Annotated in this window: 47 protein-coding genes (2 of these 47 only partly in view); 29 read left to right on the top strand and 18 right to left on the bottom strand. The window is 72.4% G+C overall.

What is annotated here, in order from left to right:
- A protein-coding gene (gene fbaA, locus HHX35_RS06645) for a class II fructose-bisphosphate aldolase (RefSeq protein ID WP_182898000.1) crosses the window boundary here: on the bottom strand, window positions 1-117 show its start. 906 nt of this gene lie to the left of the window's left edge; 117 of the gene's 1,023 nt are visible here — the first part of the coding sequence; its start codon is at window positions 115-117; its stop codon lies off the left edge, out of view.
- Between the two features lie 176 nt (window positions 118-293).
- Between fbaA and HHX35_RS06650 the strand changes: the two genes are divergently transcribed.
- Window positions 294-974 carry a DedA family protein gene (locus HHX35_RS06650; protein WP_310738920.1) on the top strand — a complete coding sequence of 227 codons (681 nt, stop codon included), beginning with the start codon at window positions 294-296 and terminating at the stop codon, window positions 972-974.
- Between the two features lie 134 nt (window positions 975-1,108).
- Entirely contained in the window at window positions 1,109-1,594 is a 486-nt protein-coding gene (locus HHX35_RS06655; RefSeq protein ID WP_182898001.1) for a hypothetical protein, read from the top strand.
- On the opposite strand, the gene pyrE is transcribed toward HHX35_RS06655, so the two are convergent.
- On the bottom strand, window positions 1,564-2,100 hold the full coding sequence (pyrE, locus tag HHX35_RS06660) for an orotate phosphoribosyltransferase (protein WP_182898002.1): 537 nt from the start codon (window positions 2,098-2,100) through the stop codon (window positions 1,564-1,566). The genes HHX35_RS06655 and pyrE overlap by 31 nt on opposite strands.
- Before the next feature lie 188 nt (window positions 2,101-2,288).
- On the opposite strand from pyrE, the gene HHX35_RS06665 reads away from it, so the two are divergent.
- Both HHX35_RS06665 and HHX35_RS06670 read left to right on the top strand, forming a co-directional pair.
- Window positions 2,289-5,984 (top strand): sigma factor, encoded by a 3,696-nt coding sequence (locus HHX35_RS06665; protein ID WP_182898003.1) that lies wholly within the window; start codon window positions 2,289-2,291, stop codon window positions 5,982-5,984.
- 271 nt (window positions 5,985-6,255) lie between these two features.
- On the top strand, window positions 6,256-7,848 hold the full coding sequence (locus tag HHX35_RS06670) for an NYN domain-containing protein (RefSeq protein WP_182898004.1): 1,593 nt from the start codon (window positions 6,256-6,258) through the stop codon (window positions 7,846-7,848).
- 170 nt (window positions 7,849-8,018) lie between these two features.
- On the opposite strand, the gene HHX35_RS06675 is transcribed toward HHX35_RS06670, so the two are convergent.
- The 3 genes from HHX35_RS06675 to HHX35_RS06685 all read right to left on the bottom strand — a co-directional run bounded on the left by HHX35_RS06675 (window position 8,019) and on the right by HHX35_RS06685 (window position 10,495).
- Window positions 8,019-9,329 (bottom strand): FAD-binding oxidoreductase, encoded by a 1,311-nt coding sequence (locus HHX35_RS06675; protein ID WP_182898005.1) that lies wholly within the window; start codon window positions 9,327-9,329, stop codon window positions 8,019-8,021.
- Between the two features lie 63 nt (window positions 9,330-9,392).
- On the bottom strand, window positions 9,393-9,821 hold the full coding sequence (locus tag HHX35_RS06680; protein ID WP_182898006.1) for a DUF4267 domain-containing protein: 429 nt from the start codon (window positions 9,819-9,821) through the stop codon (window positions 9,393-9,395).
- Between the two features lie 35 nt (window positions 9,822-9,856).
- Complete coding sequence (locus HHX35_RS06685; protein WP_182898007.1) at window positions 9,857-10,495, bottom strand: hemerythrin domain-containing protein; 639 nt, start codon at window positions 10,493-10,495, stop codon at window positions 9,857-9,859.
- Between the two features lie 101 nt (window positions 10,496-10,596).
- Here HHX35_RS06685 and HHX35_RS06690 point away from each other — a divergent pair, with 101 nt between their 5' ends.
- On the top strand, window positions 10,597-13,821 hold the full coding sequence (locus HHX35_RS06690; RefSeq protein WP_182898008.1) for a BTAD domain-containing putative transcriptional regulator: 3,225 nt from the start codon (window positions 10,597-10,599) through the stop codon (window positions 13,819-13,821).
- Window positions 13,822-13,857: 36 nt separating this feature from the next.
- Here HHX35_RS06690 and HHX35_RS06695 read toward each other — a convergent pair whose 3' ends face one another.
- Entirely contained in the window at window positions 13,858-14,484 is a 627-nt protein-coding gene (locus tag HHX35_RS06695; RefSeq protein ID WP_139573846.1) for a two-component system response regulator, read from the bottom strand.
- 3 nt (window positions 14,485-14,487) lie between these two features.
- Window positions 14,488-18,699 (bottom strand): HAMP domain-containing protein, encoded by a 4,212-nt coding sequence (locus HHX35_RS06700; protein WP_182898009.1) that lies wholly within the window; start codon window positions 18,697-18,699, stop codon window positions 14,488-14,490.
- Between the two features lie 153 nt (window positions 18,700-18,852).
- On the opposite strand from HHX35_RS06700, the gene HHX35_RS06705 reads away from it, so the two are divergent.
- Window positions 18,853-20,391, top strand: coding sequence for a PP2C family protein-serine/threonine phosphatase (locus tag HHX35_RS06705; RefSeq protein ID WP_182898010.1), 1,539 nt, complete (start codon window positions 18,853-18,855; stop codon window positions 20,389-20,391).
- 50 nt (window positions 20,392-20,441) lie between these two features.
- On the opposite strand, the gene HHX35_RS06710 is transcribed toward HHX35_RS06705, so the two are convergent.
- Window positions 20,442-21,869, bottom strand: coding sequence for an FAD-binding protein (locus tag HHX35_RS06710; RefSeq protein ID WP_182898011.1), 1,428 nt, complete (start codon window positions 21,867-21,869; stop codon window positions 20,442-20,444).
- A gap of 108 nt (window positions 21,870-21,977) precedes the next feature.
- On the opposite strand from HHX35_RS06710, the gene HHX35_RS06715 reads away from it, so the two are divergent.
- A complete protein-coding gene (locus HHX35_RS06715; protein ID WP_182898012.1) occupies window positions 21,978-22,436 on the top strand; it encodes a MarR family winged helix-turn-helix transcriptional regulator in 459 nt (152 codons plus the stop codon).
- A gap of 61 nt (window positions 22,437-22,497) precedes the next feature.
- Here the strand turns inward: HHX35_RS06715 and HHX35_RS06720 are convergent, their stop codons facing one another.
- On the bottom strand, window positions 22,498-24,291 hold the full coding sequence (locus HHX35_RS06720; protein WP_182898013.1) for a prolyl oligopeptidase family serine peptidase: 1,794 nt from the start codon (window positions 24,289-24,291) through the stop codon (window positions 22,498-22,500).
- Between the two features lie 109 nt (window positions 24,292-24,400).
- Window positions 24,401-27,145 (bottom strand): LuxR C-terminal-related transcriptional regulator, encoded by a 2,745-nt coding sequence (locus HHX35_RS06725; RefSeq protein ID WP_182898014.1) that lies wholly within the window; start codon window positions 27,143-27,145, stop codon window positions 24,401-24,403.
- A 61-nt stretch (window positions 27,146-27,206) separates the two neighbouring features.
- Here HHX35_RS06725 and HHX35_RS06730 point away from each other — a divergent pair, with 61 nt between their 5' ends.
- Both HHX35_RS06730 and HHX35_RS06735 read left to right on the top strand, forming a co-directional pair.
- Window positions 27,207-27,935, top strand: coding sequence for an ABC transporter ATP-binding protein (locus HHX35_RS06730; RefSeq protein WP_182898015.1), 729 nt, complete (start codon window positions 27,207-27,209; stop codon window positions 27,933-27,935).
- Entirely contained in the window at window positions 27,929-30,391 is a 2,463-nt protein-coding gene (locus tag HHX35_RS06735) for an FtsX-like permease family protein (RefSeq protein ID WP_182898016.1), read from the top strand. The genes HHX35_RS06730 and HHX35_RS06735 overlap by 7 nt, the downstream gene beginning before the upstream one ends.
- A 43-nt stretch (window positions 30,392-30,434) precedes the next feature.
- On the opposite strand, the gene HHX35_RS06740 is transcribed toward HHX35_RS06735, so the two are convergent.
- The gene (locus tag HHX35_RS06740) at window positions 30,435-31,250 is read right to left on the bottom strand and encodes a zinc finger domain-containing protein (protein WP_182898017.1); all 816 of its coding nucleotides are present in this window, start codon (window positions 31,248-31,250) and stop codon (window positions 30,435-30,437) included.
- A gap of 117 nt (window positions 31,251-31,367) precedes the next feature.
- On the opposite strand from HHX35_RS06740, the gene HHX35_RS06745 reads away from it, so the two are divergent.
- From HHX35_RS06745 to HHX35_RS06760, 4 genes are all read left to right on the top strand, one after another.
- Window positions 31,368-31,514: a hypothetical protein gene (locus tag HHX35_RS06745; protein WP_182898018.1), complete on the top strand. Its 147-nt coding sequence runs from the start codon at window positions 31,368-31,370 to the stop codon at window positions 31,512-31,514.
- Between the two features lie 109 nt (window positions 31,515-31,623).
- Window positions 31,624-32,292 carry an MBL fold metallo-hydrolase gene (locus HHX35_RS06750; RefSeq protein ID WP_259404826.1) on the top strand — a complete coding sequence of 223 codons (669 nt, stop codon included), beginning with the start codon at window positions 31,624-31,626 and terminating at the stop codon, window positions 32,290-32,292.
- 74 nt (window positions 32,293-32,366) lie between these two features.
- Entirely contained in the window at window positions 32,367-32,612 is a 246-nt protein-coding gene (locus HHX35_RS06755) for an AbrB/MazE/SpoVT family DNA-binding domain-containing protein (RefSeq protein ID WP_182898020.1), read from the top strand.
- Window positions 32,613-32,638: 26 nt separating this feature from the next.
- Window positions 32,639-33,028 (top strand): PIN domain-containing protein, encoded by a 390-nt coding sequence (locus HHX35_RS06760; protein WP_182898021.1) that lies wholly within the window; start codon window positions 32,639-32,641, stop codon window positions 33,026-33,028.
- Window positions 33,029-33,043: 15 nt separating this feature from the next.
- On the opposite strand, the gene HHX35_RS06765 is transcribed toward HHX35_RS06760, so the two are convergent.
- Window positions 33,044-34,279: an MFS transporter gene (locus HHX35_RS06765; protein WP_310738923.1), complete on the bottom strand. Its 1,236-nt coding sequence runs from the start codon at window positions 34,277-34,279 to the stop codon at window positions 33,044-33,046.
- 165 nt (window positions 34,280-34,444) lie between these two features.
- Here HHX35_RS06765 and HHX35_RS06770 point away from each other — a divergent pair, with 165 nt between their 5' ends.
- From HHX35_RS06770 to HHX35_RS06780, 3 genes are all read left to right on the top strand, one after another.
- The gene (locus HHX35_RS06770) at window positions 34,445-34,876 is read left to right on the top strand and encodes an ester cyclase (RefSeq protein ID WP_182898022.1); all 432 of its coding nucleotides are present in this window, start codon (window positions 34,445-34,447) and stop codon (window positions 34,874-34,876) included.
- A 207-nt stretch (window positions 34,877-35,083) separates the two neighbouring features.
- Complete coding sequence (locus HHX35_RS06775; RefSeq protein ID WP_182898023.1) at window positions 35,084-36,319, top strand: YbfB/YjiJ family MFS transporter; 1,236 nt, start codon at window positions 35,084-35,086, stop codon at window positions 36,317-36,319.
- A 176-nt stretch (window positions 36,320-36,495) separates the two neighbouring features.
- Entirely contained in the window at window positions 36,496-37,476 is a 981-nt protein-coding gene (locus tag HHX35_RS06780; RefSeq protein ID WP_182898024.1) for a GlxA family transcriptional regulator, read from the top strand.
- A 95-nt stretch (window positions 37,477-37,571) separates the two neighbouring features.
- Here the strand turns inward: HHX35_RS06780 and HHX35_RS06785 are convergent, their stop codons facing one another.
- Entirely contained in the window at window positions 37,572-39,815 is a 2,244-nt protein-coding gene (locus HHX35_RS06785) for an MMPL family transporter (protein ID WP_182898025.1), read from the bottom strand.
- A 266-nt stretch (window positions 39,816-40,081) separates the two neighbouring features.
- Between HHX35_RS06785 and HHX35_RS06790 the strand changes: the two genes are divergently transcribed.
- From HHX35_RS06790 to HHX35_RS06800, 3 genes are all read left to right on the top strand, one after another.
- Window positions 40,082-40,564, top strand: coding sequence for an NUDIX hydrolase (locus tag HHX35_RS06790; RefSeq protein WP_182898026.1), 483 nt, complete (start codon window positions 40,082-40,084; stop codon window positions 40,562-40,564).
- Between the two features lie 73 nt (window positions 40,565-40,637).
- Window positions 40,638-40,862: a DUF342 domain-containing protein gene (locus HHX35_RS06795; protein WP_139573863.1), complete on the top strand. Its 225-nt coding sequence runs from the start codon at window positions 40,638-40,640 to the stop codon at window positions 40,860-40,862.
- A 140-nt stretch (window positions 40,863-41,002) separates the two neighbouring features.
- Window positions 41,003-43,408: a LuxR C-terminal-related transcriptional regulator gene (locus tag HHX35_RS06800; protein WP_182898027.1), complete on the top strand. Its 2,406-nt coding sequence runs from the start codon at window positions 41,003-41,005 to the stop codon at window positions 43,406-43,408.
- On the opposite strand, the gene HHX35_RS06805 is transcribed toward HHX35_RS06800, so the two are convergent.
- The 3 genes from HHX35_RS06805 to HHX35_RS06810 all read right to left on the bottom strand — a co-directional run bounded on the left by HHX35_RS06805 (window position 43,371) and on the right by HHX35_RS06810 (window position 45,376).
- On the bottom strand, window positions 43,371-43,919 hold the full coding sequence (locus HHX35_RS06805) for an ATP-binding protein (protein WP_182898028.1): 549 nt from the start codon (window positions 43,917-43,919) through the stop codon (window positions 43,371-43,373). The genes HHX35_RS06800 and HHX35_RS06805 overlap by 38 nt on opposite strands.
- Window positions 43,916-44,107 carry a DUF5999 family protein gene (locus HHX35_RS42520; protein ID WP_139573866.1) on the bottom strand — a complete coding sequence of 64 codons (192 nt, stop codon included), beginning with the start codon at window positions 44,105-44,107 and terminating at the stop codon, window positions 43,916-43,918. Before HHX35_RS42520 ends, HHX35_RS06805 begins: the two co-directional genes overlap by 4 nt.
- 165 nt (window positions 44,108-44,272) lie before the next feature.
- Entirely contained in the window at window positions 44,273-45,376 is a 1,104-nt protein-coding gene (locus HHX35_RS06810; protein WP_182898029.1) for an FAD-dependent monooxygenase, read from the bottom strand.
- Between the two features lie 134 nt (window positions 45,377-45,510).
- Here HHX35_RS06810 and HHX35_RS44525 point away from each other — a divergent pair, with 134 nt between their 5' ends.
- Together HHX35_RS44525 and HHX35_RS06820 are read left to right on the top strand one after the other, a co-directional pair.
- Complete coding sequence (locus HHX35_RS44525) at window positions 45,511-46,527, top strand: GntR family transcriptional regulator (protein ID WP_310738924.1); 1,017 nt, start codon at window positions 45,511-45,513, stop codon at window positions 46,525-46,527.
- 113 nt (window positions 46,528-46,640) lie between these two features.
- Window positions 46,641-47,102 carry a PPOX class F420-dependent oxidoreductase gene (locus HHX35_RS06820; RefSeq protein WP_182898030.1) on the top strand — a complete coding sequence of 154 codons (462 nt, stop codon included), beginning with the start codon at window positions 46,641-46,643 and terminating at the stop codon, window positions 47,100-47,102.
- Window positions 47,103-47,123: 21 nt separating this feature from the next.
- Here the strand turns inward: HHX35_RS06820 and HHX35_RS06825 are convergent, their stop codons facing one another.
- Window positions 47,124-47,951: an AraC family transcriptional regulator gene (locus HHX35_RS06825; RefSeq protein WP_310738925.1), complete on the bottom strand. Its 828-nt coding sequence runs from the start codon at window positions 47,949-47,951 to the stop codon at window positions 47,124-47,126.
- Window positions 47,952-48,025: 74 nt separating this feature from the next.
- Between HHX35_RS06825 and HHX35_RS06830 the strand changes: the two genes are divergently transcribed.
- Entirely contained in the window at window positions 48,026-48,436 is a 411-nt protein-coding gene (locus HHX35_RS06830; RefSeq protein WP_182898031.1) for a DUF2000 domain-containing protein, read from the top strand.
- Here the strand turns inward: HHX35_RS06830 and HHX35_RS06835 are convergent.
- Window positions 48,411-49,073, bottom strand: coding sequence for a GNAT family N-acetyltransferase (locus HHX35_RS06835; RefSeq protein ID WP_182898032.1), 663 nt, complete (start codon window positions 49,071-49,073; stop codon window positions 48,411-48,413). The genes HHX35_RS06830 and HHX35_RS06835 overlap by 26 nt on opposite strands.
- Before the next feature lie 143 nt (window positions 49,074-49,216).
- Between HHX35_RS06835 and HHX35_RS06840 the strand changes: the two genes are divergently transcribed.
- From HHX35_RS06840 to HHX35_RS06870, 7 genes are all read left to right on the top strand, one after another.
- Entirely contained in the window at window positions 49,217-50,077 is an 861-nt protein-coding gene (locus HHX35_RS06840; protein ID WP_182898033.1) for a GNAT family N-acetyltransferase, read from the top strand.
- Between the two features lie 159 nt (window positions 50,078-50,236).
- Complete coding sequence (locus HHX35_RS06845; protein ID WP_182898034.1) at window positions 50,237-51,883, top strand: class I adenylate-forming enzyme family protein; 1,647 nt, start codon at window positions 50,237-50,239, stop codon at window positions 51,881-51,883.
- A 65-nt stretch (window positions 51,884-51,948) separates the two neighbouring features.
- Window positions 51,949-53,517: an NAD(P)-binding domain-containing protein gene (locus HHX35_RS06850; protein WP_310738926.1), complete on the top strand. Its 1,569-nt coding sequence runs from the start codon at window positions 51,949-51,951 to the stop codon at window positions 53,515-53,517.
- A 5-nt stretch (window positions 53,518-53,522) separates the two neighbouring features.
- Complete coding sequence (locus tag HHX35_RS06855) at window positions 53,523-54,566, top strand: alpha-hydroxy acid oxidase (protein ID WP_220505096.1); 1,044 nt, start codon at window positions 53,523-53,525, stop codon at window positions 54,564-54,566.
- Window positions 54,560-55,903 carry a cytochrome P450 gene (locus HHX35_RS06860; protein ID WP_182898035.1) on the top strand — a complete coding sequence of 448 codons (1,344 nt, stop codon included), beginning with the start codon at window positions 54,560-54,562 and terminating at the stop codon, window positions 55,901-55,903. Before HHX35_RS06855 ends, HHX35_RS06860 begins: the two co-directional genes overlap by 7 nt.
- Window positions 55,904-55,949: 46 nt before the next feature.
- Entirely contained in the window at window positions 55,950-57,308 is a 1,359-nt protein-coding gene (locus HHX35_RS06865; protein ID WP_182898036.1) for a cation:proton antiporter, read from the top strand.
- Window positions 57,309-57,410: 102 nt separating this feature from the next.
- Window positions 57,411-57,671: the 5' end (the start) of a response regulator transcription factor gene (locus HHX35_RS06870; RefSeq protein WP_205825642.1), read on the top strand. The gene runs 429 nt beyond the window's last position; only the first 261 of its 690 coding nucleotides appear in the window; the start codon lies at window positions 57,411-57,413; its stop codon lies off the right edge, out of view.

Raw genomic sequence — 57,671 nt, forward strand, 5'->3', positions numbered from 1 at the left:
GCGCAGCGCGGCGTGCAGGGTCTGCGACGAGGTCACGTTGATCGCCGGGTACGCGAAGCCGCCCGCTTTGGCGCGGTCGAGCATCTCGGCGTAGACCTCTGGAGTCGCGATAGGCATGCGAAGTCATCTCCTTCTGACGGTATGCGGCGTGGCAAGTATCCCGAAGGCCGGGCCGATCGGGAAAGCCGGGTATGTGGGGCGCCGGGAAACCCACGGTCATTCCGGGATTCACGGTTTTCCACAGCCCTGCCGCTTCTCAGTCTCATCTCATCCGGGACGGGTAGGCTCGCCCCGTGGACGTGCTCTTGGACCTTCTTGACCCGAAGTGGTGGCTGAGCATGCTCGGCGCCTTCGCGACGATCGGCGTCATCGCCATCGTATTCGCCGAGACGGGGCTGCTCGTCGGGTTCTTCCTGCCCGGTGACTCGCTGCTGGTGACCGCTGGAATTTTCAGCACCGCCGCCGCCGCGCAGGGATTCGGGATCGCGCCTCTGTCCCTGCCCACTCTGCTGATCGGCGCACCGCTGGCGGCGATCGCGGGAGCGCAGTTGGGCCACTTCCTGGGGGCTAAGGTCGGCAGGAAGATGTTCGACAAGCCGGACTCGCGGTTGTTCAAGAGGGAGCACGTCGAGAAGGCGGAGTTCTACTTCGAGAAGTTCGGTCCCGCGAAGGCCGTGGTCGCCGCGCGGTTCATGCCGATCGTCCGCACCTTCATGAACCCGGTGGCCGGCGTGCTGGAGATGGACGCGCGCCGCTTCTTCGTCTGGAACGCCCTCGGCGGTGTCGTCTGGGTCGAGGCCCTGCTGCTGCTCGGCTATTTCCTCGGCAGCAAGGTCGAGGGCATCGACAGGTACATCCTTCCCGGGGTCTTCGTCGTCGTCCTTCTCTCGGTGATCCCCATTGTGCGCGAGGTCATGAAGAACCGCCGGGCCGCCACCGCCGCCCCCAAGGGCCGCCACCACGCCCCCCGGTGAAGCCGCCGGTGGGACGCGCCGGCCGTGGGCCGGCGCCCATGCGGAGTCGGCGGATGACCTGCGGGAAAGTGCTGCCGCACAAGAAGTGACCGGTCAGTACTGAGATATGCCTCACACCCGCTACTCTCCCGATTGTGGGACGCCACAGGTCTGATCCCCTCGGCATCGCCAGGCTGGCGCTGGTCGGTCTGGCGGCCGTGCTGCTGCTCGCCGTCATCGTGGTCGGCGCGAGAGCGCTGCTGTCCACGTTCGGCTCGGAGGAGCCCGCCTCCGGCGCGGCCTCCACCCCGTCGGCGCGGCCCTCCGCCGAGCCCTCCGCCGGGCCTTCCGCTGAGCCCTCCACGCCCCGCGTGCCCACCGTCCGCGTGGTCTGCCGGGCCGACCGGTGTCCCGTGTTCGTCCGGGTGCCCGGCGGTGACGTGCTCATCGACCGGGACCTGGCCCGGGGCGAGCAGGCGTCTTATTTCCAGCCCGAACTCGACGTCGTCCTCGACGACGCGAGCACGGTCCAGGTCTTCGAGAACGGAACCGCCAGGTCCCCCGGGCCGGCCGGCGAGCGGCAGGCGTTCAGTGTGAAGCGATCCGCGGATCAGGTGAGCGACAGATCGGTGAGCGAGTAGGCGGAGCGGTACGGCACGCCGGTCGCGGCCAGCGCCTCGTCGCCGCCCCGGTGCACGATCGTCGCGATGCCCACGACCTGCGCACCGGCCTCGCGCAACGCCTCCACGGCGGTGAGCACGGACCCGCCCGTCGTGGTGGTGTCCTCCACCGCGAGCACCCGGCGTCCGGCGACGTCCGGGCCCTCGATCCTGCGCTGCAGGCCGTGGGCCTTGCCCGCCTTGCGCACGACGAACGCGTCGAGCGTGCGGCCGCGGGCCGCCGCGGCGTGCAGCATCGACGTCGCCACCGGGTCGGCGCCCAGCGTGAGACCGCCGACCGCCTCGTAGTCCAGGTCCTCGGTGAGGTCCAGCATCACGCGGCCCACCAGCGGCGCCGCCACGCCGTCCAGGGTGATGCGGCGCAGATCGACGTACCAGTCGGCCTCCTTGCCGGAGGACAGCACGACCCGGCCGTGCACGATGCCCTTGTTCTTGATCTCGTCCAGCAGTCTCTCGCGGTCACTCATGAGGCTCAGCGTACGGCCGGTCCCGCGGTGCGGGCCCTACGGGCCGGGTGGCCGGGTGTGGCGTGCGAAGACTACTGAGAGTAAAGAGGCCTCAGCGGTTTAGCCAGGACATGGACTGCGGAATGTATCGCCGTGCAACTCATCGTAATCGCGAGGTCGCAATGCGTAGAGAAGTCCGGCATACCGACATGGAACTGCTTGAGGCCGTGCGGGGAGGCGACACCGCGGCCTTCGGGACGCTCTACCGGCGGCACTCGGCCGCCGCGCGGTCCCTGGCCCGGCAGGTCGTGCGGAGCGAGGGCGTGGTCGAGGACCTCCTCGTCGAGACCTTCGCGAGGGTGCTCGAGGTGGTGCGGCGGGGCGGGGGGCCCGCCTGCGCGTTCCGGCCCTACCTCCTCGCGTCGGTGCGCCGCTACGCCGCCGCCGGAGTGGTCGACCTGGCCGACGGCGACTCCCTCTACGTGGATCCCGAACTCACGGGGCTGGAGCGCTCGCCGCTCGCCCGGGCCTACCGCTCGCTGCCGGAACGCTGGCGCACGGTGCTGTGGCACATGGAGATCGAGGGCGGCAGGCCCGCCGACACGGGCCCGCTGCTCGGCCTGTCGGGCAGGGCCGCGGCCCTTCTCACCCGGAGGGCCCGTCAGGGCCTGCGGGAGGCATACCTGCGGCTGCACCTGGAGAACGGCCCACGTGCCGAGTGCCGGCCGATCCTGTCCATGATCCTTCGCTATGTCGAGAACGGCCTGCCCAAGCAGGAGGCCGGCGCGGTCGACGCTCACGTGGCCGAGTGCATCGACTGCCGGTCGGTCTTCCTCCAACTGGTCGATCTCACGCAGGAACTGCGGGCCGTCGTCGGCCAGCTCGTCGCCGGGCCGGCCGTGGACGACTACCTCGCCGACCTCGCCACCGCGGCCGCCACGGGCTCACGGCCGTACGGCGGCGGCATGACGAGCGGCACGAGCGGGCGCGGGCCGAACGGCCGGGTGGGTGGCCGGGTGGGTGGCAGGGTGGGCGCCCGGGCACGGGCGCGGCTGGAAGCCGTGCGCCATCACATGGGGGCGTGGACGAGCCGCCCGGACCGCCGCGTGAGGGGGGCCGTCCGGACCGCCCAGGGCGGGACCGGTCCGGCAAAGCGTGCGCGCGGACGGGCGGACGCGCTGCTGCGCGGGACGTACGGCCGGGCCCGCACGACGACGCGGCGCGCGTGCGCGAAGGTGGGTGCGGTGCCGGGGGCGATGTACGGCCGTGCGCGAGCGATGACCAGGCGTGTGTTGGCGAAGGTGGGCCCGAAGGTGGGTGCGGTGCCGCGGGTGGCGTTCGCCCGTGCGCGGGCGGCGCTGGCGCGGCTGTCCGCACTGGTGCGGAGCGTGCCGACGCCGCATCGCGCGGTGCTGGGAGGCATCGCCGTGGCCGCCCTCGCGACGGCCGCCTTCCTGCTCGTCGCCCAGCCGGCGGGCATGCTCTTCACCGGCAGCTCGGGAGGACAGGACGGGACGCGGGCTCTCGACCGCCCGCAGCCCGCCGACAGCGCCGCCTCGCGTTCGCGGGCCGCCACCGGCCACGCCGGGTCGGCGGGCGCCGCGTCCCCGTACGACCCGCAGAGGCCGAGCGCCCAGGAGTCCCGGACGGCCGTGAGCGCCCCGGCGGCGCCGGAGACCGCGGACGATCCGGCGGCCGTAAGCGGTACCGACGGGCCGAGCGCGGGCATCGCGCGCGGCATGCCCGAGATCACCGGAAAGGTCACGCCCGGTGCCGACCGGCAGCCTCCGCGGGAGGAGCCCACGGCAGGGGAAGCTACGGCGCGGGAAGCCACGGGCCAGGAGGCCACGGGATCTCTGCCCGGCCGTGGCAGGGCGGGCGAGGATCGCCCGGCCCCACGCCGAGACGACGGACGACCGGCGGCCTCCGGCGTCCAGGGCCCCACAGGCGGACAGCACGCGGGTGCCGGCCGCGAGACCGGGCGTCTCACGGGTCGCGGGCAGGACGGCGGGGGACAGGCGGGCAGGCGTGCGGTGAGCGAACCGGATACGACTACCGTCCTCGCCGGTCGGGACCAGGACTCTCGCGACGCGGACGCCTCACGCGCCTCGGCCCCGCAGCGGGAGCAAGTGCGAGGTCAGCTCTCCCGGCGCCCCTACCAGGACCATCGCGCCCAGACGCGCGTGCAGGGCAGCGCCCAGGGCAGCGCCCAGGCCCGCGCGCAGGGCAGTGCCCGAAGCAGTGCCCAGACGCGTGTGCAGGGCACTACCCAGGCCCGCGCCCAGGCCCGCGCGCAGGCCGGGGCGCGGCAGGCGCCGGAGCGGGCTCGTGAGCGGCGCGAGTCGCGGGCAGGCCGTCCGGCCACCCATCGCTCCCCACTCGTGCGGCCAGGAACCGCACATGGCCGCCCGCAGGCGGAGGAGCGCGGCCGTGAGGTCCGTGAGCATGCCCGATCGGACCGGAGCGACACCGGTGGAGCCCAGAAGGCCGCAGGCGGCGGGAGAAAGGCGAAAGAGGCGCTCGTCGCCGCCGTCGATCCGCTCGGCGCCCTGCTGCGCGGCCAGTCCGGACTCGTCGCCGTACGGCTGCGCAACGCGGGCGACGCGGCCACCGGCGAGGTCACCGCGACGGTGACCCTCCCGCCCGGCGTCCGCTACCTGGGTCAGGACGGGCGCGGCGGCCGGAGCCGCGCGGCGGGCGGCGGTACGCGACAGGGCCACGAGCCGAAGCCGGGCGGCGTGGGGCAGAACGGTGCCGTGCGGGACGACCGCGAGTCGGGCGACGGCGCCGGTCAGGGGCGTGCGGCGGGCGGGCGCGCGGAGCGCGCGCGTTCGGGAAGCGGCGCGGGCGACGGCTGGTCGTGTGAGGCGTCGGGCCACCTGGCGTCGGGCCAAGTGGTGCGGTGCGCCCGGGGACCGCTCGCGGCCGGTGAGGTGACGGCGATCTTCCTGAAGGTGGCCGTGGCGGCGGACGCGCCCACGGGCCGGGCCTTCACGGTACGGGTGCGGTCGGGGCGTCTGGAGACCACCGCGGAATCGACCGTGGGGGTCCGCGCATCGGGCGCGGCGGCGCGCTTCGCCGCGGACGGCCGCCTCCTCGCCCGGGTCGTCGGCAACGCGCTCGTGAGCTCCGCCGCGCCGGCCGCTCCCTGCGGAGCCGCCGTGGTCGGCCGGGATTCGGGCGTGAGCGTGCCGGTCGACCTCGACAGGGACCCCTCGACGCGTACGTCCAGCTGCGCCGATCTCGACCTGCCCGCCGGCAGCCAGGTGTTGTGGGCGGGCCTCTACTGGTCGGGCGGCGGCCGGGGAGCGGTTCCCGCGGAGGACATCCGGGTGCGCGCTCCGGGGATGCCGGGATACGCGCCCCTGCACGCCGCCGAGGTCGCCCGGCGGAATCTGCCCACCGGGTCCGGTTATCAGGCGTTCGCCGACGTGACCTCTCTCGTCCGCACGGCGGGTGGAGGCCGCTGGTGGGTCGCGGGCGCCCCGGCGCGTACGGGGACGGTCCGGCACGCGGCCTGGGGCCTGGTGGTGATGGCCGGGGACGCGCGGCAGCCGTACACGCGGGCCGTGGTCCTGGACGCCGCGGCGGTCATCGGGAGCGAGGAGAAGGCCCTGCGGCTCCCCCTCGACGGCCTCGCCCCGGGCGGCGCGCCCGCGCGGATCGACCTGATGGTGTGGAACGGCGAGGGGGTCAGGGCGGGGGTCGTCACCATGAATGATCGCGCTCGCGGGGACCGGGAGGACCGGAGCCGGGAGGGTGTCCTGGGCCAAGGAGACGACGGAGGCGTCGCGGTCGACACGCTCCACGCCCTCCTGGGACCTCATCCCGCACTCCAGCTCGCCACCCGGCGCGACCCCGTCTTCTTCGGCGTCGCGGTCGTGAGCGCGAGAACGTGGTCTTGACAGTTCCCCTCACTGCGGGGAGGGGAACCGACCGTCGCCGGCTCGGCTTCCCGCTTCATCGCCGGTTGCCCCTCGCCCGTTATCCATAACAAATTGGTGGGAGGCGATACCTGGACAAACTGGTACGGTCGGCGTGAACGCTTCCGATCCCAGGGTCGTGGGCGTCCCGATCCCCCCACCAGGCGGGCGAGGGCTGAATCGCCGGGAATCACCCTCGCGGGAAGACACGCTTGTCTACCCTGAGAGAGCCACGTAGGAAGGGCGGTGTCGCGTGGATCGCTGCGCGCTGTTCGTTGACGCCGGCTACTTGCTGGCAGACGGCGCGATGGCCGTCCATGGGACCCGCCATCGCGAGGCCGTCTCCTGGGACTATCCGGGCCTGCTGCAGCTCCTGACCAACCTGTCAAGAGAGCGCACGGGCCTGCCGCTCCTGCGCTGCTACTGGTACGAGGCGACCGTCGAGGGCCGCCGTACGCCGGAGCACGACGTGCTGGCGGACATCCCCGGGCTCAAGCTCCGCCTCGGCCGGATCAGGCCGGGCCGGCGGGAGGGCGTGGACGCCCAGGTCCACCGCGACCTCATGACCCTGGCGCGCAACAACGCGGTCTGCGACGCGGTCGTGGTCAGCGGCGACGAGGACCTCACTCAGGTGGTGAGCGACGCGCAGGACCTCGGCATCCGTGTGACCGTCATGCAGATCGCCGCCGACGGCGCCTGGTCGGCGGCGCGCACCCTGCGGCAGGAGTGCGACGACCTCGTCGAGATCGCGAGCGGCCATCTCCGGCCGTACGTCACGATGCTCACCGGGGTGGACCCTGGTCCCGGCCTCGGCAACGGCCAGTCCCACGGCAACGGCCTCGTCCCCCATGGGAACGGTTCGCTGTCGAACGGAACCCACCTCACCGGCTCCCATCAGAACGGGTCGCAGCCGAACGGGTCGCAGCAGAACAGCGGCCAGTCGCAGGGAAGCCACGCCGCCGGCCTTCACGGCGGGGCGACCCCGCTGACGGGATCGCACGGCACCCCCACGCAGAGCGCGTCGCACGACCCGGGTGCTTCCGGCGCGGCGTCGAACGTCACCCAACCGCACGCCACGGGAACGCCCGGCACGGGCACCCACAGCGGCGGATCACACGGCACGGGCATCCAGGGAATCGGCACCCAGGGAACCGGCACCCACGTGAACGGCACCCACGTGAACGGCACCCAGGGAAGCGGTGCACAGGGAAGCGGTGCCCAGGAAAGCGGCGCCCACGGCACTGGCGCGCACGGCACGGGGGCGCACAGCGGCGGGCGGTCCTCCGCCGCCCACGCGCGTCCGGCCCTTCCGGCGCAGCCGTCCCCGCCGGTCTACAACGGCTACTCGCCGGAGTCCCCGCAGCCGCCCGTACAGCCGTCTCAGCAGCAGCGCCAGGCTCAGCCGCCCGGGAGTGGGAGCACCCCGCTGCCGGCTCCGCCGGCGTCCACCCCGCCCCCGCCGCCCTCGGGAGTCCAGACGCCGCCGAGCAGCCCGGTGCAGAGCCAGTACGGCTCCGGCGCCGCCGGTTACTCGCCCTCCCAGTTGGGGCCGTACACGGGTCCGCAGCCCGCTCCGGTGCCGGTCCACACGGGAGGCACCACGACGCTCGCCGAGGCGGTGAAGGCGGCGCACAAGGAGGGCCACGACTTCGGCGAGTCGGTCGCCAGGGACGCCCCCGCGCTGTGGCTGGAGGCCGTGCTCGCCCGCAAGCCCCGGATGCCGTCCGATCTCGAGGCCCGCCTGCTGCAGGGGTCCTCGCTGCCGATCGACTTCCTGCTGCACGACGAGGTCCGGCACGCCCTGCGCCGCGGCTTCTGGGACGCCCTGGAGCGCGCCCGCCGCTGACCCGGCCGTCCTTCCGTGGTCCCACCCGGGTGAGCCGGGCCCTCACCCCTACGCGCCCAGCCGCGTCGCCGCCATCGCCGGACGCATCACCCGGAAGATTCTGGCCACGCGAGTGTGGTGCGGCCCCGCCGCCCCGGTGGGCGGAGGGGCCGTGACCTGCTGGGGCCGATCTATCCGAGCACGGGGTAGTTCGCGCGGAACACGTTGTGCGGGTCACGGGCCCGCTTGATCTCCCGCAGCCGAGCGAGCGTGTCGCCGGAAAAGGAGTTCGCCGCCGTGTCACCGGGGGACAGCAGGGTGTACGGCTTGCGGCCGCTGATGTGTGCCTTCAGGTCGGCCACGACCTCGGCCTGCTTGGCGCGCGTCGCATCGGCCGTGTGCGGCAGGCCGAGACCCAGCAGGCCGAGCAGGTACGGCTCAGCCACCGCGCCGCTCGCACCGGCGTCGCCGCCCGGCTCGGCGAGCGCCCCGCCCAAGTGCCTGATCTGCACGTTGATGAGTGGTTCGACCGGCTTGGCGAGCAGGAGCTCCACCGCGTCCGCGTCCAGGCCGGTGAGCAGCTCCCCACGAGCGATGGACGGGGCCGGATCGGTGGGCTCGGCGGTGATGTCACCCAGATCGGCAACCGGGACGACGCCGCGGCTGTCGGAGATCGCGCCCTCGATCTTGTCGATGCGCGCCAGCAGGTCCTCCCCCTGAGCCGCCTCACCCAGGTAGGCCAGATCCAGCGTCACCATCGGCGACGCGCCGGGGGGCTGGAGCCGGTTGATCCAGACACTGAGTTCACGCGGCGCCTCGGCGGTGATCTCCAGGAACGCGTCGTACACCTCCCTGGTCCGGTGCTTCGGCCAGATCACGCGCCCGCCGTACAGGACTGGCACGGGATACAGCTCGAGTTCGAGGGCGGTCACCACCGCGAAGTCCCCGCCACCGCCGCGCAGCGCCCAGAACAGCTCGGGATCGGACTCGGCGGTCACCCGGCCCGGCTCGCCATCGGCATCCACGATGTCGATGGCCCGCACGCTGTCGGAGGCGAAGCCGTACTTGCGGCTGAACCAACCGACCCCACCGCCCAGGGTGTAGCCGGTCACGCTCACCCCCGGCGCGCTGCCGGACAGGCCGGTCAGACCCAGCGGACCAGCCGCCGCCAGCACCTGCCCCCACTTCACGCCCGCGCCCACCCGGACCACGCGCTCCTGCGCGCGTACCTCCACCTCGTTCAGCAGGCCGGTACGCAGCAGGATCAAACCGTCCACATCACCCGAGGCGCCATGCCCGCTCGGCTGCGCGGTCAGCGTCATACCCGCCCGCCGCGCGTATCGCACGAGCGCCGCCACGTCGTCGGCATCCGCGGCCTCCGCCACGGCCGCCACCGGCTGCCTGACGGTCAGATTCCACGCAGTGGCCGCCTGTTCGAAGCCGTCGTCACCGGCCAGGAGCACGCGCCCCTTGAGGACACCGCGCAGATCGTTGATCTTCATTGTCATCTCCCTTTTCGAGTTCTCAGAAAAAAGCGAGGAACACCGTGCCGCGCTACGGGGACGTCAGGCGGGCTGCGCGGCGGGCGCTGGGGCGGCGGCCTCCTGGGTCTTGCGCGCATTGCCGGTCTCGCGGAGGATCAGCAGGCCGGTGACCGCGATCAGCGCCGAGGTCAGGCCGTGGATGCCGAACGCGGCGACCGTGGAGCCGTGGTGGGCCAGGACGTTGACCATGTCGCCGAACGGGGCGACGGCCACCATCAGCAGAACCCAGCCCAGGGCGCGGCGGTGGCCCGTCACCAGCAGGATGCCCATGGCCAGGCCCATCGCGATTTCGCGGCTGCCCTTCACGATGGGGAAGCCGCTGTCGCCGGAGGGCCAGTTCGGCAGGCCCGGGAAGGACGTCCCGAGGGGCAGGACGAAGGACAACCCGAGGTAGAGGGTGAACAGGACGACGGCGGCGGCCAGGACGGTGTTGAGCTTCTTCAGCGACATGGTTGTTCTCCTTCGACGTTCGGACCGGGCAGGGTTCAGCCGCGTACACGGCGGATGTGGCGGGCGTAGCGGGGGCGGCCGATGACGTGCCAGATGACGCGGACCGGGGTGGCGAGGCCGCTGAGGACGATGGCGCGCTCGGCCGGGTTCGCCTCTTCCAGGACGGCGCCGAAGAGCGTGAGCAGGGTGAGCTTGGGAGTGTTGTTCACCAGGTGGTCGCCCAGGGAGGCCCACTCCTGTTCGGTGATGTGCTTGGCCGCGAGCGGGAGGAGGGTGGCCTCCTCGTCGTCGAGGTGCTCCAGCAAGACCGCGCGGTGCTCGGAAAGGGCGGCCACGAGAGTGTCGCGTTCGTCGGCGCCCGCGGCGGCCTCCCAGGCGGGGACCGCGGCGTCCAGCCTGGTCAGGGTGGCCGCGATGCGGTCGTGCTGGACCTGCATGCGCAAGACGATGTCGGCCTCCAGATCCACCCGGGAAAGCAGCGGCGGCCACAGCAGCTCGTCCTCGCCCTCGTGATGGTTGTGCAGGCCCAGCCGATAGACGCGGAAGTGGTCGGCGATCACCTTGGCGCGAGCGGTGTCACCCGGGGTGACGGCCGCGACGAGCTCCATCAGCAGCCGTGACTCACGGCGGAGCACGCGGTGGACGATCTCCATGTCCCGGGTGTTGACGCTCATCTGTTCCTGCCCTCGGTCGGTTGCGATGTGTTCAGGCTGCTCACGGGTATTTGGAGGGGGCTTGGAGCCGATTTGGAACGTCCACATACGATGTGCAGATCATGGTCTTCATCCGGGTGCTTGGCGCGTTCGCGGCCGAGGTGAACGGTGAGGCCGTCCACCTCGGCGGGCCGCGGCAGCGGGGTGTGCTGGCGTTGCTGGTGGCGGCGCGTGGGCAGGTCGTGCCGGTCGATCGGATGATCGAGGATCTGTGGCGCGGGGAGCCGCCCGCGCGGGCGCTGATGTCCTTGCAGGCGTATGTGTCCAACCTGCGCCGGCTGCTGGAGCCCGGGCGCCCGCCGCGCACGCAGGCCCGGCTGCTGGTGAGCGCGGCGCCCGGCTACGCGCTGCGGCTGCCGCCGGAGTCGGTGGACGCGTGGCGGTTCGAGGACCTGCTCGACCAGGCCCGGGCGGTCACCGATCCGCGTGCCGTCCGGTCTCGGCTCGCCGAGGCGTTGGGGCTGTGGCAGGGACCGGCGTTCGCCGAGGTCGCCGACGAGCCGTGGGCCGCCGCCGATACGGCCCGGCTGAACGAGCTGCGCCTGGTCGCCACCGAGCTGCACGTCGCGGCGGGTCTGCGAATCGGCGACGCCGCCGCGGTGGTTCCCGAGGCCGAGCGGCTCACCCGCGATGAGCCGCTGCGCGAGGAGGGCTGGCGGCTGCACGCCCTGGCACTGTGGAGCAGTGGCCGCCAAGCCGACGCGCTGGCGACGCTCCGCCGCGCCCGCGGCATCTTCGCCGAGGAGCTCGGGCTCGACCCCGGCCCGGACCTGACGGCGTTGGAGGAGGCGATCCTCACCCAGCGCACGGACGTCCTGCGCGAGACCGTGCCCCCGCCCCCGCCCCCGCCACCGCCGGCCGCACCGCTGCCGCGGCCGGCTCCGATCACCGAGGCGCCGTTCGTCGGGCGCGAGGCGGAACTGTCGGCACTGGTCACGGCCGCCACCGAGGCCGCCACCGACGGCGCCCGCATCGCCCTTGTCACCGGCGAGGCCGGGCTCGGCAAGTCGACGCTGCTGGAAAACCTGGGCAGGCGGCTTGAACGTGACGGATGGCTGGTCGCCGTCGGCCACTGCCCCGAGGTCGACAGCGCGCCGCCCGCGTGGGCCTGGACCGAGGCGCTGAGAGCCGTCGCCGCGGCCACGTCCCCGGGCGAGTTCGCCGACGACCTCGCGCCGCTGCTCACCGACACCGAGCCGATGAACGCCGACGCCACCGCGGGACGGTTCCGCCTGCGCCAGGCCGTGTGGAAATGGCTCGCGGCGGTCGCCGCGGAGCGCCCGGTCGCCGTCGTGCTGGACGACCTGCACTGGGCGGACGCCGCCACGCTGGAGCTGCTCGGCGGCGGCCTCGGCATACGGGGCCCGATTCTGGTCGTCGCCGCGTACCGCGCGGACGAGAGCGGGCACCTCACCGAGACGCTGGCCTCCCTCGCGCGCGCCACGCCCCTCCGCCTGGCGCTGCCGGGGCTGGACGACGAGGCAGTCGCGGAGCTCGTGCGGACCGAATGCGAGGCCGACGAGGAGACCATCGCAGGGATCGCCGAGCGCACCGGCGGCAATCCGTTCTATGTGCGCGAAAGCGCCCGGCTGCTGAATGGCGAAGGCGCGCTGGTCGCCCTCTCCGAGGTCCCCGAAGGCGTACGGGACGTCCTTCGCCGCCGGCTCGCGCGCCTGCCCGAGGGAGGCGTGTCCATCCTCCGGCTGGCCGCGGTCGCAGGCCGGGAAAGCTCGGTGGACGTCCTCGTGAAAGCCGCCGACACCGATGAGGACGGCGTGCTGGACGCGCTGGACGCGGGCGTCATCGCCGGGCTGCTGAACGAGCCCGCCCCCGGACGCGTCGGCTTCGTCCACGCCCTCGTCAGGGACACGCTCATCGCCGACCTCAGCCGCCTCCGCGCAGCCCGCATGCACGCCCGGATCGCCGATGCCCTGGAAGGCACCGGCGACATCACGGCGCTGGCCCACCACTACGCACGCGCCGGCTCACCTAAGGCCGTCGGCTACTGCGTCCAGGCCGCCGAGCTCGCCGAGGCCCGCTACGCCCACGACGTGGCGGCCTGCCTCCTCACCGACGCCGTCACCAACTCGACCGGACCGGACGAACGCGTCGAATTGCTCGGCAGGCTGCTGCGCGCGCAGATCCGGGCGGGAGCCGTCGCGGCCGCCCGCGAGACACGCCGTGAAGCCGTGGAGTACGCGGAGTCCCTGGGCCGTGACGACCTGATGATCGCCGCATTCACCGCGTGGACCGAGCCGACCCCCTGGCAGGCCCGTACGTACGGCACAGTGGACCGGCCCATCGTCGAGCGCCTGAGCCGCCTGCTGAAGCGCGAACTGACCCCTTCGGTACGGTCCCGGCTCCTGACGGCGTACGCGAACGAACTGGTCGGCGAGGACGACCCGACCGTTCTGGAGGCAGCGCAGGAGGCACTCGACCTCGCCACCGAACCCCGGCTGCGGGCCGCCGCGCTGGGGATCCTGGCCGAAGTCCACGGCGACGCCGAGCTCTGCCGGGAGCTCGTGGAGATCGGCACCGAGCACGACCTGCCGGTCTACCGCGTCACCGGGCTGCTCAACCATGCCGCCGTGGCCGCCGCCGCCAACGACCCGGTGACCATGCACCAGATGATCATCGAGGCCCTGGAACTCGCCCGCACCTACCGAATGCCCGAGGCGATCGCCGTCGCCGAGATCACGCTGGCGACCCTGGCGCTCGTCGAAGGCCGATTCGCCGACGCCGAACTCCTCTACGCCAAGGCCGACGAGGGCATGCGGCGCGCCGGATCGGTGCACGCCACGGGCTTTCTCCAACTCGCCCTGGCCACGATCTGGCTGAACGACGGCACGCTCGGTGCGCACCTGGACGACGTTCGCGCCCTCCACGCCACGCTCGGCCCCATGACCTCCGACCTGCTCGCGCTCGCCCTCCACGCCAACGGCCTGGACGCCGAAGCCCGCGAGGTCCGCGCGTCACCCAGCCCGATCCGCTCCGACTTCTTCTTCACCTTCCTCGCGACGTTGCGCGCGATGGCCATCGTCGCCTTGAACGACCGCGACGCCGCCGAGGAGATCTACGCGGCACTGCTTCCGCACCGCGACGGCCCCCCGGCGGGCGCCGCGAGCCTGGCGGTGGCGCTGCGCCCGGTCGCCCACACCCTCGGCGAGCTGGCCCTCCTCCTGGGCCGCACCGAGGCCGCCGCTCACTTCACCCAGGCCGCCGTCATCGCCGACCAGTGGAACGCACCCCACTGGGCCGCCGAGGCCCGGTTGCGAACGACCACCTAGGTGGCGGCGGGCCGCCGTTCATCTACATCGTCACTGTCAGCCGAGAGCGTCGAAGCCGGCCCGGAGGTGGGCGACCCGCTCGCTCAGCTCGGCGACGGCGCCGTTCAGGGGCGCGTCACCGGACTTGTCCGCCAGCTCCCGCACCCGCCGTAGCTCGTCCTCGACGGCGGTGACGCGGCCGGACAGTTCGGCCAGTACGGAGGTGTGGTCGCCGCCGCCCGGCAGCTCGTTCGACAGGCGTTCGCGCAGCAGCGCCGCCTGCTCGGTGAGCCGCCGGTTCATCGTGTAGAGCTCCACGAACACGGCGACCTTGGCGCGCAGCACCCAGGGGTCGAACGGTTTGGTGAGGTAGTCCACGGCCCCGGCGGCGTAGCCGCGGAAGGCGTAGTCGGGGGCGCTGTCGACCACGGTCAGGAAGATGATCGGGATGTTTCTGGTGCGCTCTCTCCGTTTGATGTGCGCGGCGGTCTCGAAGCCGTCCATGCCCGGCATGCGCACGTCGAGCAGGATCAGAGCGAAGTCGGTCGACAGGAGGGCCTTCAGCGCCTCCTCTCCGGACCGGGCCCGTATGGGCACGACGTCCAGCGAGCTGAGGATCGCCTCCAGGGCGATCAGGTTCTCCTCGCGGTCGTCGACCAGCAGGACCCTGGCGCGGTCAGGCATCGATCATGCCTCCTGGGAGTCTCGGGACTCTGGGGACGGCACGCCCCTCGTTCGTTCTGTGCCCCCGCTGCGGCCGCGCATGAGCCATCCGCGCAGCCGTTCGAGCAGCCGGTCGACGTCGACGGGCTTGGGCACGTAATCGGAGGCGCCCGACGCGATGCTCTTCTCGCGGTCTCCCCGCATGACCTTCGCCGTCAGCGCGATGATCGGCAGGTCGGCGAACTGCGGCATCGTGCGGATCGCCGAGGTCGTGGCCCAGCCGTCCATCTCGGGCATCATGATGTCCATCAGCACGAGCGCGACGTCCTCGTTGCGTTCGAGCTGCTCGATGCCCTCGCGGCCGTTCTCGGCGTACACGACGGTCGAGCCGTGCCGCTCCAGCACGCTGGTCAGCGCGAAGACGTTGCGGATGTCGTCGTCCACGATGAGGATCTTGGCCCCCGACAGCGGGTCGTCCCCCTGCCAGTCGTGGCCGTCCACCAGCGGCGCGTACTGGGGGACCGGCAGGTCGGTCGGGAGGGGGATCTCCGGGAGGATGTCCCTGATGTGCAGATCGGGCACCTCGTCGGCGCGGCCCTCCGGCTCCACGGGCGTGGCGATCGCGCCGCCGTCGGGTGCGGCGAGCGGCCCCGAGTAGTTCGGGGGCAGGTACAGCGTGAAGGTGCTGCCCTCTCCGGGGGCGCTCTGGACGTGGATCTCGCCGCCGAGGAGGCGGGCGATCTCCCGGCAGATCGACAGGCCGAGGCCGGTGCCGCCGTACTTGCGGCTGGTCGTGCCGTCGGCCTGGCGGAACTGCTCGAAGATCACCTCGAGCTTGTCCGGCGCGATGCCGATGCCGGTGTCCACGACCCTGAAGGCCAGCATGTCCTCCTGCGAGCCCTGCAGCTTCTCGTCCACGTACGGCACGTCGGCGGGCGCGTGGGTGACTTCCAGCCTGACCTCGCCCTCGTGGGTGAACTTCACCGCGTTCGACAGCAGGTTGCGCAGCACCTGCTGCAGCCGCTGCTCGTCGCTGCGCAGGTCGTTCGGCACGGAGGGATCGACCTGGACGACGAACGACAGGCCCTTGTCCTGCGCGAGCGGCGCGAAGGTGGCCTCCATGTAGTCGACCAGCGCGGACAGCGACATCGCCTGAGGATGGATGTCCATGCGGCCCGCCTCGACCTTGGACAGGTCGAGGATGTCGTTGATCAGCTGCAGCAGCGCGGAGCCGGCGTCGTGGATCGTCCGGGCGAACTCGACCTGCTGCGGGGTCAGGTTGCCCTCGTTGTTCTCCGTCAGCAGCTTGGCGAGCACGAGCAGGCTGTTCAGCGGGGTGCGCAGCTCGTGGGACATGTTCGCCAGGAACTCGGACTTGTAGCGCGAGGACACCGCGAGCTGCTCGGCCCGCTCCTCCAGCGTCCGCCGGGCCTGCTCGATCTGGAAGTTCTGGATCTCGATGGCGCGGTTCTGCTTGGCCAGCAGCGCCGCCTTGTCCTCCAGCTCGGCGTTGGACCGCCGCAGTTCCTCCTGCTGGCGCTGGAGCTCGTCGGAGCGCTCCTGCAGCTCGATCGCGAGCCGCTGCGACTCGGTGAGCAGGTCCTCGGTCCGGGAGTTGGCCATGATCGTGTTGATCGTGACACCGATGGTCTCGACGAGCTGGGTGAGGAACGCCAGGTGCACCTCGCTGAACTGCCTGAACGAGGCCATCTCCAGGACCCCGAGCACCTTGTTCTCGAAGAGGATCGGCAGTACGACGATCTGCGCGGGGTTCGACCGGCTGAGCCCGGTCTCGACCGTGATCGAGTCGACCGGCACGCCCTCCAGGATGACCTGCTTGGCCTCCAGGGCGGACTGGCCGATGATCCCCTCGCCCAGCTCGAAGCTCGGCTTGGGGGTCGAGCCCGGCTGGATGCCGTAGCCGGCGATGAGGTTGAGCCGGCCGTCGTCGTACAGGTAGCAGGCGCCGTGGCTGGCCGAGACGAGCGGGGTGAGCTCGCTCATGATCAGCCGGGCGACCTCCATCAGGTCGCGGTGGCCCTGCATCAGGCGCGAGATCCGGGCCAGGTTGGACTTCAGCCAGTCCTGCTCCTGGTTGGTCTTGGTCGTCTCGCGCAGGGTGGCGACCATCGTGTTGATGTTGTCCTTGAGCTGGGCCAGCTCGCCCGGCGCCTCCACGGTGATCGACCGGGTGAGGTCGCCCCTGGCGACGGCGCTGGTCACCTCGGCGATCGCGCGCACCTGGGTGGTCAGGTTGCCGGCCAGTTCGTTCACGCTCTCGGTGAGCCGCTTCCAGGTGCCCTCGACGCCCTCGACGCGGGCCTGGCCGCCGAGCTGGCCCTCCGAACCGACCTCGCGGGCGACGCGGGTGACTTCGGAGGCGAAGGACGACAGCTGGTCGACCATGGTGTTCATGGTGCTCTTGAGTTCGAGGATCTCGCCCTGGGCGTCGACGTCGATCTTGCGGGTCAGGTCGCCGTTGGCGACGGCGGTGGTGACCTGGGCGATGTTGCGCACCTGATAGGTGAAGTTGTTGGCCATCGAGTTGACGTTGTCGGTGAGGTCCTTCCAGACGCCCGACACGCCGGGGACGCGCGCCTGGCCGCCCAGTCGTCCCTCGGTGCCGACCTCGCGGGCGACGCGGGTCACCTCGTCGGCGAAGGCGGACAGCTGGTCCACCATCGTGTTCATCGTGTCCTTGAGCTCCAGGATCTCGCCCTGGGCGTCCACGGTGATCTTCTTGGACAGGTTGCCCTGCGCCACGGCGGTGGAGACGACGGCGATCTGACGGATCTGCGACGTCAGGTTGTTGGCCATGAAGTTGACGTTGTCGGTGAGGTCCTTCCAGATGCCCGACACGCCGCGCACCTGCGCCTGGCCGCCCAGCCGTCCCTCGGTGCCGACCTCGCGGGCGACGCGGGTGACTTCCGAGGCGAAGGACGACAGCTGGTCGACCATGGTGTTCATGGTGCTCTTGAGCTCGAGCATCTCGCCCTGGGCGTCGACGTCGATCTTGCGGGTGAAGTCGCCGTTGGCGACGGCGGTGGTGACCTGGGCGATGTTGCGCACCTGGTAGGTCAGGTTGTTGGCCATCGAGTTGACGTTGTCGGTGAGGTCCTTCCAGACGCCCGACACGCCCTTCACCTCGGCGCGGCCGCCCAGCTTGCCCTCGGTGCCCACTTCGCGGGCCACCCGGGTCACCTCGTCGGCGAACGCCGAGAGCTGGTCGACCATCGTGTTGAGGGTCTCCTTGAGCTCCAGGATCTCGCCCTGGGCGTCCACCGTGATCTTCCTGGACAGGTCGCCCTTGGCGACGGCGGTGGAGACGACGGCGATCTGCCGCACCTGAGAGGTCAGGTTGTTGGCCATGAAGTTGACGTTGTCGGTGAGGTCCTTCCAGACGCCCGACACGCCGCGCACCTGCGCCTGCCCGCCCAGCTTGCCCTCGGTGCCGACCTCGCGGGCCACCCGGGTGACCTCCTCGGCGAACGCCGAGAGCTGGTCGACCATCGTGTTGACGGTGTGCTTGAGCTCCAGCATCTCGCCGACGGCGTCGACGGTGACCTTGCGGCTCAGGTCGCCGCGGGCGACCCCGGTCGTCACCTCGGCGATGTCGCGGACCTGCGCGGAGACGCGGTCGGACATCGTGTTGACGGCCTCGGTGAGGTCGCGCCAGCTTCCCGACATGCCGCGCAGGTTGGCCCGGCCGCCCAGCTTGCCCTCGGTGCCGAGGTCGCGGGTGACCCGCGTCACCTCGGAGGTGAACAACGAGAGCTGGTCGACCATGCCGTTGATGGCCTTGCCAAGGCGGCGTACCTCGCCCCGGGCCGCGCGGTCCACGTCGATCCTGCGGGACAGGTCGCCCTTGGCCACCGCGTCGATGACGTCGGCGGCGCCGCTGACCGGCGTCACGATGGCGTCGATGAGGTCGTTGACCGAGCCCACGCTCTCCGCCCACGCGCCGACGCCCGGCCCGGGGCTCAGCCGTTCGGTGAAACGGCCCTCCTTGACGATCTCGCGGCGCACCCGGGCCAGCTCGTTGGCCAGGTGTTCGCGCCGGTCCGCGACCTCGTTGAGCAGCAGCCGGATCTCGCTGAGGACTCCCGGCGGGGCGTGGGAGACGCGGCGGCGGAAGTCGCCGTCACGCCATGTTATGAGCGTCTCCAGGAAAGGAACGAGATCGGATTCGCGGTAGACCCGTTCGGTCCCGGCCAGCTCGGCGTTGGCGGGCGACATTTAGCCTCCTTTACCCCGACGGGGCTGACGCGACCAAGGCGTAGGGCCTCGTACGGCCTGTCCAGCCGCGGACTCCATGCCAGTCTGTCACGTTCCGTGGGGTGCGGGGCCCCCTTGCTTGACCCGAGGTCAGGCGGAAGTGTGGTAAGCACAATGGTGGTGACAACTACCCCTCGAGCCGTCCTGGCGGCGTCCTTCACGCCGGGTGAGACGGCCGTACCCGAAGTGAAGCGGTTCACGCGCGAGGTGATGACGGCGTGGGCCGCCATGTCCGTGTACCCCGAGGCCGAGCGCCTGGTGGGCGAACTGGTCGCGGAGGCGGCCGGCGCGCCCTTCGAGGTCGTGTGGCTCCACCACGGCGAGTCCATCCAGGTGGAGGTGCGGGAGAAGACGGACGGCCAGGACTTCGGGCCGCCGGCCGACGCCGTCACATGGGGCGTCACGTTCACCTCGGCGCTGCGCACCCGCTGGGCCCGCCTGGAACTTCCGGGCGGGGAGCCGGTGCAGAGCGACGAGTGGCTGCTGGAGGCCGCGCACGGCCCGGGCTGGCTGGGCTTCCTCGCGGACGCGAGCGACCTGCTCGCGGGCACGCTCAACCCGGACATGGTCCCGGCGATCATCGCGCAGATCGTGGTGCCGCGCCTGGCGAGCTGGTGTGCCGTCTACACCGACCAGGACGGGCTGGGGGAGCTGCGGCCCGCCTACCTCTGGCACGCGGACGAGACACAGATCGACACCATGCGCGACGAGCTGGAGGAGATCGCGCTGCCGGCGGACGACGCCCCCGCCGTGCTGCCGATGAGCGAGTGGCAGGCGCTGGCCTACCCGCTGACCGCCCGCGGGCGGCGGCTCGGCGTGATGTGCCTGGGCCGGCGCGACCGCTTCCCCGACGAGGCGATGCAGATCGCCGAGGACCTCAGCCGGCGCGCGGCGCTCGCGCTCGACAACGCCCGCCTGTACGCGCAGCAGGCGGCGGCCAACAGGGCGCTGCAGCGCAGCCTCCTGCCGCCGGACGAGCCCACGACCCCCGGGCTCGACTTCCATGTCATCTACGAGCCGGCCGGGGAGAACAACGAGGTCGGCGGCGACTTCTACGACCTGTTCCCGATCGCGGACGGGGTCTGGCGCTTCGCGATCGGCGACGTCTGCGGCACCGGGCCCGAGGCCGCGGCGGTCACCGGGCTGGCCCGTCACACGCTCCGCCTGCTCGCCCGCGAGGGGTACGGCGTGGCCGCCGTCGTGGGCCGGCTCAACCAGGCCATCCTGGAGGAGGGGGAGCGCGCCCGCTTCCTGACGCTGCTGCACGGTCAGATCACGGTCGTGCCGGAGGGGCTCGACATCCGCCTCGTCTCGGCCGGGCATCCGGAGGCCCTGCGCCTGCGGCCGAACGGCGTCGTCGAGGTCGTCGCCTCGCCGCAGTCGCTGCTCGGGGTGTTCCCCGAGGCGAAGTTCCAGGAGGACAACCTGCGGCTCACCCCCGGTGACGTGCTGCTGGGCGTGACCGACGGGGTGACCGAGCGGCGGTCGGGCGGCCGGCTGCTCGACGACGACGGCGGCCTGGCCAAGCTGCTGGCGGAGTGCATCGACCTGTCCGCCCGCGCGGTGGCCGAGCGCATCCGCCGCGCCGTGCAGGACTTCGCGCCCGAGCCGAGCGCCGACGACCTGGCCATCCTCGTCCTGCGCGCACCCTAGACACGGGCTGAGCCCGGGGCGGTCGATCCTGTTCGCATGTCCTGCGCCGTTCAGGATCGGGTGCGCTCACGGTCAGCGAGCGGCGGGATGTTGTGGTTGATACGGAAGAGCTGGGTCGGGTCGTATGTCGCCTTCAGCGCGGCCAGCCGCTGGTAGTTCGCCTCGGTGTAGGCCCGCATGACCCGCTCGGGAGCCGAGTCGTGATCGAACAGGAACCCCGGAAGCATGGCGCCGGTGTCCCACCGCCGGAGCCGCTCCAGCACCTGATCGGCGGCCGTGCGCGCCGCGCCGGCCTGCTCGGCCGGAGCCGGCAACCGCAACCACAGGTGGAAGGCGGCGCCCTGGGTGTCGACCGCGTGCGGGCGGCCGGGCGCCCGGTTCAGCGCTCCGCCCAGGTGACGCAGCTCGATGCCGGGGAACGGCCCTCCCGGCCTCGACGGGTCGATCAACGAGACCAGCTCCTCCACGGCCTCGTCGTCCAGTTCGCGCAACAACGCGCTGCGCAGGTGCACCATGACCGGGTTCTTGGGGTCCTGGTAGATCTCGGTGATCTGCGTGTACGGCATGGCGCCGCAGGTGTCCTTCTCCGGGCCGAGCGCACGCAACGGCTCCACCAGCCGCGCGCCCTGCTCCTCGTCCCCCGTGTAGACCACCCGGACCTGCACGAACGAGCGGCCACGGAACTCCTCGGGCAGCTGCGGCGCATCAGGCAGGCGCATCAGCGTCACCGAGGACGACATCTCCTCCGGCTGCTCCTTGGCCCAGGCCAGGTAGGAGCCGAGCACGTGGGCGGCGTGCCCGGGGTCCTCGACCGGGTAGGAAAGCTGACCACCGTAGACGGTGCGCAGCGGCAGCAGCTCGATCTCGGCCGCGACCACGACACCGAAGTTGCTCTTGCCACCCCGCGCCGCCCAGAACAGGTCGGGCTCCTGCGTGGGCGAGACGGTGCGGAGCAGGCCGTCGGCGGTGACGATGTCGAGCGAGCGGACATAGTCGGCGGCGAAGCCGTACGTGCGGCCGGTCAGCGGAAGCCCTCCGCCGGTCAGGTAGCCCATCACCCCGACCTGTCCGGAGGAGCCGCACAGCGGCGCGAGGCCGTGCTCGGCCGCCGCGCTGAGCACCTCACCCCACCGCAGCCCGGCTCCGAGGCGTGCGGTGCCGGCGCGCGGGTCCACCGACAGCTCGCGCAGTTCACCGGTGGCGATGAACACGGCTCCATCCGCGGGCACCGACGGGCCGTGCCCGGTCGACTGCACCGCAACCGGGAGTCCTGCCTCCGCCGCGAACCGGACGGCGGCGGCCACGTCGCCGACGTCGGCGGCGACCACGACCGCCGCGGGCCGGTGCGCGACCGTCAGCAACCAGCCGGAGCAGGACTCCTCGAAGCCCTCGTCACCGGGGTAGAGCGTGCGCCCCCGGATCAGCTCACGCAGGTTCACCAGGTCGCGCCGGTCGGCCGTTGAGTCCGTGTGCAGCATGTCGATCATCCGCCTTTCGGCATAAGTAAATGTTGGCAGGGCCAACGTTGGCTTGACCAACGGTACACCTGATCGTGGGCGGTGCCAACAACTTGTTAGATTGCCCCTGTGGACTCCCCAGAGGGACCGCCGCCGGAGCGGCTGCGCACGCTGCCGAGCAGGTTGACCAACCAGGCGGCGCAGACTGCCAACCGGATCGTCGACCAAGCGCTCGCTCGAGCCGGCGTCCGGCGCTACCATTACGCCCTGCTCGCCGCGTTGGAGGAGTACGGGCCGGCCAGTCAGGCCGCCCTCGGCCGCCGCACCGGCATCGACCGCAGCGACATGGTGGCGACCGTCAACGACCTCGCCGAACGGCGACTTCTCGAGCGCGCGCCCGACCCGGAAGACCGCCGGCGCAATATCGTCACCATCACCGCGGCAGGACGAAGGCAGCTCGCCGACCTCGACCGGCTGATCGCCGCCGCCCAAGACGAGTTCCTCGCCCCGTTGCCCGCCGCCGACCGGCAGAACCTGATCGACCTGCTCACCCGCCTCGTCGGTCATCACGGCGACAAGCGCAACTGATGGCGCACAGATCCGGGGCGTTCTCAGGTAACGGGCGTGGTCGGCGAAGCCGACTCACGCGCTACCGGCGGGCGGCCAGAGCGCGGACGGCGAAGTCGATGGACGCGGCCATCTGGTGCACCCGCTCCTCCACCCTCGGCGTGCCCGGTCCGGTGTCATACCGGTAGACGGACGCCTCCCTGCCGTGGTCCGCCAGGGCCCGCACGTAGTGCTCCACCTGCCGTGCCGGGCAGCGCGGGTCGTTCGCCCCCGTGAGGATCAGCAGCGGGGCCTCCACCATGTCGGCGTAGGTGATCGGGGAGGACGCGGCGTACCGCTCGGGCACCTCGGCCGGGGAGCCGCCCAGCAGCGCCCGGTGCGCCGCGCGCAGGCATTCGGCCTCGTCCTCGTACGCCGCCGCGTGGTCGGCGATGGGCACGGCGGCGATCCCCGCCGCCCACGACTTCGGCTGGGTGCCGAGCGCCAGCAGGGTCAGGTAACCGCCCCACGCCGTGCCGGCGAGCACGAGGCGGTCGGGGTCGGCGATGCCGCGCTCCACCGCCCACTCGCGCACCGCCGTCACGTCGGCCAGCTCGATGTGGCCGACCTCGCCGCGCAGGGCGTCGCGCCAGGCCGAGCCGTAGCCGGCCGAGCCGCGGTGGTTCACCCTGATCACCGCGAAACCGCTGTCGACCCACGCGGCGACCTGCGGCCGGAACGAGTCGTCGTCCTGGCCGCCCGGGCCGCCGCCGAACCCCGGCAGCACGCTGCGCAGGAGGAACACGGTCGGGTACGGCGCGGCCACCCGCTCCGGCCGGGAGACGAGGGCGTGGATGCGCCCGCCGGGGCCCTCCACGTCGATGTCCTCGAGCGGCACGGACGGCGGCGGCGTGCGCCCGGGGCTGAAGACCACATGGCCGTTGCTCGACTTGACGACCGGCGGGTGGGCGGCGCTCGACCAGGCGTACTCGACGGTGCCGTCGGGGCGTGGCGCGGCCGCCTCGATCACCCCGTGCGGGCTCTCGATCGGGGTGAGGCCGCCTCCGGCGAGGTCGTAGCGCAGCAGTTCCGTGCGTCCCCGCTGGTTGTGGATGATGAGCAACGCGCGGCCGTCGTCGTACCAGTCCGCGGAGATCTCGCCGCGCACCCGCAGCCAGATCTCCCGCTGCTCACCGGTCACCGGGTCCCACACGAGCGGTTCGCGGCGGCCCCTGCGCTCGTGCAGGACGAGCAGGCGCCGGTCGCCGGGGACGGGGGCGAACCTGCCGCCGGTCACGCCCCTGCCCGGTCCGTCGTTCAGCTCGGCGACCGTCGAGCCGTTCGCCCTGACGACCCGTACGGCCGGGTGCAGGACGTCGCCGTGCTCGCTGTGGTTGACGGCGATGAGCGAGCCGTCGAGCGACATGTCCGCGACCGCGGCGTACTCGTGGTGGCGATACAGCGTGACCGGCTCGTTCCCGGGCCTGGCCAGCAGGATCTCGAAGCCGTCCCGGGAGGAGCGGCCCACGGCCGCGGCGCCGTCCGAGGAGAGCGCGAGCCCGCAGGGGTGGCCGGGCGGCATGGCCAGGGGCACGTCCGGGCCGCCGTGGAACGGCTGTCGCGACCACACGCCGTGCCCGTCGCCGTCCGTGTCGTCGTATGTGTCGCCGAACCACCAGATCCACTGGCCGGTGGGGTCGATCGCGCCATACCGGGTGCCGCGGGGGCGGTCGGTGACCTGACGGGTCTGGCCGCTCGACCGGTCCCAGGCGTAGATCTCCCAGGAGCCGGAGGCGTTGCCGCGGTAGACGGCACGCTGCGGCGCCTGGCGCGCCCATGTGGGCAGGGTCACCCGCGGTGCCCGGAACCTGGCCTGCCAGCGTTCCTCGGCCTTCATGCCGGCCCTCCCCAGTGCTCCTACGGGGTCGGGTTCAGTATGTCCCGCCAGACGCGACAATGCCTGACAAACAGGCGATGTCGGGCCACGAGTTCGGGCGGCGTACCGGTCAGGACAGGTCCAGGCCGGCGAGCTGGGCGCGGCTGGCCACGTTGAGCTTCGGAAACGCCCGATAGAGGTGATAGCTGACGGTCTTCGGGCTCAGGAACAACTGCGCGCCGATCTCCCGGTTGGTCAGGCCCTTGGCGGCCAGCCGCACGATCTGCAGTTCCTGCGGGGACAGCGCCGACAGCGCTTCCGTACGCGCGGCCGGGGAACTGGTGTCTCCGGTGGCACGCAGCTCGGTGCGGGCGCGCTCGGCCCACGGGCGGGCGCCCAGCCGTTCGAAGGTCTCCCACGCGGCCCGCAGGTGCGGCCGGGCACTGCCCTTGTCGCGCTCCCTGCGCAGGCGCTCCCCGAAGGCGAGCCTGGTGCGGGCCGCCTCCCAGGGACGCCCGCTGCCGGCGTGGAGCCGTACGGCGGCGCCGAATTCCTCGTGCGCCCGCTCCCAGTCGGTTTCGAGCAGGGCGCGGCAGCGGTGCAGGACGGCCAGCGCCCAGTCCTGCCCCGAGGCCGCCGCCCACTCCTCGAACCGGCGCAGCGGCTCGCGTGCGGGCAGCCCGAGCCGTACGGCCGCCTCGATCTGGTCGGGGGCGAAGTAGACGGCCTGGATCTGGTGGCGCACCGGGCCGGTCATGGCGGTGTCGAGCCGGTCGAGGGCCTCGGCGAACCGGCCCTGGCCGAGGTCGAGCAGGGCCAGCGCCCACTCGGCCCACGCCAGGCCGTTGACGATGTGGTTGGCGTCGAAGCGGTCGCGCGAGCGGGCGGCCAGCTCGGCGCATCGGTCCGCCTCCCCCCGTACGGCCGCCAGCCACGCCAGCGTGCCCTCCAGGTAGCCCGCCCGGTTGCGCTGCCCCGTGCCGGAGGTGAGCCGCAGGCCCTCGCCCGCGGTGGCCTCGGCGTCCCTGAACCTGCCCAGATACAGCTCGGCGGCGGCGAGCGTGACGTGGACCAGGGGGAGTTTGCCGATGTCGCCGGTGGCCCGGCACTCCGCGGCCATGGCGGCCGAGATGTCGTGCCCGGTCCTGAAGTCGCCGACGAGCGGGGCGACGAAGGCCGCGTTGATCCGGAACGTGTGCGCGCCGGAGGCGATCCGGCCGCCCCTGGCGACCATGTCGCGCATGATGGGGAGGCCCTGCGCCGGGCCCTGCCGCAGCAGCACGGCCGCGCCGGTCACCGCCTGGACGGCGGGGTCGAGGCCGTCCTCCGGACGCAGGCCGAGCGTGTGCAGGCGTTCGGCCGCCTCGGCGACCCTGGCCGGGTCGCTGAGCTGCCAGGCGTTGCGTGCGGCGTCGGTCAGCATGAGCCCGGCCGCGATCCGGTCCTGCCGCGCCTGCTCGTCGGAGTCCGGCCCGCCGGGGCCCTCCGCGTCCGCCTTCGCGAGCGCCGTCAGCTCTTCCGCGCCCGTCATGAGCAGGTCGTGGGCCAGGTGAGGGGCGCCCTCGTCGAACGCGATCCTGGCGCGCAGGTCGCACAGCCGCGCGCGGGAACGGGGGTCGGTGACCAGCGCCGCGGCACGCTCGACCAGCTCCTTGGCCCGGCCGGCCTGGCCCGCGTCGGCGGCGGCGACGGCGGCCTCGGTCAGCCGCCCCGCCTTGAGCGCGTGGTCCTCGGTGAGCTCGGCGGCCCGTTCGAGCGCGGCGCAGGCCCCGGCGTTGCCGTCGCGCTCCCGGGCGCGCCGTGCGGCCTGCTCCAGCGCCCGCGCCGCCGTCTCGTCGGGGCCGGTGGCGGCGGCGGCCAGGTGCCAGGCCCGCCGGTCCGGCTGATGCTCGAGCAGCCGCGCCAGGATCGCGTGGATCTCCAGCCGCAGATCGTAGGTGCCGTGCCGGAAGGCCGCCGCGCGCATGAGGGGGTGGGTGAAGGCCACCCGGCCGCCGTCGATCCTGACCAGGCCGGACTTCTCGGCCACTCCCAGCGCCGCGGGCGAGATCCCCAGCTCCCGGCCCGCCCGTACGATCACGTCCGGGTCGCCGCCGTCGGTCAGCGCGGTGACCAGCAGCGCCTTCTGGGCGTCCGGGGGAAGTTCGGCGATGCGGGCCTCGTACGCCCGCTGGATGCGGGCGGGCAGTGGCAGCGGGCTCCGGTCGTAGGCGGGCAGGTCCGTACGCGGGAGTTCGAGCAGGGCGAGCGGGTTTCCGCAGCTCTCCTCGATGACCCGGTCGCGCGTGCCGGGGGCGAGCCCGGGGGCCGCGTGGGCGAGCAGCGTGGCGGCGCTGCCCTCGTCGATGCCCGGCAGCCGGTGCTCGGGCAGGCCCGAGGGATCGAAGCCGTCGCGCGCGGCGAAGATCATGACGATGCCCTCGGCGTGCAGCCGGTGGGCCGCGAACCGCAGCGCCCGCGCCGACTCCTGGTCGAGCCACTGCGCGTCGTCGATCAGGCACAGCAGCGGCCCGCCCTCGGCCAGCTCGGCCAGCAGCGACAGCACGGCCAGGCCCACCAGGAGCCGGTTGGTCACCGGGCCCAGGCCGAAGGCGCCGCGCAGGGCGGCCGCCTGCGGCTCGGGCAGCGTGTCCAGCCGGTCGAGCCCGTGCCCGAGCAGCAGGTGGAGCGAGGCGAACGGGATCTCCGCCTCGGTCTCGACGCCGACGCCGCGCAGCACGCCCATGTCCTGGGCGCGCTCCCCGGCGTAGGCCAGCAGTGACGTCTTGCCGATGCCCGGATCGCCCCCGACCACGAGCACGCCGGAACGTCCGGCACGCGCCCGGTCGAGCAAGCCGTCGATCACCGCTTGATCGGTCGCACGCCCCCACAGCACCCCGGCATCCTAGTCATGTGTCCGATACCCCCCGGACGTCGGCGTTCCTAGCGTTCTCAGGGTGAACAACACGCAAGCGGTCGATCTCCTCGGGGTCACCAAACACTACGCACACGGCGTCACGGCGCTGGACGACGTCACGATCGGCTTCGGCGCCGGCACGTTCACGGCCGTGATGGGACCCTCGGGGTCGGGCAAGTCGACGCTGCTGCAGTGCGCGGCCGGGCTGGACCGGCCCAGCGCGGGCCGGGTGGTCGTGGACGGCCGTGACCTGGCCGCACTCGGCGACCGGAAGCTGACGCTGCTGCGCAGGGACCGGATCGGCTTCGTGTTCCAGTCGTTCAACCTGCTGCCCTCGCTCACCGCGGAGCAGAACGTGGGCCTGCCGCTGCGGCTCGCCGGGCGGCGCCCCGACCGGGAGCTGGTGCGGCAGAGCCTGGGTGCCGTGGGCCTGGCCGAGCGCGCCGGGCACCGGCCCGCCGAGATGTCGGGCGGGCAGCAGCAGCGGGTGGCCATCGCGCGGGCGCTGGTCACCCGACCCGCCGTGCTCTTCGCCGACGAGCCGACCGGCGCGCTCGACGCCAACACCAGCCGCGACGTGCTGCGCCTGCTGCGCACGCTGGTGGACCGGCAGGCCCAGACCATCGTCATGGTCACCCACGACCCCGTGGCGGCCTCGTACGCCGACCGGGTCGTGTTCCTGGCCGACGGCCGCGTGTTCGGCGAGCTGTACGAGCCCACCGCCGAACTGGTCGCCACCCGGATGCTGCAGCTGGAGGCGTCGTGCTGAGGATCGCCTGGTCCACGCTGCGTACGCGCTGGGTCTCTTTCACGGGCACCTTCGCCGCGCTGGCGCTGGGCGCCGCGTTGATCGCCGCGCTCGGCCAGGTGCTGGCCTCCAGCGTCACGTCGCCGCCGCGGGGGCCGCAGCGGTACGCCGCCGCGCCCGTCGTGGTCGTGCCCGACGAGAGGCTCACCGTGGACACCTGGCAGGGCGGCAGCAGTGCGCCCCTGGCCGAGCCGCGCGGTCTCGGGGACGACCTGGTCGCCCGCTTCCCCGGCGCGGTGGTGGACCGGGTCTTCCCCGCGCGGCTCTCGGACGGGCCGGCGGCGGTGGGCAGGCCCTGGTCGGCCGCCCGTACGGCCCCGCAGACGCTCGTCGCGGGCCGCGCGCCCTCGGGGGACGGCGAGATCGCGATCAGTGCCGGGACCCAGCCCGAGCGGCGGCGGGCGTCCGCCGGGGCGCGAGCACTGGTGGGGACGCGGGTGCCGGTGGTCACCGCGACCGGGATCGAGACGTATCGGGTGGTGGGCGTCACGACGGCGGGGCCGCAGCCCACGGTGTTCTTCGCCGACACGCGTGCCGCCCGGCTGTCGTCGCGCGTGGACGCGCTCGCGCTGTGGCGGCCCGCCGCCGAGGTGACGAAGGCGGTGTCGGGGGCGGCGCGGGTGCTGATCGGGCAGGACCGGGCGCTGGCCGATCCGTCCCGCGAGGCCGACGAGCGGGCGCGCAACAACGCCGACACGATCGCCGGCATCGCCGCCGGGTTCGCGGCCTTCATTGCGATCTTCGTGGTCTCGTCCACGTTCGCGTTCGCGGTGGGGCAGCGGCGGCGCGAGTTCGCCCTGCTGCGGACCATCGGTGCGACCGCGGGCCAGGTCAGGCGGATGATGTACGGCGAGGCCGCCCTTGTCGCGGTGGCCGCCTCCGCGGTCGGCGCGTTCCTCGGCCCGCTGGCCACCCGGCCGATCCTCGACCGGCTGGCCGCGCTCGGGATGGCGCCGGAGTGGCTGACGCCGTCGCGGTCGTCCGTGCCCGCCTGGGTGGCCTTCGGCACCGGAGTGCTGGTCGCCGTGACCGGCGTGGCCGTGGCCGCGCGGCGGGCCGGGCGGGTGCGGCCCGCCGAGGCGCTGCGCGAGGCGGCGGTGGAACCCCGTGCGATGACCTGGGGCCGGTGGATCGCCGGGCTGGGCCTGCTGGGCACGGCGGTGGTCAGCATGGCGGTCAACGCCGTCGGCGATCCGGGGTCGGCCACGAACAACAAGACCTTCATGCCGATCGTCATGCTGCTCATCGCCGCGCTGGGCCTGCTCGCGCCGGTCTTCGTGCGGCCCGTCACCCGCCTGCTCGTCGCGCCTCTTGAACGGCTGCGCGGCGCCGGCGGCGTCGTGGTCGCGGGCGGGACGGCGGCCTCGGCCAGGCGGACCGCCGCCACGGCGGCGCCCGTCCTGGTCACCGTGGCGCTGGCGGCCTCGCTGCTGGGCGGGGCCGCGATGACCGACGCCGCCAAATCGGCGCTGCAGACCCGGCCGGTGCGCGCCGACTACCTGGTGCTCCCCGACGGGGACGCCGGACTGGACCGGCAGCTCGTCCAGCGGCTGCGGGCGATCACCGGCGCGGACGTCGCCACCGAGGCCGAGACCAGTGTGTACACGCTCGAAGGCGATACCCAGCTCATCCGGAGGCCCGCCCAGGCCGTCGAGCCGGGCACGCTGTCCACGGCGCTGTCGGTCCCGCTGGTCGCCGGATCGACGGCCGGGCTGCGCGACGACACGATCGTCGTCTCCCGAACCTGGGAGCTGAGCCTGGGGCAGCGGGTGCGCATGTGGCGCGCCGACGGCAGCCCGGTCACGCTGACGGTGACCGGCGTGCTCGGGGACGATTCGCCCGCCGACGCCTACGTCACGCCCGCCCACGCCTTCTCCGCGCTGCCCTCCGTGGCGTACGTGACGCCGCGCCCGGGGGTGGCGGCCCCGGTCGTACGGGCCGCGCTCGAACAGGCCGTACGCGGCCACAACGCCCGCGCGGTGAGCAGGGCCGAGTGGGTGCGGGAGTCCGGCGACCGGCAGGCCTCGGCCAGCCGGCTCGGGTTGCTGGCCGTGCTGGGGATCATGCTCTGCTACACCGTGATCGCGCTGGTCAACACGCTGCTGATGGCGGCCTCCGACCGGGCGGCGGAGCGGGGCGGCCTGCGGCTGCTGGGAGCGACGCGGGCGCAGGTGCTGCGATACGTCGCGGCGGAGGCGCTGGCGGTGGTGGCGGTCGGAGCGGTGCTGGGATTCGCGGCCACGGCGCTCGGCCTGCTGGGGCTGGAGGCGGCCCTGCTGCGCCTGGCCGGGCCGTTCGCCTTCGACGTGCCGTGGCTGCCGGTCGTCTCGGTGATCGCGATCTGCTTCCTGCTGGGGGTGGCCGCGGCGGTCGCCCCGGCGCTCCGCACCAGGGGCGTGGCGATCCCGCGCTCGTGATCCGCGCCGCGCGGTCAGGTCGTCACCGGCCAGGCCCGCCTGGTCAGGACGACACCGTCCAGCGGGTGATGTGGAAGGACGCGGTCACCGGCATGGAGCCGGGCAGCGCGGCGGTCTTCGCGGCCAGTTCCTCAGGCCGCGTGTGCCAGGCGCTCGGGCCCATGCCGACCACCGCCTCGACCTCGTCGTGGCCGAGGGAGAGGGCGATCTCCTCGGTCTCCTCACCGATGCGGGCGAACCGGCCGCCCAGGGTGTCCTCCAGGCGGCGGTCCTTGTCCTCGTCCACGCTCAGCAGGCCGAGACGCTCGACGAGCGGACTCAGGTGGCCGGGGCCGGGTGTGACGACGACCAGGGAGCCGCCGGGCCGCAGCACCCGGGCGAACTCCTCCGCGTTGCGCGGCGCGAAGACGTTGAGCAGCACGTCCACGCGGGCGTCGCCGACGGGGATCGGCCGCCACACGTCCGCCACAACGGCGCCGATGCGGGGGTGCGCGCGGGCGGCCCGTTTCAGCGCGTGCTTGGACACGTCGATCGCGATGCCCACCGCGTCCTGGTCCAGTGCCGCGGCCAGGTAGTAGCCGGTGCCCGCGCCCGCGTCGGCGACCACCGCGGCGCCCTCGCACATCCGCGCGAGGCGGCGGGCCAGCGGGGCGTAGTGGCCCGCCTCCAGGAAGCGTGCCCGCGCGGCCACCATGGCGGGCGTGTCGGCCGTCCCGGCCGGGCGGGTGAGCATGTTCACGTACCCCTGCCGCGCCACGTCGAAGGAGTGGCCGCGCGCACACCTGACCGACCCCTCGGCCAGGTGGATCGCCGTACGGCAGGCCGGGCAGACGAGGTGGTCGATGACGTCGGCGAGCACCCGTCCATCATCCACCCCGCGCGGGACTGCGACCCGGCGACAAGTCGGCTGCAGGAGTACGGCAAGCCGCCGGAGGTTGCATGGAGGCGCAAGGAACTTTCGAAGGGGGAGACCACGATGACCCACACCCGCCGCCGCTGCCCGCGCTGCCGAACCGAACTCGACGAGGGTCCGATCCTCTACCGCTGCGCCCACTGCGAGCGCGCCGTCTACGCGGCCGACCTCGACGTCGACTACACGCCCGTCCCTGCCGCCGCCCGCTGACCCGCGCTTCTTCAATGGTGGGCGCTTCTTCTATCGTGGTGCGATGCCGCAAGAGCCCAGAATCGTGGCCGGTGTCGAGATCGTCCCACTTTGCGATGCCGTGGGTCCCATGAAGGAACCGGTGCGCAAGCCGCTGCCCGAGATGTTCGCCGGTGCGGCGTTCGAGCCCGGCGAGGAGTGGGTGCTGCACTTCCACTGCTTCCTGGTGCGGGCGGCGGGCCGTACGGTCCTGGTGGACGCCGGGATCGGCGGCGCCGACTCGCCCGCGACCTGGGCGCCCCTGCCCGGCCGCCTCGTCGCGGAACTGGCCGCCGCCGGGGCCGCTCCGGCCGACGTGGACGTCGTGGTGCTGACCCACCTGCACAGCGACCACATGGGCGGCGCGGTCGTGGACGGCGCTCCCGCCTTCCCGAACGCCCGCCATCTCGTGCAGCGCGCGGAGGTCGAGTGGGCCGCCGACCCGGTGCGCGAACTGATCCTCGACCCCCTGCGGGACCTGCTCGACGTCATCGACGGGGACGTGGAAGCCGTGCCCGGCGTCCGGGTGGTGCACGCGCCCGGCCACACGCCCGGCCACCAGATCGTCGAGGCGGGGGACGTCATCATGAGCGGCGACGCCCTGCACCACCCCGTCCAGCTGGCCGATCCGACGATCCGCTACGTGTACGACGAGGACCCCGGCCTCGCCGTACGGACGCGCAAGGACATCCTCGCCCGGGCCGCCGTCCTCGCCCCCGCCCACTTCCCCGACCCCTTCGTGGAACTTCTGCGTATTTGATGTCTCCTCGAATCCGCTTGTGCACAGAGAGTGATGGTGTTTAGCCTTTACTCATGGTGGCAACGGTAAAGCTCATGGAGGACGCGAACCCGTCGGCCCGGAGGGGGCCTGCGCGCATCTCTCGTAAGAACCAGATCACCCTTCCGGTCTCCCTCCTGCGCAAGCTGGGTCTCGGGCCAGGGGACGCGGTCGACATCGCGGACGAGGACGACCACATCGTGATTCGCCGTCATCGCAGTCGTTTCAAGGGTGTGATAGGAACCATCCCGGGCTTCACGGATGCGGTGGACGTGGAGAACAGCAGGGACAGCTGGCAATGACCGGCCGACCCTTGGTGTTGCTGGACATGAACATCGTGAGCGGGTTACTGGATCCTGGAGACGCCTTGCACACGGACGCGGGCGAGGCCGCTGAAGCGTGGGAGGCCCGGGGAGCCTTGTTCGCCATCTCCCTGATCACCTGGAGCGAATGCCGGGTAGGTGCGATCCGGAGGGGCCCCGCAGCGGAGATGGCGCTGCACAGGTTCCGGGAAGCGGGTCTTGACGATGTTCTGTTGCCCTCTGAGGCCACCGCCGAGGCTGCCGCTCAGATCCGGGCAGGAGACCTCTCGGTACGCGTTCCCGATGCTCTGATCCTCGCCACAGCTCACGAGAGCGGAGCCACGGCGCTTCTCACCGCCGACAGGAAGCTCGCCAAGATTTCGCCGGGTCTGGTCGAACTCATACGGCCTTCGTAGCCTCGGCAGCTTCCGTCAGGCGGGGGCCGGAGCGGGGGCGGGGGCGGACTGAAGGGTGGCGCGGCGGCGGGCGCGGGCACGGTAGCGGATCACCTGTACGGCCCCGAGCAGCCAGATCGGATACTGCACGGCGAACGCCCAGCGGAAGTCGTCCTGCAGGTCCATGACGACCCCGACGAGTGCGATCAGGGACATCGAGGCGGCGAAGCCGCCGCCGTTGACGATGCCGGTGGCCACGCCGATGCGCTCGGCCGGGTTGAACGTGCGGGCGTAGTCGAAGCCGACCATCGAGCCGGGGCCGTTCGTGGCGAGGGCCAGCATGAGCAGCCCGAGCGTCCACAGCGGGGCGGGGCCGGGCCACAGGAGGACGAGCGTCCAGGTGCCGGCCGTGGCGCCGATGACCGTGAGCACCATCCACGAACGGCGCAGCGGGAAGCGCCCGGCGAGGTGGCCGAGCAGCGGCCCGCAGCCCATCGCGAGCAGCGTCAGCGCGGTCAGCAGCACGCCGGCCGTACGCGGGGACAGGCCCTGGCCCTGCACCAGGAAGGGATAGCCCCACAGGATCGTGAAGGCCGCCGACGAGCACTGGGTGGCGGCGTGGGTCCACATCCCGAGGCGGGTGCCCGGCTCCGCCCAGGCCGCCCGCACGCCGAGCGCCGTGAGCGGGCGTTCCGGCCGCCGGTCGCGCAGGAAGAGGCCGACGGCGGCCAGGGCCACCACCCCCAGGCCCCCCGCCCACACAAAGGTCGGCGTCCAGCCGTACGCGTGCAGCGAGGTGATCAGCGGCACGGCCGACACGACCGCGCCGAACTGGCCGAGGATGCCGGTGAGCTGGACGATCAGCGGGTTGCGGCGGGGTGGGAACCAGACGTTGACCACCCGGATCACGCTGATGAACGTCATCGCGTCGCCGCAGCCGACCAGCACCCTCCCGGCGACGGCCGCCCCCAGGCCGGTGGCGACGGCGAACAGAAGCTGGCCGAGGGCCATGACCGCCGCGCCGATGAGCAGCATGCGCTTCGAACCGAGGCGGTCGACCAGGACGCCGACGGGGATCTGCAGGGCCGCGTAGACGAGCAACTGCAGCATCGCGAGGGTGGACAGCGCCGCCGACCCGACCCCGAACCTCGCCGCCGCGTCGATCCCTGTCACGCCGAGCGACTGGCGGTGGAAGACCGCGACCATGTACGCGAGCACACCGGCGGTCCAGTAGATCAGGGGTTTGCGACTGTTCTCACCCGTATGCCCCACGTAGATGCATTTTACCGTTATGTGCTTCTTGCCCCTTGCGTGACCTCCACCACACGTGTGCGAACGGCCGCCCCGTCATCGGCGACGTCGGCCACCCCTCGGTGATTGCCTTTCGTCCTGTTTAACCGGTGTTTCGATACGCTTGTCCGGAGAGGGGGTTCTGCGATGTCCGACGTCGTGGACCGCATGCTCGCCGCGATGAACACCCATGACCTTGACGCTGTATTGCGGTGCTTCGCGCCGGGCGCGGTGGTGGTCGGGCCGGAGATGGAGGCGGGGAACCCGGAGGAGATCGGTTCCTACATTCTGCAAATGTGGGAGGGCTTTCCCGACCTGCGGTTCACGCTCTGGGGGAAGATCAGCTTCGGTGACGCGCTGGCGACCGAGCTGCAGGCCACGGGGACCCATGTGGGGCCGTACCTGGTCGCCGACGGCCAGGTCCTGCCGCCGACGGGACGTTTCACCACTGTGCGCTGCTCCTGGTTCTGGCACCTGGCGGACGACCTTGTCGTCAGCCAGCGCTACTACTACGACCAGTTGGAGCTGTACACGCAGCTCGGTCTGCGCACGCCGCTGAGCTTCGGCACGACCGGCTAGCGGGTTTCCTCCCACGCGTTACGACCGACTCCCCCTGGAGTCCGGCGAGCGGGAGTGGATCCATCGGCCAGGTCGCGCCGCCCCGGCACATGCGTCGACACGTGGCCGGATTCGAGGGATCCGTGTCCCATACGACGGCGATGGATCGCCCGGCCCAGCGCATTGATGCCAGGTGATTCCTGCACCCGTCCATCAGGAGGACATCGCATGCGTCCTGTCGATCACCCTGGCGCCGTCGCCCAATCCCCGTCCCCCGTCGGCGCGTCACCCGCCCGGCCGGCCCTCACCGCGCTCGGCCTGGCCGCGGGGCCGGTCGTCGCGCTCGGCTTCACCCGCTTCGCCTACGCTTTGCTGCTCCCTGCCATGCACGAGCGGCTGCACTGGTCGTACGCGCAGGCGGGCGGCATGAACACGGCCAACGCGCTGGGTTACATCATCGGCGCGGCCACGGCCGCCTTCTGGGCGCGGCGGCTCGGCAACCGCGCCGCGTTCCTGTGGGGTCTCCTGGTGAGCGCGCTGTCCCTGTGTGCGACGGCCGCCACAGCGGACTTCCCCGCGCTGCTCGTCCTGCGCTTCGTGGGGGGACTCACCACGGCGGTCGCGTTCGTGGTCGGTTCCGCTCTCGCCTCGCGTGTCGCGACCGGCGCCGGCCGCGGCCGCGCGGCGCTGCCGGTCGCGATCTACATGGCGGGCGTCGGCGCGGGCGTGGTGATCTCCGGGTTCGTCGTGCCGGCCGCGCTGTCGGCCGGGCAGGACGCGGGCTGGCGGCTCGGCTGGCTGCTGATGGGCCTCGCCTCGGTCGTCGCCCTGCTGCCCGCCTGGCTCGGCGCCCGTGCGGTCGGCGAGCCCACCGGCCCGCACGCGACCCTGCTCACCGCCGGCCAGGTGCGCCGCCTCGCCCCCACATTGGTCTGGTATGCGCTCTTCGGAGCCGGATACGTCAGTTACATGACGTTCGCGGTCGCACTGCTGCGCACCCAGGGGCTGGGCTCCTCGATCGTCGCCGTGTTCTTCGTCGTGCTCGGTGCGGCATCGGCGGTCGCCACGCTGGCGGTTTGGGGCCACCTCACGGGGCGGCTCCGCGGCGGGCACGCCCCCGCCCTCGTCGCCGCGCTGGTCTTCCTCGGCGTGCTGCCCGTGCTGCTCATGACCCCCGGATCGGCCGCCGCGCTGCTGTCGGCCGTCGTCTTCGGTGCGGGCTTCATGGCCGGCCCGACGGCCGCCACCGTGATCGCCCGGCGGATGCTCCCCGCGCACGGCTGGACGGCGGGCATCGCCCTGCTGACCGTGGCCTTCTCGCTCGGCCAGGCCGTCGGACCCCTCGTCTCGGGGTTGCTGTCCGACAGCCAGGGCGGCATCGCCCGGGGCCTGTGGCTGTCGGCCGTGCTGCTCGTCCTCTCCGCCGTCGCCGCCCTGTTCCAGCGCGAGCACACCCCGTCCTGACCACGTCCCACACCTCGGAGAAACCCCATGTGCACCCGAGTTCTCGCCGCGGTCGACGGCTCCGCCCGGGCCGGCCGCGTCGGCCACGAGGTCGAGCTGCACACGCCGACCTCGCTCCTCCTGGTGGTGTGAGATCTTCGACGGAGGTGAGGAGCGGGGTGGCGCAGACTGGACGCATGGGCGTCCGGACGGGGGTGGGCCACTGCGTGGTCGTCGTCGTGTACGACGGCGTCCGGCTGCTGGACGTGACCGGCCCGCTCGAGGTGTTCACCGTCGCCAACGAGCACGGAGCGACGTACCGGCTGCGGACCGCCTCTCCTGGTGGGCGGGACATCAGGACCAGCGGCGGCGTCCGGCTCGGTGCCGACCTGGCGCTGGAGGACCTGACCGGGGAGGCGCCCGACGTGCTGCTCGTGCCGGGCAGCCCGGACGTCGCGGCCACCGAATGCGACCGGGCCCTGCTCGAACAGGTCCGCCGGCTGTCGGAGCGGGCCGGGCGCACGGCATCGGTGTGCGCCGGGGCCTTCGTCCTCGCGGCGGCCGGGATCCTCGACGGCCGCCGGGCGGCCACCCACTGGGACCTGGCCGACCGGCTGGCGCTCACCTACCCCCGCGTGACGGTCGACCCGGACGCCATCTTCGTCCGGGACGGCCGCGTCATCACCTCGGCCGGGGTGACGTCCGGGATCGACCTGGCGCTGGGCCTGGTAGAGGAGGACCACGGCGCCGACCTGGCCCGTACGGTGGCCAAACACCTGGTGGTGTTCATGCAGCGGCCGGGCGGCCAGTCGCAGTTCAGCGTGCGGCTGCGTTCCGGGGGCAGGCGCGACGAGGCCCTGCGGCCGGTACTGGACGCGGTGACCGTCGACCCTGCCGCGGACCACGGGCTGACCGCGATGGCCGCCCGGGCGGGGCTGAGCGTCCGCCAGCTCAGCCGCCTGTTCAAGGGGGAGACGGGCATGACCCCCGCCCGGTACGTCGAGCTCGTCCGGGTCGAGACGGCGCGGGGCCTGCTGGAGGCCGGGAACGATCCGCTCGACGTGGTCGCGCGCCGCGCCGGGTTCGGCTCGCCCGAGACCATGCGGCGGGCGTTCGTCCGCGAGATCGGCGTGCCGCCCGCCGCGTACCGGTCGCGCTTCCGCACCACCGGCGCCTAGCGCCGCGTTGGCGGCCGGGAAGCGGCCGGGAACACGGTGCCGGAACGGTGCCGGTGTCATGGACACGGCACCGTTCCGGCGCACGGGCCGGAGTGTCAGACGAGGGCGGGGACCCGCTCTTCCGGGGCCTCCTCGGCCACGTCGTCGCCGTGCGACAACCGCGGCAGCCAGTCGAGCCAGCGCGGCAGGTACCAGTTCCAGTCGCCGAGCAGCTTCATCGTCGCGGGCAGCAGCACCGCGCGGACGACGGTGGCGTCGATCAGCACGGCCGCCGCCAGGCCGATGCCCAGTTGCATGAACGTCAGCAGCGACAGCGTGGCGAACGTCGCGAACACCGCCACCATGATGAGCGCGGCGCTGGTCACCACGGCCGCCGTGCTCCTGATCCCGAACGACACGGCGTCCTCGGTGCTCATGCCCCTGTCGTACGCCTCCCTGATCCGGCTGAGGATGAAGACGTGGTAGTCCATCGACAGCCCGAAGAGGATCACGAACAGGAACAGCGGCAGCCAGTTGGTGATCGTCCCCGTCGAGTGGAAGCCCAGGAGGCTCTCGCCGTACCCCTTCTGGAAGACCAGCACGAGCACGCCGTACGCGGCGGCGACGGACAGCAGGTTGAGCGCGATGGCCTTGACCGCCACGACGAGTGAGCGGAACGAGACCAGCAGCAGCACGAACGCCAGCAGCAGCACGAACCCGAACACGAGCGGGATGCGGCGCATGAGCTGCTCGTTGAAGTCCATCGAGCCGGCCGTGTTGCCGGTGACGTGGGCGCCGGGCAGCGTGGCCGGGACGACCTCGTCCCGCAGGGTGCGGATCGCGTGCTCGGAGACCTCGTCCGCGCCGGTGCCCTTGATGCCGACGCTGATCTTGGCCACCGTCCTGTCCGGGTTGACGGCGACGGCGAAGGGCTCGTTGGCCTCGCCCGTGGCCAGCGCCCGCCGCCTGAAGTCCTCGATCTTCGCGGTGAACGCCGGCGTCGTCACGTCGGCCGCCTTCACCACGATCACCGCCGGCTCGTTCCCGCCGGGGAACGCCTTGTCGATCCGCTTGAACGTCTCGGCGATCTGGTAGTCGCCCTGGAGGTCGTCGATGGTCTGGGCGCCGGTCTTCAGGCCGAAGGCCGGGACGGCCAGGGCGGCGAGCAGACCGCCGGCGAGGACGACCGAGATCAGCGGGTGCCGCAGCACCGGCTCCATGATCGCGCCCCACATCCGGCTCTGGCCGCCGCGCACACCGAGGACGCGCCGCCATGTGACCCGGCCGCCGGTGAGCACGCGCGCCGTGCCGTGGATCAGGCGGGCGTCGATCTTGTCGCCGATCAGCGAGAGCAGCGCGGGCAGCACGGTCAGCGAGCCGGCGACGGCAGTGAGCACCACGAGGATCGTGCCCTCGGCGAAGCCCATGAAGATCCCGTTGCCGGTGAGGAACATGCCCGCCATGGCCACGATGACGGTGATGCCGGAGATGAGCACGGCGCGTCCCGACGTGGCGGCCGCGATCTCGATGGACCGCTTCTTGTCGCGGCCCTTCGCCCGTTCCTCCCTCGCTCTCATGATGAAGAAGAGGCTGTAGTCCACCCCGACGGCGAGGCCGATCAGCAGCATGACGTTGCTCGTCGCCGAGTCGACGTGCAGGAGATGGCTGGTGAGGGCCAGCAGGCCGGTGGCCGCGAAGATCGCGGTCATCGCCAGCGCGACCGGGACGACCGCCGCCAGCAGCGCGCCGAACGCGGCGAGCAGGATCCCGAGCGTGATGGGCAGCGACAGCTGCTCGGCGCGGACGAAGTCCTCGTCGATCGCCTCGCCGATCAGCTTCGCCGAGCTGGCCGCGCCCGCCTCCTCCACGCGAAGGCCGGGGTGCGCCCCCTGCACCCTGGCCACCGCGTCGAGGACCGGCTGGATCCGTTCCTCCGCCGTGCCGCCGTCGCCCTTCATGTCGAACTGGACCAGCGTCGTGCGCCGGTCCTGCGTCACCGGCGAGGGCTCCTTGTCGTACGGCGTGCGCACGTGCTCGACCTGGCCGGTGGCCTCGACGGCCCTCTTGACGTCCTCGACCGCCAGGCGGAAGGCCGGGTCCGTCACCGTGAGCGTCCCCGTGCGGGACTGGACCAGCACGACCTCGCCGGCGACGTTCGCGAAGCGCGCGCCGTCGAGGATCTGCTCGGCCTGGCGCGAGTCGCCGTTCGCGGACTCGTAGCCGCGCATCTCCGCCGTGCCCACGGCGTTGCCCGCGATCGTCGCGACGGCGACGAAGCCGACCCAGACGAGCAGCGCCCACCACCGATGGCGTGCGCTCCAGCCGCCGATGGTGGCGGCGATGTTCCTGCGGCGTCCCATGACCTCCCCTTTTACGTCTGCTTCGACGGTAGGGAGCGATCACGGGCGGGACATCGGGCGAGCAGACCAGATTGGGCGTACTGCCCGGGGCGTACGCCCTCCTCCGCGCGATCTAGGGGACATCCCCTACTGGGGGTTCGAACTCATGGAGGCAGGGCCGGGAGTCCGGCGGGTCGGCGAGCGCGTGCACGCCTGCGCGAATACGTTCGGTGTCCATGTGCCGATCCGGATAGGTCCTAGGCTCAGGGCATGCGATCGGAGCTGCGATGATCCCGGCGGACACCTTCTACGCGGGGCTGTTCAAGGTGGCCGCCGCGGCGGCCGGTTTCCTCACCGACTCCTCCGGGCGGGTCCTGCTCGTCAAGCCGGGCTACCGTGACCACTGGGGCTGGCCGGGCGGCCACATCGACGAGGGCGAGTCGCCAGAGGCCGCCTGCGGCCGGGAGCTGGCCGAGGAACTGGGCCTCACCCGGCCGGTGGGCCGCCTCCTCGTGGTCCAGTGGGTGCCGCCGCTGGACGACCGGCCGATCCCGCTGGTCCACTTCCTGTTCGACTGCGGCATGTTCGAGGAGGGGACGGGCGAGACGGGCGTGGTCCTGCAGGAGGAGGAGCTGGACGACTACGGGTTCTTCACGGCGGAGCAGGCCGCCTCTGTCATGCCGGCCTACCTGGTGGCGCGCCTTACGGCCGCACAGCGGGCCCGCGCGACCGGCGAAACCGTCTATCTCCCTGCCGCCGTCGCCGAATAGTTTCCCGTCCCCGTGGAATGGGGTGGACGAACGCGCCATGGCGAACGTGAGTGACGCAACGGGACGGTGAGGCATGGACGATCCGGAGCTCAAGAAGGAGCTCGACGAGGTGGACGCCCAGATCGAGCGCCTGCGCGAGGAGACCAAGCAGATACGCGAGGAGATCGGGCAGAGCTGGGACGCGCCCACGGACATGGCGGAGAAGGCCACCCTGCTGACCAACGTCGAGCAGCAGGAGGCGCTCATCGACGACCTGCAGCTCAGGCGCGAGCAGATCCTGCGGCGGATGAAGGGCTGAGCCCGCCCCGGGGTGCCCGGTCGGGCGGGACGCCTCGACGAGTGGGACAGGGCGCGGCCGGAACCGCGTTTGTACGCTGGTATGTGCCACGACGTAATGGCGTACCGGACGACGGGGGCGGCGTGGACGTCATGACCGCTATGCGAACGAGAGTTGTCAGGGGGGAACCGGCCGGGCTGCCCGCGGAGGTGACCAGCTTCGTGGGGCGCCGGCACGAGCTGGCCGAACTGAAGCGCCTGCTGGGGACCTCGCACGTGGTCACGGTCATCGGCGTGGGCGGGGTGGGGAAGACCCGCCTCGCGCTGCGGGCGGCCGAGGAGGTCCGCAGGAGCTTCCCCGGCGGCGTACGGCTGGTCGAGCTGGCCGCGCTCGAAGATCCCGACTTGCTGGCGCAGGCCGTGGCCGAGGCGCTGTCGGTCAACGAGCATTCGATCCGGTCGCCGCTCGACGCGCTGGTCGAACGCCTGCATGGCAGGCAGACCCTGATCGTGCTCGACAACTGCGAGCACGTTCTCGCCGAGTGCGCGATGCTCGTGGACACGCTGGTCCGCGCGCTTCCCGAGCTTCGGGTTCTCGCCACCAGCAGGCAGGCGCTCGGCATCGACGGCGAGCGGATCGTCGAGCTCGCGCCCCTGTCGATGCCCACCCCGGGCGGCGATTCGGCGGTGCCGCTCGCCGAGTCGGACGCGGTCCGGCTGTTCGCCGAGCGGGCCGCGTCGGTCGTCCCCGGGTTCGAGGTGACGGAGGAGAACGAGGAGGCGGTGGCCGAGATCTGCCGCCGGCTCGACGGCCTGCCCCTGGCGATCGAGATGGCCGCGGTACGGCTGCGCGCCCTGTCGGTGCGGCAGGTGCTGGAGCGGCTGGACGACCGGTTCCGGCTGCTCACCGGTGGGTCGCGGGCCGCGCTGCCCCGGCAGCGTACGCTGCGCGCGCTGTTCGAGTGGAGCTACGAGCTGTGCACCGAGCAGGAGCGGCTGCTGTGGCAGCGGGTCTCGGTCTTCACCGGGGGCCTGGACCTGGAGGCGGCCGAGCAGGTGTGCGCGGGCGACGGCATCGCCCGCGAGGACGTGCTCGAACTCGTCGCGGGGCTGGTCGACAAGTCGGTCCTGCTCCGCCGGGAGTCCGAGGGGGTGGTCCGCTACTGCCTGCTGGACACGGTGCGGCAGTTCGGCCGTGAGCTGCTGGCCGCCTCCGGGGACGAGGCGACGCTGCATCGGCGGCACCGCGACTACTACCGGAAGATCACCTCACGGGCCTGGGCGGAGCTGTTCAGCGCCGCCCAGCAGTCGTGGGTGGAACGCCTGCAGCGCGACCACGCCAACCTCCGCAAGGCCCTGGACTGGTCGCTGCGCGAGCCGGGAGAGGCCGAGACGGGCCTGGCGATGACCGCCGAACTGCTCTACCACTGGAGCGGCTATCACCTGTCGGAGGGGGCCGGCTGGTTCGACCGGAGCCTGGCCGCCGCGACGGAACCCGGCGAGGTGCGCGCCCACGCGCTGTGGGCGGGCGCCTGGATCGCCCTGCTCAGGGACGACTGCGCCACCACGCTGGCCCGGCTGGAGGAGGCCACGGCGATCGCCGAGCGGCTCGGGCTACGGGTGACGCTCGGCTACATCGCGTTCCTGTCCGGCATGGCGGCCGTGGCCGGGGGCGATCTGGAGGGCGGCATGCGGCGGTACGAGGAGGCGGCGGCCGCCCACCGGGCCGTCGGCAACCCCATCGGTCTCGCGCTGGCCCTCAACCGGCTCGCCCTGGCCAACGCGTTCCTCGGCCGTCCGGTCGCCCGCGATCTCGCCGAGGAGTGCGTGGCCCTGTGCGATCTGTACGGCGAGGGCTGGCACCGGGCGTACGCGCTGCTGGCGCTGGCGATCGACGCCTGGCACCGGGACGACATGCGCGCGGCCTGCGAGATCGACAACGAGAGCCTGCGCTACAACGCGGCGGTGGGCGACCAGCTCGGCATGGGCATGAACCTGGAGGCCCATGCCTGGTTCGCGGCCGGGGAGCAGAAGTACGAGCGGGCCGCCCGGCTGCTCGGCATCGTACGGACCTTCTGGCCGGCCGTCGGCGCGCGGCTGGCGGAGTTCCGCTACATGAGCCGCTGTCACGACGAGTGCGAGGCGGCCACCCGAGAGGCGCTGGGTGAGCGCGCCTTCCAGGCCGAGGTGTCCCGGGGCGCGGCCCTGACGCGGGAAGAGGCGCTGGGGTTCGCCCTGCTCGAACGGGCGCCCGCCGCCCGCGGGCCCGCGCCGTTCGAGGGCCGGATCGCACCGCTGACGCGCAGGGAGACCGAGATAGCGCACCTTGTCGCCGAGGGACTGAGCAACAAGGACATCGCCGGCAGACTGGTCATCTCCCAGCGCACCGCGGAGGGCCACATCGAGCACATCCTCGACAAGCTCGGGTTCAAGTCGCGCGCCCAGGTCGCCGCCTGGGTGAAGGAACGGCTGAGCGAGCGCGGGGACGGCCTCGCCGCGGACGGCGCGGACGGCCCGGCGAGCGGGCCGGTCAGCGAAAGGCGTAGGCCGGCAGCTCGAACCACATGATCTTGCCCTGGCGGGTGCGCTCCGCGCCCCAGCAACAGGCCAGCGAGTCCAGCAGCCGCAGTCCGCGCCCGTGCTCGTCGGCGGCGGACGGCCGAGCCATCTCGGGCATCCCGCCGTCGCAGTCCTCCACCTCGCAGCGCAGCAGCCCCTCGACGGCCGACAGCCGTACGACGAGGTCGCCGCAGCAGGTGTGGCACAGCACGTTCGTGACCAGCTCGCTCACGAGCAACTGCGTCACGTCGGACAGGTTCTCCATGCCCCAGGCGCTCAGGCGCTCGCCGACCAGCCGCCGGGCCCGCCCGACGGAGGTGGCGTCGGAGGGCAGTCGCCAGGACGCCGCCTCGACGTCGGGGTCGTCCACGATCTGGATCGCGAGGTCGCCGACCCGCTGCCGCAGCGTCTCCCAGCGGTGCCGGACCGCGGAGTGCCGGCGCTGCGGGGCATCGGGCGCGTCGCCCCCCTGGGCGGATGACAGTGATTCGTCCCGAACGGGACAGTAAAGCAGGCTCATGCGGCACACCCCAGAGACGCGCGAGCCGGGATGCTGCGACCGTCAGGCATGAGCTCACCGCTATCGTCGAAGAGCACCACGCCGTTGCAGAGCAGTCCCCATCCCTGCTCCGGGTGGAAGGCGATCAGACAGGCCGCGTCGCGGTCGGGTGCGTCCGCCGGCGGGCACTGCGGGTAGTGCTGGCACATGATCGGTCCCCCTGAACTCTCATGCACTCTTTGAGACGTTTTCAGACTGCCTTCTCGCCTCTTGGGGTGGGGAGGGGGAAAACACCCGTATCGATACCTGTTCGAGGCATACGTACGTAGTGGGTGGTAGCCGGGTCGACGGAGGGTAAAGCGCCTCGCGGCTCCTTACCCGTCCAGGGAGATCGCGTCCTTGGCTCGATCGACCGACTCCTCGGAGGCCCCACGGCCCGGGTTTTCCGTGGCCAGCGCCTGGTTGAGCGCCACGAAGGGCCGCATCCGCCGCTCGTAGCTGGCGAAGGCGGCCTCGTGCGCGCCTCCCGCCGCCGCCAGCTCGGCGGCCAGCACGTACGCGCCCACGAGGGCGAGGCTCGTGCCCTGGCCCGACAGAGGGGAGGGGCAGTAGGCGGCGTCGCCGACGAGTGAGATCCGTCCCGACGACCACCGGTCCAGGTGGATCTGGGCCATCGAGTCGCAGTAGAAGTCGCTCGCCTCCTCCATGCCCTTCAGCAGCCTCGGCGTCTCCCCGCCCGCGCCCGCGAACGCCTCGGCCACGGCCGCCCGCAGCCGTGCGGGGTCATGGTGGTCGAGCGGCTCGGACTGGAAGCCGAGGGTGATTCGCAGCTCGGTGTTGCCCCGGACCGGGAAGACGCCGTACCCGCGCTCCCCGTCCTGCATCCAGACCTGCCAGTCCTCCAGCCCGAGGAAGTTGTCCATACCGAAGACGGCCAGGTAGGTCCCCAGGTGGTGGACGAACTCCCGCTCGGGCCCGAAGGCCAGCCGCCGGACCGTGGAGTGCAGTCCGTCCGCGCCCACCACGAGGTCATACCGGCGCGGCTCGGCGTGCTCGAACCGGGCCAGCACGCCCTGCTCGTCCTGCTCCAGCGCGGTGATCGAGTCGCCGAACAGGAACGTGACCTCTCCGCGCGTCCGCTCGTACAGCAGGCGGGTGAGGTCCTCGCGCAGCAGCTCGATGTCGTCGTTGTCGAGACGGCCGCTGCTGTAGGTCATCTCCTCCGAGCGCATGATCTCGTTGCCCTCGCCGTCGTACACGGACATGCCGCGGTGGCCGGTGCGCAGGCGCCGCGCCTCGTCGAGGACGCCGGTGCGGCCGGCGACCTCCAGTGCGACGCCGCGTATGTCGATCGCCTGCCCTCCCGCGCGGAGGCCGGGCGCGCGCTCCACCACGGTCGGGGCGAAGCCGTGGCGGCGCAGCCAGGAGGCGAGTGTGATCCCCGCGACACCGGCGCCGGAGACGAGCACGTTGGTCATCGAAGCTCCCTTGGGGGTGTGGATGCCGTATGCGGTGAATGTACGGTGTAAGCACAAGCCGTGCAAGCTGGGATTATGAGGAGATTTTGTACTAGGACAGATAGGTTGTGTTCTAGTACAGAGAGGAGATCGACGTGACGCCGCCGTACGCGAGGATCGCCGCCGACCTCAGGCGCAGGATCGTCGAGGGCGAGCTGGCGCCCGGCGACCGGGTGCCCTCGACCCGGCAGGTGGCCGCGCAGTGGGGAGTCGCGCTCGCCACCGCGACGAGGGCGCTCGCCGAGCTGCGCAGGGAAGGGCTGGTCCGGGCCGAACCCCGCGTCGGCACGGTCGTCGCGGAGCCACCCCCGGCCCTCCCGTCCCCGCCGGGAGCCGCCGCGCGGCCGGGAGATCGGGCGCGCCTCACGGCGCCGCCCTCACGCGACGCGGAGGCGGCGCGGCGGCGGCCCGGCGCGGGAGCCGAACGCGAACTGACCCGCGAGCGGGTCGTACGGGCGGCCATCGAGATCGCCGACGCCGAGGGGCTGCCGGCGCTGTCGATGCGCGGTGTGGCGGCCCGGCTCGGGGTCGCGGCCATGTCGCCGTACCGGTACGTGGGAGGCAAGGACGACCTGATCCTGCTCATGGCGGACTCGGCCTTCGGCGAGCTGGGCTATCCCGGCGATCACCCCGAGGGCTGGCGGGAACGGCTGGAGATCGCGGGCCGGACGCTATGGGCGATCTTCCGGCGGCATCCCTGGCTGGCGCAGCTCAGCCCGCTCGGCAGGCCGCTGGCGCTGCCCGGGCTGACCGTGCACGCCGACTGGGCGCTGGCCGCACTCGACGGCCTCGGCCTCGATCCCGCGACCGTGCTCGACGTCCACATCCTGCTCTACAGCCACGTGCAGGGCCTCGCGATCAACCTGGAACGCGAGGCGCAGGTCGCAGCGGCGACCGGACTGTCGGAGGACCAGTGGATGGACGTCCAGGGACCGGCGCTGAGCGCCATCGCGGGGTCGGGGCGCTACCCGGCCTTCGCCAAGGTCATCGGCGAGCTGGGTGAGGACGGGTACGACTTCCGCCTCGACGACCTGTTCGAGCTCGGCATGCGGCTCCTGCTCGACGGCGTCACCTGCCTGGTGGAGCGGAGCGTGCCTCCGAACGGTGATTAAAGTGGCCGCATGAGTGAGCGTAGCGAGCGAATCAATAGGCACAGCGTCTGGCGAAGTGCTGGATTGCGCGCCTCCGGCACGACCGAACTCCGAGCCGGAGGCGAGGAGCGAGCATGAGTCCGAGGATCGCGACCGCCGAGACCGTCTCCCGTGAGCAGTTGCTCGACTTCGTCCGTGATCGCCACCGGGCGATCCTGATCACGACGAGACGCGACGGCGGCCCCCAGGCGTCCCCCGTGACGTGCGGAGTCGACGCCGAGGGCCGCATCGTCGTGTCGACGTACCCCGAACGCGCCAAGGCCCGCAACGCCCGCCGCGACCCGCGCGCGAGCGTGGTCGTGCTGTCGGACGACTTCGACGGGCCGTGGGTGCAGGTGGACGGCACCGCCGAGGTGCTCGACCTGCCGGAGGCCCTGGAGCCGCTGGTCGAGTACTACCGCTCGATCTCCGGGGAGCACCCCGACTGGGAGGAGTACCGCGCGGCCATGGTCCGCCAGGGCAAGTCGCTGGTGCGGATCACCCCGGAGTCCTGGGGGCCGGTGGCCACCGGCGGGTTCCCGCCCCGCCTGGCCTGAGGCACGTGCGCGGCGCCGGGGTCAGACCGGTACGGCCGCCCGGTAATCTCCCGGGCTTATGCCGTAACAGCGGACGAACCACCGGGTGAGGTGGCTCTGGTCGGCGAACCCCGCCTCGGCCGCCGCCTCGCTCAGTGAACGGCCCTGCGCGATCAGCCGCCGGGCCGTACGCAATCGGAGCAGGCGCTGGTAGTCGCTGGGCGCCATGCCGTACACGACACGGAACGCGCGGTAGACCGCGAACCTGCTGCGCCCGGCTACGGCGGCGAGGTCGTCGGCGGTGACCTCCGCGAGGGGGGCGTCCTGAAGGCGGCTCCGCACCCGCTCGGCGATGCGGCGGGCGTCGGCGGAGGTGGCCTCCCGCGCCCGCACCGGCCGGGTGGCGGCCCGCCGGACGATCGAGGAGACGACGGCGGTCAGCAACTCATCGCGCCGGAGGGCGCCGGCGCCTGCGAGCAGGGCCGTGTGCAGCGCCCTGAGCCCGGCCGCGAGCACCGCGTCGCGTACGACGGGGCGGGGAAACAAGGGCGGTCCCGTCTCCCGGCCGGCCAGGTCGCCCAGCACGCCGGTGACCAGCTCCGGCCCGATGTGAATGATCCGGTAGGTGAACCCGAGGGCGTCGGCGGCGTGCCCGTCGTGCGGGTCGTCCGGATTGAACGCCATGACCATGCCCGTCACGCTGGTGTGCGCGGCCCCGCGGCAGGTGAACGCCTGGTTGCCCTCTTCGGTGACGCCGAAGGAGTACGTCTCGTGGCTGTGCCGGTGGTAGACGTGCCGGGCGAAGTGGGCGTGCATCGCCTCCAGCGACCGGTCCGGGGAGCGCCAGTATCGGGACCAGTCCTGTGCCACAGCACCATTGTGCGCCGATCGGCGGCGCACGAGCGTACAAGACCGCCCGTGCACGCGGAGGCAGTCTGGGGCGCATGCGTTTCGACACCAAGATCGGCATCGTGGTCCGGGAGGACCTGGCCGTGTGGCAGAAGCTGAACGTGACGGCGTTCCTGGCCGGCGCGGTCGCGGGGGGAGACCCCGAGGTGATCGGGGAGCGGTACGAGGACGGCTCGGGCACCTCCTACCTGCCGATGTTCCGCCAGCCCGTGCTCGTCTACGCCGCGGACCCCGCCGGGCTGGCCCGGGTGCGCGCCCGTGCCGTCGAACGGGGGCTCGCCGTCGCCGTCTACATCGAGGAGATGTTCAAGACCGGCAACGACGTGGACAACCGGGCCGCCGTACGGGCCGTCACGGCCGAGGGGATGCCGCTCGTCGGGCTGGCCGTGTACGGCCCCAGGAACGCCGTGGACAAGACGCTCAAGGGGCTCCCCCTGCATCCGTGATCCCGTTCGAGGCTCCGAACAGGGGCAGGCAGGGTTCGAGGCCGGGGATCTCGAACCCGCCGGGGGTGGTCCACTCGTCGCGCGACAGCCGCAGCCGCTGCTGCAGGGCGGCCTCGCCCCTGCGCTTCTCCACGGCGAGCCCGTCCTCCCGGTAGCCGAGCCGCCGGGAGATCGCCAGCGACTTCGTGTTGTCCACGAAGGCGGACGACGTCGTGTACCGCGCGCCGAGGCCGGTGAAGGCGAGGTGCAGGACGGCCGCGCGCATCTCGGTGCCGATGCCTCTGCCCTGGAAGCGCCGCCCGAGCCAGGAACCGGTGGCGACCTCCCGGGTGACCGCGAAATCGCGGGCCCGCATCTCCTGTACGCCGACCACCTGGCCCTCCCACACGGTGACGAAGGAGCAACTCCAGTCATCGGGCGACCAGGTGCCCCATTGCCGGAAGTGGATCTGGACGGTCGAGCGGGCGCGTTCGTGCGGCGGGGCGTCCGTCCACGGCTCGCCGAACGGCATCTCGCCGGGGTCGTGGACGCCCTCGGCCGCCCGGTCGGCGAGCGCGTCCAGGTCGTCCAGGCCGGGCAGGCGAAGCTCCAGCCGGGGGGTCGTCAGTCGCAGTGCCAGGAGCGGCCAGTGTCGCATGGCACGATCGTGACAAGACCCGCCGCCCGCCGGACAGTGGTTTTCCCTGGGGAAAACCGGTTTCCGCCGGATCGGGGGTGCGGCTAGCCTCGGATGCCGCCACGAGCGCCGGGGCCGTGAGCCGGCGCGGACAAGGAAGACGCATGCCCGACCCGCTCACCACGCCGGCCGCCGAGCTCCCCGCCCGACGACTCGGACCCGAGGACCTGGATCGATGCCTCGCCCTGAGCGAGGACAGGGCCTGGGGCCGGGAGGAGCGCAAGTGGCTGTTCCTCCTGGAGAACGCCGAGGTCTACGCGATCGACGCCCCTTCTGGAGAGCTGGCGGGCACGGTCACGCTGACCCGGTACGGCGCGACCGCGGCGGGCATCGGCATGATGCTCGTCGCCACCCGGTATGGCGGTCGCGGGCTGGGCCGCCGGCTGATGACGCACGTGCTCGACGCGGCCGGTGACGCGACCGTCTTCCTCTGGGCCACCGAGCTCGGCCGGCCGCTGTACGAGAAGCTCGGGTTCGAGACGCTGGGCGTGACGGAGGCGCGGGTGGGGCGCCTGCGCCCCGGGGACGACCCCGTCCTGACGCGGCCGGCCGACCTCGGCGCCGATCTCGACGCCCTGCTCGCGCTCGACGGGGAGGTCTTCGGCGCCGACCGGGCCGGGCTGCTGGCGCGGCTGTTCGCCTTCTCCGAGGAGGTCAGGGTCGCCGAGGACGAGACGGGGCCGACCGGCTACGCCGTGTCGTGGCGCAGCATGAGCACCCTGTTCATCGGGCCGGTGGTCGCCGGTGACGAGGCGACCGCCCGCGCGCTCGTCACCGACCTCGCGCGCAAGGCCGACGGCCTGGTGCGGATCGAGGTCGAGCGCGCCCGGCCGAGCCTGCTGGACTGGCTCGGAGAGCGGGGCCTGTCACAGGCGTTCTCGACATCCTTCATGGTCCACGAAGGCAGGCCGCTCCCCGGAGACCGGACCCGCATGTACGCCCCGATGATGCTCGCGATGGGCTGAACACCTGTCTCGCAGCGCCTCCTGACTCAGGGATCGCTCTGATCCGGCTCTGATCTGTGCCGTCTACCGTCGCGACAGCCGGGGGGACACCGGCGTCCGCGCCGCAGCCGGTCGTTTCGTCGCTGCGGGCGGGTGCCTCGCGAGACGAAGGAGCCGGACATGCACGATCCCGTCACCCGCGCCACGCACCACGAACGCACAGAGCCCTGCACGGAGCCCAACACCGTGCCCAACACCGTGCCCAACACCGTGCCATCGGACCCCGACGGGCCGTCCGGGCACGCCGAAGGGTTCCCGCACCTGCTGCTGGAGGCGCTGCGAGGCTCTCCCGGCACTCCCGCCTTCGAACAGGGCGGGAGGATCGTCTCCCGGGGCGAGGTGCTGGAGCTCATCGGGCACATCGCCGTCGCGATGCGCGACGCGGGTCTCGGCCCAGGCAAGGGCGTCGCCGTCCGCACCGGGCTGTCCCCGGAAGGGTTCGCCGCCCAGATGGCCGCGCACGTGCTGGGCTGCCGCGTCGTGAGCGTAAGGCCCGGGTACACGCCTCGTCAGCTCGCCGATGTGCTCGGCGTGGGAGTCGACGCCATGGTCCTCGACCGGTCGGCGGCGACACCGGAACTGCTCCACGCCGCCGGGTCCGCCACGGTGCTGTCGCTGGGCCCCGCCCCCGGTCCGGCTGGGGCGGCCGACCTCCTGGCCCATCCCGGCGGCGACCGCTTCCCCGCGGTCGAGGCGCGCCCGGACGACACGGCCCTGCTGACCTTCACGAGCGGAAGCACGGGCCGGCCGAAGGGCTGCGTGCTCACCTATCGGGCTCTGGCCGCGCACTGGTCCGGCCATCGCTGCTGGTCGTCGATCGCGCCCGGCTTCGACGAGTCCTTCCACCGCTACCTGCTGTTCGGCACCCTGTCCAGCCTGGTGGTGCTGAACTTCCTGGCGCCGTGCCTGCTCGGCGGCGGCACCGCGGTGATCCCCGAGGAGGACGGCCGGCCGCTGTTCCCGTACGCGATCGAGCGGCACCGGATCACCGGCGCGATCGTGACCGTGCCCCGGCTGTATCAGATGCTCGACCTGCTCCGCGAGGAGCCGGTCGACCTCGGCAGCCTGCGCGCGCTGACGGTCTCCGGATCGCCCGTCAGCCCGCATCGGCTGCTGGAGGCGGCGGACCGGCTGGGCCCCGTCGTCTACGTGGGGTACGGCGCGACCGAGGCCGGCGTCATCTCCATGCTCACCCCCGGCGAGGGCCGCGATGCGCCCGCCTCGGTCGGCCGCCCGCATCCCAGCGTCGAGATCAGCGTGCGCGACGAGGAGGGCCGCCCGGTCGCCACGGGACACACCGGCGAGATCCACGTGCGCAGTCCCTTCCTGATGGCGGGCTACTGGGATCAGCCGGAGGAGACCCGCGACGTGCTGCGGGACGGCTGGCTGCGCACCCGCGATCTCGGTCACCTCGACGAGAGCGGCCTGCTGTACCTGGCCGGCCGGACCAGGGACGTGATCATCGTGAACGCGATCGTCGTCTACGCCGGTCCCATCGAGCGGGCGCTGGCCGGTCATCCCGACGTGGCCGAGGCGTACGTGACCGGCGCGCCGGACGAGCGGACCGGGGAGGCCGTCCACGCGTTCGTCGTCCCCGCTCCGGGCCGCACCCCGGACCACGCCGCCCTGGTGGAGCTGGTGCGCACCGAGCTCGGCGCGGACAGCGTCCCCCGGACGATCACGACGGTGTCCTCCGTGCCGGTCGCGCCGAGCGGCAAACCGGACAAGCGTGCCCTGGTGGAAAGGCATCTGTCGTCGGCGCTCTGATCCAGCTCTGAGAATCGCCCGCCAACACTGGTGAAACTTCAACCACCCCAGTGAGGGAGGCGTCAGTGCCGGACAACATCCTGGACTACCTGGTGGTCGGCGCCGGACCGGCGGGCCTGCAGATGGGTCACTTCCTGCACCGGGCGGGGCGCGGCTACCGGATTCTCGAGGCGGCGCCCGAGCCCGGGGCGTTCTTCCGGACCTTCCCCCGCCATCGGAAGCTCATCTCCATCAACAAGAAGCACACCGGATGGGACGACCCGGAGCTCAACCTCCGGATGGACTGGAACTCGCTGCTGTCGGACGACCCCCGTCTCCTGTTCACCCGCTACAGCGACCGTTACTTCCCCGCCGCCGAGGACTTCGTCCGCTACCTGGAGGACTTCGTCGCCCTTCAGGGCCTGCACGTCACGTACGACGCGCGGGTCGCCGAGGTCGCTCGCCCGGACGCCGAAGGCCCGTTCCTGGTGACCGACGAGTACGGCCGGACGTACCGGGCACGGCGGGTGATCGTCGCGACGGGGGTCTCCCGGCCCAACGTCCCGCCCATCCCCGGCATCGAGACCGCCGAGCAGTACAGCACCCACTCGACCGACCCCGCGGACTACACGGACATGCGGGTGCTCGTCATCGGCAAGGCCAACTCGGCCTTCGAGACCGCCGACAACCTCCTCGAGACGGCCGCGGTCGTCCACGTGGCCGGACCGCACTCGGTGCGCCTGGCCTGGCGGACCCACTTCGTCGGGCACCTGCGCGCGGCCAACAACAACTTCCTCGACACCTACCAGCTCAAGTTGCAGAACGCCGTGCTGGACGGCGACATCAGGCGCATCGAGCGCCGGGCCGACGGCTCCTACCTGGTGACGGTGGCCTTCGTCCGGGCCGACGAGGTGACCAAGGACATCCCGTACGACCGGGTGATCGTCTGCACCGGGTTCCGGTTCGACGCCTCCGTCTTCTCACCCGAGTGCCGTCCCGAGCTGACGATCGGGGACAGGTTCCCCGCGCTGACCCCGGCCTACGAGTCGGTCAACGTGCCCGATCTCCACTGCGCCGGGACGATCACCCAGTCGCTCGACTTCAAGCGCGGCACCAACGGGTTCATCCACGGTTTCCGCTACGGCGTGCGCGCCCTGCACCGCATGCTGGAGAACAGGCATCACGGCGTGCCCTGGCCGGGCCGCGACCTTCCCGCCGATCCGGACGCGCTCGCGGCGGCCGTGCTCGAACGGGTCAACCGCAGCTCGGCGCTGTGGCAGCAGTTCGGGGTGCTGGCCGACATGATCGTCCCGGACGGGCGCGGCGGCATGCGCTACCTGGAGGAGCTGCCGCTCGACCTGCAGGGCCCGCCGATCGGCGACGGGGGCCACTTCGCGATCACGCTGGAGTACGGCCCGCACCACGACCAGGTCGACCCCTTCGACATCGCGGTGGGGCGGATCAGGCAGAGCGACGCGGAGCGTGCGCACGAGGGCCACTACCTCCACCCGGTCGTACGCCGCTATCGGGGTGGTGTGGTGGAGGCCGTCCACCACGTCACCGAGAACCTGGAGAACGACTGGACCTCGGAAGAGGTGCACCTGCGCCCGCTCCGGGACTTCTTCAAGCGCCAGAGCCTCCCGGTCTCGGAGTGACGGCCGTGCTGCCGGCCATCCGGGACTTCGAGGCGGCGGCTCGCGACCGGCTGGATCCCGTCCACTACGACTACTTCGCCGGCGGGGCCGGCGACGAGGTCACGGTGAAGGCCAACGAGGCGGCGTTCGCCCGGCTCGCGCTGCTGCCGCGGGTCCTGCGCGGCGCGGGGAGCCCGCGGATCGGGGTCACCCTGCTGGGCAGCCGCGCGGCGATGCCGGTGCTGGTGGCGCCGACCGCGTTCCACCGGCTCGCCGACCCGGAGGGGGAGAAGGCCACGGCCCGCGCGGCGGCCGCCGCGGAGACCATCATGATCGTGAGCATGGCCGCCACGGTCGCCGTCGAGGACGTCGCGGCCGCGGCGCCGGGCGCCGCCCTGTGGTTCCAGCTCTACGTCCAGCCGGACATGGCCTTCACCGAGGCGATCGTCCGGCGTGCCGAGAAGGCCGGCTGCGCGGCGCTGGTCGTCACTGTCGACTCCCCCGCCAGGGGACGCCGGGACCAGGACGTGCGCAACGGGTTCGAGGACCTCCCGGAGGGCATGCGCTGCGAGAACCTGCGCGACGGCGACCCCGAGTCGGTGCGGCCGATCGTCATGTCGCCCGCGATCTCCTGGGAGCACGTCGACCTGCTGAGGCGGATGACGCGGCTGCCGATCGTGCTCAAGGGCGTCACGCATCCCGCCGACGCGCGCCTCGCCCTGGACCACGGCGTGTCGGCGCTGTACGTCTCCAACCACGGCGGACGGCAGCTCGACACCGTTCCGGCCACCGTCGATCTGCTGCCGGAGATCGTGGCCGCCGTCGGCGGGGCCGTACCGGTGCTGATGGACGGAGGGATCCGGCGCGGCACCGACGTGGTCAAGGCGATGGCGCTGGGCGCGTCCGCCGTCGCGGTCGGCCGTCCGGTGATCTGGGGCCTGGCGGCGGGCGGTGAGTGCGGCGTGGCCCGCGTGCTCGGGCTGCTGCGGGACGAGGTCGAGCAGGCGCTCACCCTGTGCGGCCTCGCCTCGCCGCACGACCTGGAGCCGGGGCTGGTGCGGCGATGCTGACGGCGGTGTGGGTGGCCGCGGCCATCGTCGTGATCAGCCTGCCCCGGTGGCTCCCCGGGCGCGTCGTCGTGCTGCGCGGGTGGGTGTTCACGAGGATCAACGGCGAGGAGAGCATCGCCGTGCCGGGCGACCTGGTCGGCGTGGACCGGTTCAGGGAGGTCTACTCCCACCCGGCGGCCTCCGGCCGGAGCAAGGGCGCCGTCCTGTCCGACCTGTTCTGGTACTGGCTGTCGCCGGGGCCCGAGATGCACCAGGAGCACCTGGAGGCGGGGGAGCGGTACGACGCCGTCGCCCTGGCCACCCGCCGCATCCTGTCCCAGCCGCGGGCGCGGGTTGAGGAGCTCACCCGCCGGTGCGTCGGCCGGACGCTGGAGGGCAGGCGCGGGGTGGTCCGGCTGCGCGACCTCATGATGCCGGCCTGGGCCGAGTTCTCCTACGAGCTCGTCTTCCGCGAGCCCTGCCCGCCGCACGCCCGCGACCTCATCGTCGGCAACGCGGACGACGTCGTGACCGCGCTCAAGTGCTGCGGCCTGCGGCACATGGACCGGCGCGACCGGCTGACCGCCTATCTCGTCGAGTCGCTGCCCAGGGTGGCGCACGAGCTCCCGGCGGGCCTGACGGCCCGGGAGCAGGCGCTGTATCTCCAGGGCGCCTTCTTCAACACCGCGGTCGTGCAGATGTCGGAGGCCACGGCCCATGTGCTGATGGCTCTCGCCCGGCACCCGGACGTACAGAACGGAGCACGTGCCGGAGACGACCGCTTCCTCGACCAGGTGATCGCGGAGACGCTGCGGCTCTACCCGCTCTTCGGCATCGCCCACCGCGTCACCACGGGCGACATCCCCGTGGCCGAGGACGTCGTCATCCCGGCCGGCTCGGTGCTGTGCTTCGACTACCCCGCCTTCCACCGCGCGGGCTTCCCCGATCCCGAGCGCTTCGATCCCGGACGCTTCGCCCCCGGGCACGCCCCGGTCAGGGAGCTCAACCACATCCCGTTCGGCATGCCGGCGAACCGGCCCTGCCCGGCGTGGCGGCTCGCGCCGCTCGCCATGCGGGTCGCGGTGCGGGAGGTCCTGCGTTCGTACGAGCTCGACTCCACCGCCGCGCACACCCGGTCGCTGCCCAACCGGGGACCGTGCCTCCTCACCCCGCTGCACGCGCGGCGCGGGCGGGGACGCCGCCTGACGCTGCTGTTCATGCGGCTCAGGGACGGCTGGGAGGACGTCTGGCGCAGCCTGGTGCAGCTCGTCCTCGGCACGTACATGGTGTGGGACGCGCGCCGGCTGCGGCTGTGCGAGCGCCACTTCTCCGGCGACGCCCGTTCCGCAAGCACGTAGACCACCGGCCGACCTCAGGTCCCGACCACGAGCGGAGGCGCAAGCCATGCCCGTTCCGGCCCTTCTCCCCGCCCTTCTCCCGACAGAGGCGTCCGCCGCCGACCCCAACCTCGAACTGGCCCTCAGAGTGCTGCCGGCCCTGGCCGTGATCCTGCTGGCCGCGGCGCTGTGCGGCCGGCTGGCCACTCTGGTGATGCAGCCGCGCGTCGTCGGCGAGATGGTCGCCGGCGTCCTGCTCGGGCCGACGCTGCTCGGCGCGGTGTTCCCCGACGCCCAGGCGGCCCTGTTCCCCGCCCAGGTCAGGCCGGTCCTGTACGTGCTCAGCACCCTCGGCCTGACGTTGTACATGTTCCTGGTCGGGGCCGGGATGGACCACGACGCCCGGGCGCCGGGCGAGCTGCGCAAGGCGAGCGTGCTGGCGGCGTCGGGGATCATCTCCCCGCTGGTCCTCGGCGGCGCCGCCGGGCTCGTCCTGTGGGAGCGGCTCTCCCGCCCGGACGTCGGCCGGCTGGAGTTCGCCCTGTTCCTCGGGGGAGCGCTGTCGCTGACCGCGTTCCCCATGCTCGCCAGGATCCTGTACGAGCGCGGGCTGCAGAACACCCGCGTCGGCCGGATCGCCCTGCTGGCCGCCTCCATCGACGACGCCGTGGCCTGGTGCCTGCTCGCGGCGCTGTCGGCGGTGCACCTGGGTGGTGGTCCCGGTGACACGCTGCGCACCATCGCCCTGGCGGCGGTGTTCGCGGTGGTGATGCTCGGGGTGGTGGCTCCGCTGCTGCGCCCCCTGGGCCGCCGCGTCGCGCGTACCGGGCGCCTCGGCACCGGCGCCGTGTACGTGATCGTGCTGGTGCCGCTCGCGGCCGGGTGGTTCACCGACGCGATCGGCGTCTATTCGGTGTTCGGCGGCTTCGTCGCCGGGTTGGCCATGCCGCGCGAGCCGGCGTTCCGCGCCGCTCTGCACGGCCGGATGATGGATATCGTATCGACCCTGCTGCTGCCCGTCTTCTTCGCGTTCTCGGGGTTGAACACCCATCTCGGCGGCATCACCGGCGGTTTCGCGCTCGTGGCGTTCGCACTGATCCTGATCCTGGCCTTCTCCGGGAAGTACTTCGGCTGCTCGCTGGCGACGCGGGCGCTGGGATTCGGCTGGCGCGAATCCTGGGCCATGGGCGCGATGATGAACGCCCGCGGACTGATGATCCTCATCTTCATCAACATCGGCCTGGCGCAGGGCATGATCACGCAGGAGCTCTTCGCGATGCTCGTCCTCGTGGCCGTGCTCACCACCGCGGCAGCCCTGCCGCTTTACAAACTGGCGCTGCCCGAGCGCCACGAGCCGGCCGACGCGAGAAGCGCGGGGAGTGCGGCGCCGGTGGGTGCGGCGGCGGGAGAAACCGGTTTCATCTAATTTCATGTGTGAGTTCGGACATTCGCAGAACACGGGGGGAGGTTCCCGAGGGCGGCATTCCGAACTCTGGAAATTTCCCGATCGCGGTGCCACGGTTGTCCGGTGGCACGGATATCGGGGACATCCGAACCGCGCTCCTTGCGCCTGCTGCTCGTGGAGGACGACCGCGAGCTGGGAGACATGCTGGTCGAGGTGTTCGGCGACCAGGGATACACGGTCGACCTGGCGCTGGAGGGCCAGCGGGGCCTGCACCTGGCGCTGAGCCGTGGCTACGACGCGATGATCATCGATCGCGGGCTGCCCGTGGTCGACGGGCTCGATCTGCTGCGGCGGCTGCGCCGGCAGGCGGTCACCGTGCCGGTG

The sequence above is a fragment of the Microbispora sp. H10830 genome, from assembly GCF_014161375.1.
Taxonomy (GTDB): domain Bacteria; phylum Actinomycetota; class Actinomycetes; order Streptosporangiales; family Streptosporangiaceae; genus Microbispora; species Microbispora catharanthi.

Excerpts from the sequence above, each read along its gene's own strand:
- HHX35_RS06700 (WP_182898009.1), bottom strand. The coding sequence starts at position 18,699 with ATGTCGCCCGCCAACGCCGAGCTGGCCGGGACCGAACGGGTCTACCGC.
- HHX35_RS06770 (WP_182898022.1), top strand. The coding sequence starts at position 34,445 with ATGTCCGACGTCGTGGACCGCATGCTCGCCGCGATGAACACCCATGAC.
- HHX35_RS06780 (WP_182898024.1), top strand. The coding sequence starts at position 36,496 with ATGGGCGTCCGGACGGGGGTGGGCCACTGCGTGGTCGTCGTCGTGTAC.
- HHX35_RS06830 (WP_182898031.1), top strand. The coding sequence starts at position 48,026 with ATGCGTTTCGACACCAAGATCGGCATCGTGGTCCGGGAGGACCTGGCC.
- HHX35_RS06845 (WP_182898034.1), top strand. The coding sequence starts at position 50,237 with ATGCACGATCCCGTCACCCGCGCCACGCACCACGAACGCACAGAGCCC.
- HHX35_RS06785 (WP_182898025.1), bottom strand. The coding sequence starts at position 39,815 with ATGGGACGCCGCAGGAACATCGCCGCCACCATCGGCGGCTGGAGCGCA.
- HHX35_RS06695 (WP_139573846.1), bottom strand. The coding sequence starts at position 14,484 with ATGCCTGACCGCGCCAGGGTCCTGCTGGTCGACGACCGCGAGGAGAAC.
- HHX35_RS06665 (WP_182898003.1), top strand. The coding sequence starts at position 2,289 with ATGGAACTGCTTGAGGCCGTGCGGGGAGGCGACACCGCGGCCTTCGGG.
- HHX35_RS06805 (WP_182898028.1), bottom strand. The coding sequence starts at position 43,919 with ATGAGCCTGCTTTACTGTCCCGTTCGGGACGAATCACTGTCATCCGCC.
- HHX35_RS06860 (WP_182898035.1), top strand. The coding sequence starts at position 54,560 with ATGCTGACGGCGGTGTGGGTGGCCGCGGCCATCGTCGTGATCAGCCTG.
- HHX35_RS06795 (WP_139573863.1), top strand. The coding sequence starts at position 40,638 with ATGGACGATCCGGAGCTCAAGAAGGAGCTCGACGAGGTGGACGCCCAG.
- HHX35_RS06790 (WP_182898026.1), top strand. The coding sequence starts at position 40,082 with ATGATCCCGGCGGACACCTTCTACGCGGGGCTGTTCAAGGTGGCCGCC.
- HHX35_RS06775 (WP_182898023.1), top strand. The coding sequence starts at position 35,084 with ATGCGTCCTGTCGATCACCCTGGCGCCGTCGCCCAATCCCCGTCCCCC.
- HHX35_RS06820 (WP_182898030.1), top strand. The coding sequence starts at position 46,641 with ATGAGTCCGAGGATCGCGACCGCCGAGACCGTCTCCCGTGAGCAGTTG.
- HHX35_RS06745 (WP_182898018.1), top strand. The coding sequence starts at position 31,368 with ATGACCCACACCCGCCGCCGCTGCCCGCGCTGCCGAACCGAACTCGAC.
- HHX35_RS06835 (WP_182898032.1), bottom strand. The coding sequence starts at position 49,073 with ATGCGACACTGGCCGCTCCTGGCACTGCGACTGACGACCCCCCGGCTG.
- HHX35_RS06760 (WP_182898021.1), top strand. The coding sequence starts at position 32,639 with ATGAACATCGTGAGCGGGTTACTGGATCCTGGAGACGCCTTGCACACG.
- HHX35_RS06865 (WP_182898036.1), top strand. The coding sequence starts at position 55,950 with ATGCCCGTTCCGGCCCTTCTCCCCGCCCTTCTCCCGACAGAGGCGTCC.
- HHX35_RS06705 (WP_182898010.1), top strand. The coding sequence starts at position 18,853 with ATGGTGGTGACAACTACCCCTCGAGCCGTCCTGGCGGCGTCCTTCACG.
- HHX35_RS06690 (WP_182898008.1), top strand. The coding sequence starts at position 10,597 with ATGGTCTTCATCCGGGTGCTTGGCGCGTTCGCGGCCGAGGTGAACGGT.
- HHX35_RS06720 (WP_182898013.1), bottom strand. The coding sequence starts at position 24,291 with ATGAAGGCCGAGGAACGCTGGCAGGCCAGGTTCCGGGCACCGCGGGTG.
- HHX35_RS06750 (WP_259404826.1), top strand. The coding sequence starts at position 31,624 with ATGAAGGAACCGGTGCGCAAGCCGCTGCCCGAGATGTTCGCCGGTGCG.
- HHX35_RS06800 (WP_182898027.1), top strand. The coding sequence starts at position 41,003 with ATGCGAACGAGAGTTGTCAGGGGGGAACCGGCCGGGCTGCCCGCGGAG.
- HHX35_RS06710 (WP_182898011.1), bottom strand. The coding sequence starts at position 21,869 with ATGCTGCACACGGACTCAACGGCCGACCGGCGCGACCTGGTGAACCTG.
- HHX35_RS06675 (WP_182898005.1), bottom strand. The coding sequence starts at position 9,329 with ATGAAGATCAACGATCTGCGCGGTGTCCTCAAGGGGCGCGTGCTCCTG.
- HHX35_RS06755 (WP_182898020.1), top strand. The coding sequence starts at position 32,367 with ATGGAGGACGCGAACCCGTCGGCCCGGAGGGGGCCTGCGCGCATCTCT.
- HHX35_RS06680 (WP_182898006.1), bottom strand. The coding sequence starts at position 9,821 with ATGTCGCTGAAGAAGCTCAACACCGTCCTGGCCGCCGCCGTCGTCCTG.
- HHX35_RS06810 (WP_182898029.1), bottom strand. The coding sequence starts at position 45,376 with ATGACCAACGTGCTCGTCTCCGGCGCCGGTGTCGCGGGGATCACACTC.
- pyrE (WP_182898002.1), bottom strand. The coding sequence starts at position 2,100 with ATGAGTGACCGCGAGAGACTGCTGGACGAGATCAAGAACAAGGGCATC.
- HHX35_RS42520 (WP_139573866.1), bottom strand. The coding sequence starts at position 44,107 with ATGTGCCAGCACTACCCGCAGTGCCCGCCGGCGGACGCACCCGACCGC.
- HHX35_RS06685 (WP_182898007.1), bottom strand. The coding sequence starts at position 10,495 with ATGAGCGTCAACACCCGGGACATGGAGATCGTCCACCGCGTGCTCCGC.
- HHX35_RS06840 (WP_182898033.1), top strand. The coding sequence starts at position 49,217 with ATGCCCGACCCGCTCACCACGCCGGCCGCCGAGCTCCCCGCCCGACGA.